Consider the following 57,671-nt stretch of genomic DNA (forward strand, 5'->3'; position numbering starts at 1 on the left):
CGGTGTACCGTTTCTCGACGTGGCGCGGCGATCACGGTCGACAGACCGGACCAGCCCGGAACGTGGAAGGACGAACCGGAATGGCTGATGGGACTTTTGACGAACTCCTGCCGACGATCACGGCGCAAGCGCTGCGCGGCGAGCCGGTGGGCCGCGATGAATTGCTGGCCGTGCTGGCCAGCAGTGACGACGAGCTGCTCGACGTGATCGCGGCCGCCGGGAGGGTGCGCCGGAAATTCTTCGGCCGCCGCGTCAAATTCAACTACCTGGTGAACATGAAGTCCGGCCTGTGCCCGGAAGATTGCAGTTATTGCTCGCAACGATTGGGATCGAACGCCGACATCCTCAAATACTCCTGGATCGATGCCGACGAAGCCGCCCGTCATGCTCAAGGTGCGATCGACGCTGGTGCCAAACGCGTCTGTCTGGTGGCCGCCGGCCGGGGACCGAGCGACCGCGACATCGACCGCGTGGCCAGGACCGTCGCTGCGATCAAGGACTCCACCCCACCGGTGGAAGTATGCGTCTGCCTGGGACTGCTCACAGACGGGCAAGCCCATCGGCTGCGTGACGCCGGCGTGGACGCCTATAACCACAACTTGAATACCAGCGTCGACAACTACGCGAAGATCTGCTCGACCCACACATTCGGTGAGCGCACCGCGACCGTCGACGCCGCCAAAACCGCTGGGCTGTCGCCGTGCTCGGGCGCCATCGTCGGCATGGGCGAATCCTATGACGACATCGTCGATGTCACCTTGGCCCTGCGCGAACTTCGACCCGATTCCGTTCCGGTGAACTTCCTCATCCCCTTTGAGGGCACCCCACTGGGCGGGCATTGGGAACTGACTCCGCAACGCTGCCTACGCATCCTGGCGATGTTTCGGTTCGCGTTCCCCGACGTCGAAGTCCGCATCGCCGGCGGACGCGAAATACACCTGCGCACACTGCAACCGTTGGCGTTGCACATAGCGAATTCGATGTTCCTGGGTGACTACCTCACCAGCCAAGGACAGCCGGGCGAAGCCGATCGGGCGATGATCACCGATGCCGGCTTCGTGATCGAAGGTCTCGAGGAACCGACTCTGCCGATCGACCGCCACGACCTCGTCATAACCCGCCACCGCGGCGCCGGTACCACCGCCTCCGCCAACACCTGACCGTTAGCGAATTCGGAGAACGAGGCGAACTCAACCATGTCGCATAAACCGGTGATCATCGTCGGGGGAGGCCCAGTCGGGCTGGGCGCTGCCCTCGAGCTCGCCCGCTTCCACGTTCCCAGCGTTGTTGTCGAGCGGCACGATTCGACGTCGTGGCATCCCAAGGCCCGCAACTTGAATACGCGGACGATGGAGATCGCCCGGGGATGGGGCAGTGCGGTGTATCAACGGCTACGAGGCATCGATACCCCACCGGGCTGGAAGAGCCCAATGAGGTATCTGGACACGATTGTCGGCCAGGAGATGGGTCAGATCGAGACGCGAGGTTTCGAAGGTCCCGGACCAACCATCAGCCCGGCGCTGCCGATCATGTCGTCGCAGGACCTGATCGAAGCCATCCTGCGTGACGCGGCGGAGGCGACGGGAATCGTCGATCTTCGGTTCGGTCACCAGGTCACCAACGTGATGTCCGGGGGCAGTGACGACGCTACCGAAGCGGCCGTGACGGTCCGCGTCAACGCGACGGGTGACACCTATACCCTGACGGGGGAAGCGCTGGTTGCCGCCGATGGTGCCCATAGCACGGTGCGTCGCCAACTTGGCATCGCCCTCAACGGCGAGCAGGGCCTGCATCATTTCGTCAACTGCTACTTCCGCTGCGATATCGAACGCCACGTCGGAGAACGTCAGGGTGTGGTGTTCTTTGTCGCCAACCCCGACGCCGCCGGTCTGTTGCAACCGCTGGATGCGCACGGCCGCTGGCTGTGCCAGATCGGTGTGTCGCCTGAGCAGTGGGTTGGCGAGCTCTGGGAGGCCGAGCGAGTGCAGCGGTGGGTCCGCGGCGCGGTCGGCGTGCCCGACCTCGATGTCGAGGTGAAAGGCGTTGGGCTGTGGCAGATGAGCGCCACGGTCGCTGATCGTCTGGTCCAGGGCCGCGTGCTGTTGTGTGGCGATGCTGCCCACCAGTTTCCGCCCACCGGAGGACTGGGAGTCAATACCGGCTTGCAAGGCATGCACAACGCTATGTGGAAGTTGGCCTTATGCATCCGCGGCCTGGCCGGGTGGCCGTTGCTCAAGACCTATGAGGATGAACGTCGCTCACCCGCAATGACAACGATCCAACAGTGTTTGCAGAATCACCGCAATCTCGCTCGGCTTGCCGCGGCTTATTACTATCCGGCTAGCAGTGACCTCAGTGCCGAGGAGGCCGAGCGGGAGAGCCGACGCTTCGGCAATCACCTCGGCGTCGAGTTCGGCACGGTGTATCGCTCGGCCGCCGTCATCGTCGACGGCACAACACCTCCCGACGTCGAAGACAGCTACAGCGACTACGCGCCCAGTGCGACACCGGGCTGCCGGGCGCCACATATATGGCTAGGCGATGAGCGTGACCCGGTCTCGACGCTCGACCTCTTCGGCGCCGGCTTCACTGTGGTTACCGGACCGGGCGGGGAAATCTGGCGCAAGGCAGCGGCCGATGCTGCGCGACAGCTCGGTGTGCCCCGCGTCAGCTATGCCATCGGTGATCCCGGCCTAGCCGACCACAACAACACGTTCTTCGATCACTACGAAATCGGCCACGACGGGGCGGTCCTCGTGCGCCCCGACGGATACGTCGCGTGTCGCAGCGCAACCGGATCCCCTGACCACGCCTCGCTTACTCAAGCCGTCGAACAGATCCTGGCTCGCCGCTCAGCGGGGTTGAGCGCTGGGGGCGACCCGGGGTTAGGGGAGCCGTCGTGACCGTCCGTGACGGTGTCGAGGCCGAGCGCTCAACACGCCCTCGACGCCGCGACCCACAACGTCCGCACCCGGCGCCGCTAACGAACTAGCGCACCGCAACCCATGGCGGCCGCCACCGCACGCCAGCGCGACGCCACCACCGACCTGACAGCTCCCCTTGAAGGCCGTACCAGCCCGGCTAATTCCCGGCTTTTGTGGTGGCTCCGGCCGGGTCGCCACGCTGCGCCACCTGCTCACCGCTGACGTTTTCTCGTCCGGTTTCAATAGCCCGTCCAGCCGATGGTGCTGCGCCGTGTTCCCACCCGATGGTTTGCTCGCCGGCGGACCCCGGCTCGGTGGTCTTCCGGAGATGGAACAAGCACTGCTGCGGCTACGGGTGGAGCGCGATCCCGTGCCGCTTGCGGTGCTGTCCTGGATCGTCATTCGAACCTGGCCGCAGGAGGCCATGCACCCACGATGTGACGTGTCATTTCTTACCCAGAGCGGTCCACTGCCCTTTTATGGCAACCGATGCAGAAGGTCCGCGTCTGCACGCGCCGGAGACGCATCATCGCGTCCCGTCGGGCCCGACCATGCTGCGCGCCTTCGCTGGCTGATGTCCTCGAACTCGTTGCGCCCGTGCCTGGCCCGCGCGGGCGGTTAACAGTGCGATGGCCGGCGCCGCGGCTACGTGCCCGGGAGCGTCCTTCTTGCCGCATCCCTTGTGCACCCACACCGACACCCATCCGAGGCCCCCGGCCTCTTTTCTTACTACGCTTGCCCTACAACAGTTTTCTCGATCATTCTCGCCACTATCTCCTTCATCGATAACCAACCCACCGACATCGCCAACGCCGCAGAGCAATTCATACAAACTAACTGACTTTGACCGTGGCACATTGGCACAAGGGGTGCAAGCATGGGGTGTGGCGAACATTCGGTGCGCCACACCCGGCCCCGGGCTGCGGGGTTTGGTCGCCGTGGACAGGTGGTCGGTCGTTGCTCACGCTTTCCAAGCCGATGAAGCGGCATTCGGTGCGCTACTACAACGACACTGCGCGCGCGGCGATTTCGGCATCTACCGAGCGGCAGCGAGCCGGCGGGGGGTTGGCCGAGTACTACTCCGAAGGGGAAACCCGCGAGCCGGTATGGGTGTGCGTGGGCGGTACCGGTGATGCCGAAAAGGCAGCCGCTCTGGTCGGTTTGAGTGCTGCCGACCGCGCTAGCGGGCCCGCCGATATGGACGCCGTGGCGCGCTGGCTCGATGAGGGAATCTCCCCCAATGGGGCTCGGGGGCGGGCGTTTACGGCGCGCTCCACCCACGGGTTCGATTTGACGTTTTGCGCCCCGAAAAGTGTGTCGCTATTGCGCGCTTTGAGCGGTGATGACGTGTTGTCCAAAGCGGTTGTCGAAGCCCACAACAGCGCGGTGGGTGAAGCGCTGGAGTACCTGTATGACCACGCCGGCTACACCCGCGTGCACAACCCAGACACGGGCAAAAAAGACTTGCTGCGGCTGCCCGGTTTGGTGATGGCGGCCTACCAACATGAGACCTCCCGGGCCGGTGATCCGCACCTGCACACTCACGTCTTGCTGCCCAACGCCCAGGCCCGTAACGACGGTGCGTTGGTGTCGATCGACTCGAAATCGTTGCACCATGAAGCCAAAGCCGCCGGCATCATTTATCAGGCCACGTTGCGCCACTACCTGTTGCAGTCCGTGGGCTTGGAGTGGGGGCCGATCGACCCTCATACCGGGATGGCCGAAGTCGCCGGCGTAGCCGGCGACACGATCAGGGCGTGGTCGCAGCGCTCCACCCAGCTGCGGGCCTGGGCTGAGGAAAATTTGGTCGTCGACGAGGAGGCCGGCGCGACGGCGGCACAGTTGGCGGCCGGACAAAAAGCGACCCGCCCGGCCAAGCCCGAGCACCTGTCGTGGGGGGAGCTAAAAAACCTGTGGGCCAAGGATCAGCGCGGCTTTGTCGTCGAGGAAACCGCCCAACTGGCGGTGCGGCGGGCGCGCACTTCGACGCGGTTCGACGTGCACGCGTTGGGGCGCCGGGCTGCGGTCGGTATCGACAAATCTGCGTTCACCCGCGCCGATTTGGTGGAGGCGATCGGCGCCCGGCTCCCGCCCTCGATCGAAGGTGCCAAGTCGCAGGTCGACGGCAACGCGATTCCCCCGCGGTATTTGATCGAGGGCATCGCTGAGCGGATCGGCATCCGCGTCAGCGCACCCCGGCAGGCGCATGAACGTGAAGGCCATGAACGGTTCACCACCGCCGCGGTTATCGCCGAAGAGACCGCCATCGTGGGCCTGATGGGGGCTCGCGATGATCGCGCTGTGCTCGACAGGGCGGCCCTGGACACCGCCGGTTTATCGGTGGATCAAGCCCGGGCGATCACCGCGATTGGGACCTCCCCGTGGTTGATCCAACCGCTGTCCGCGCCGGCCGGTGCGGGCAAAACCACCTCTCTCAAAACGCTGCGCGTCGCCGCGCACCGGGGCGGAAAACCCCGCGTGCTGGTGTTGGCGCCGACCGGCAAAGCCGTCGATGTGGCCGTGCGTGAAGGTGCTGGCGACACCGGCTACACGGTCGCCAAGGCGGTCAAAGACCTCCGCAACCATGAGCTGAAACTCGATTCTCGAACACTGGTCGTCATCGACGAAGCGGGAATGGTTGGAACCCCCGATCTACGCCAACTACTCACCGCCACCACCGCGGCCGGAGCTAAAACCGTGCTCGTCGGCGATGCCTATCAGCTGGCCCCGGTGAAGGCCCGCGGGGGCATGTTCGCCCAACTGGTGGCCGATCTCCCTTGGGCGCAAACGCTTTCCGAAGTGTGGCGTATGCGCGACCCCGCCGAACGCACCGCCTCGCTCGCGGTGCGCAACGGTGGCCCCAAACCACTGCGCCGCGCGGTCGAGTGGTATCGCACCCACGAGCGCCTGCACACCGGCGACGCACTGACCATGGCCCACGACGCGTTAACGGCCTATCAAGCTGATTTGAGCGCCGGTAAAGACGCCCTGTTGATGACCGATCGGTGGGAAGTCTGCGACGCCTTGAACGCCCGCATCCATCACCAAACGGTGGCCCCAGAGGCGCCTAGCGTGACCGCGGCTCGCGGGCATCGCATCGGCGTCGGCGATGTGATCATCTCCCGCTACAACGACGCCGCTGTGACCGTCGTCGATGCCGCCGACCACACCAAATCGGCAGCGCCGGTGCGTAACGGGCACCGCTGGCGCGTCTACAAACTCGACGTCGACAACACCCGCGTTTACGCCCGGCGCCTCACCGATGGGGCCCGCGCCCTGTTCACTGGCGACTACCTGACTGAGCACGTCCACTACGGCTACGCGGTCACCGTGCACGCTTCCCAAGGAGCCACCGCCGGTAACGCGCTGACCGCCGGCACCGCTCACTCCATCCTCAGTGACCGCACCACGCGCAACGCGGCCTACGTCGCGCTGACCCGCGGCCGCGACCACAACCACGTCTACATGTACGAAAAAACCGCCGGCGAAGCCGACCACGAACACGCCCAACTCGCCGAGAACCGAGGCGTGCATGTCGCCCAGCGCGGCACCAGCCGCGATGCCGCCGCCGCGCTGCGCACCATCCTCGGCCGCGACGAGCGCTCCCACACCATGATGCAGGCCGCGGCTGCCACCGACCGCAGCCAGCAGCCTGCCGCAGTGCGCGCCCTGCGCGACCAACATGAACACACCCGGGCCCGACTGCGCGCCGCCCATCGTGCCTACACCGACGCCCACAGCAGCTATGACCTGGCCGCCGACTTGCCCGCGCTGCGCAACGAAATCGACTTCGCCGACGTCGCTGGACGCGGCTTCGCCCCCGCCACGGGCTACCCCATCCCCGCCAGTACCCTTGACCACCTCGACGACATGCACCGCCGCGTGGTCACCGCCCTCGGTCGTAACCTGCAGGCCGTGCAATCGCTGCACGTCTACCCCGGCGCCGACAAGGGCGCAGCACTAGCAGCGGTTGCCGCTGCCGCCCACCGCGACCATCGGGCCGTGATCGCCCTGCCCGCCACACCGCAAGCCCACGCCTACGCCAACTCCCACCGCTACGCCGACATGACCCCTGCCGACCCCCACAGGGCCATCGCCAACATGCGCGCACGGACCACCGAGGGCGGCCGGCTGCCCCTGGGCAACTTGGTGATCATCGACGACGCCGACCACCTGCACGCCGAACAGCTGCAGTGGCTTGCCGACAACGCGGCCGCCACCAACACCAAACTGCTCCTGATCACCACTCCTGATCACCGCCAGCCCACCCACAGCCTGACCGCTGTGCTCGACCATCTGCTGCCCTGGGCTCAACAGCTGGGAACCCCCGACGTCAGCCACCAGCGGCCGCGCACCGCTATCGAGCGCGCCGATCAGCACCTGGCCACCACCACCGGCGTCGAGCTGTCCAAGCACCAGGCCGCCCGCGAACTGCTGCACCGGCGCGATCGACTACTCGAACACTTCCACGACATGTGTCGCGCTGAAGAGCGACTCGACACCATCGGCGCCCGCGACCGGACGCGTGCGCGCAACAAAAACCGCGGCCGCGACTACGGCCTCGAGCTCTAAGCCAATTTTAAATTTGTGGTTACGAGGTTACGATTCAGCCGAGGCTGATGAGGGGTTGTCGAAGTGGCGGTTGGCGGCTCCGCTCTGCGAGGTAGGGCGGTAAGGGGGCGGAGAAGCGACCCGCTGGGGAAGGCATACTTCGGGGCCCTCCTAACGGGAGTTGTTCTCCGCGATCCGCCGTGACGCCCAAAGCGGCATGGCCGACCGCGAATTCCCAACGTGAACACCAGGTGGGCTGGCGCGCTATCCGCGCCCGGCGGATTGCGGAAGTCGCTGCGTTCTCAGCCCGGTGAGCAGGCGCTGTATTTCGGTGAAGATCTCGCGCCGCAGTTTCTTGCGTTTCGACTGCGGCGCTTCGGCGAGGGCGATCCCGGCGTGGGTGATCATTCCGGAAAGCAATTGGGCCATCGCGTCGACGGCGATATCTGGTGGGAAGAATCCTGCCTGCATCGCGCTAGTTACCAGCAGTCGGACGTTTCTGTAGGTGTATTGGTCTTCGCATTCGCGCCAACGCGTCCAGCCCAGTGCGATGGGGCCTTCCACATAGATGAGTCGGCCGACGATCGGGTCAGCGCACGCGTTCAAGGTGACCTCAAGCGCCGCCATGCTGCCGGCCCACAGATCGTCGGGGTAGCGCGCGACAGCGTCGAAGACTTGTGCCTGCGCCGCCTCGTCGCACCGGTTCAGCACCGCTTCAAATAACGCTCGCTTGTCCGGAAAATGATGATAGACAGCACCTTTGGTAACCCGAGCGGTTGCAGCAATGTCCGCAATCGATGTGGCCGCAAAGCCGCGCTCGGCGAATGCGGCGGCGGCGGCATCCAACAGCGCTTGCCGCGTCTGCTCGGCATACTCCTCACGGCGACTCTTGACACCATCCACCCACGAGAGCATAGTCGGCAAGTAGGCACCATACACACAGTATGTGAAAGTCCCGGAGTATTCACACCCAAGTCGGGGGCCACCTATGGACATCGCGACGCTCGAAGCCCACCGCTACCACGCCACCGTTCCATCAGGCCCGGTCAGTTTCCTCGACGTCGGCCAAGGCCGGACCGCGGTCTTCGTCCATGGCGTCATCACCAACAGCCTGCTGTGGCGCCATGTCATTGGCGCGGTCGCCTCAGAGCACCGCCGCTGCATTGCGTTGGACCTGCCCGGACATGGGTACACACCCCCGGCCAGCCGGGGCGCCGATGTGTCGCTGGCGGGGCTGGCTCAGCGCGTCATCGATCTGTGTGATCACCTGGATCTCGAGCAGGTCGACCTGGTGGCCAACGATACCGGCGGTGCCATCGCCCAAATCGCCGCCGTACATCTCGGCGATAGATTGACGACGCTGACCTTGACCAACTGCGATACCGAACCCAATATACCGCCGCGACTGTTCAAACCCGTTGTAGCAGCGGCACGCTGGCCCAGAATTTTCGAGGTGCTCGGGCCGTGGGCGGTCACCCACCCGGCCGTCATGCGGTGGGTGTCAGCCGCCGGCTACCAGAATGCTCATCACCTCCCACCCGATGTCCTCGATGCCTTCTGGCGGCCCGTCCTGGGTACGCGCGCCGCAGCCGCAGCCTTCGCGCATCTGTTGGCATCTCTGAGTGCCGATGACCTGACCGCGGTTCGGCCCCAGCTGCAGCAGCTACGCGCACCTACCCTGATCGCCTGGGGCACCGGCGACATGTTCTTTCCCATCAAATGGGCACGCCAACTCGCCGGCCTCATCCCCAGCACCACACATATCGCCACCATCTCCGGCGGACGCCTGTTCTTCCCCGACGAACGAGCCGACGAGTTCATCCCGCTGCTCGAAGAACACTGGCAGCAATCCCACGACAGCAGCCCGTTGTGACGCGTGGGTTTGCCCCGTCAGCGCTATTGAGGTGAGCCCCTCGTAGTGGTCCAGTTGTTGCGACTCTGATGCCCGGTGTTTGGGCAGGAAGAATCGACGACGACATGACAGCAAACAAGCGCCGGCGGCACACGCCGGACCAAATCATCCGCAAGCTCGCCGAGGGCAATAAGCTCCTCGGCGCCGGCCAGGAACTCAGCGAGGTGTGCCGGCACCTGCAGATCGCCGAGTCGACGTGGCATCGTTGGGTCGCCCAGTACGGCGGCATGAAAGCCAGCGACGCCAAACGCCTCAAAGAGCTCGAGGCCGAGAACGTCCGGCTCAAGAAGATGGTCGCCAACCAGGCCCTCGATATCGACATGCTCAAGGAGATCTCGGCGGGAAACTTCTAACCCCGAACCGCAAGCGCAGCGCCGTCACGTTGCTGCGCGACCGGTTCGGGGTCTCTGAACGTCGAGCCTGCACGGTGGTGGGCATCCACCGCTCCACGATGCGTCTGAAGCCGGCGCCGATCACTGATGAGGAAGCCGAGCTGCGGGCCTGGCTGCGCAAGTTCTCCACCGACCGGCCACGCTGGGGATGGCGACGGGCAGCCAAGATGGCCCGTCGAGCCGGCTGGAAGGCCAACAACAAACGCATCCGCCGACTATGGCGCGAGGAAGGCCTGCGGGTTGTGCAGCGCCGCAAGAAAAAGCGGCTGACCGGTATCGGCGTCGCCGTTGGCGCGATGTCACCGATCCGCCCGAACGTGATCTGGGCGATGGACTTCCAGTTCGACACCACCGCCGACGGGCGCACCTTGAAAATGCTCAACGTGATCGACGAGTTCACCCGCGAAGCCCTCGCGATCCAGATCGACCGCGCCATCGACGCCGACGGCGTCGTCGACGTCTTGGATCGCCTGACCCTGCAGCGGGGAGCGCCATGTTACATGCGCTTCGACAACGGGCCCGAGTTCGTGGCGCACGCCGTCAACGATTGGTGCCGGTTCAACGGCACCGGTTCGCTGTTCATCGATCCCGGCTCGCCGTGGCAGAACGCCTGGATCGAATCGTTCAACGGCCGGCTACGCGACGAACTGCTCAACTCGTGGCGTTTCGACTCCCTGCGCGAAGCCCGCGTGATCATCGAAGACTGGCGCTGCGACTACAACGCCAACAGACCCCATTCCGCCCATGGCGAACTCACCCCAGCCGAGTTCGCTCTACAGTGGACCACGACCCACCAACCCCAAGCCGCATAGCGACTGGACCACCAAACGGGTCCCCCTCACTATCAACCCGGACACTGACTCCCGCATTCGTGGTTAATCCGGCGCCGTCGCGCGAACAACCGACTCCGATTTTCGCGATCAAAACCACTCAGCCGAAAGCGATTGCGGCGCAGATGGTGGCGACCCAGGCGACGCCGAGTAGTTGTAGTACGCGGTCTTTGAGAACGATGTCCTCAGGTTCGCCGGCGATGCCGCCGTCGACATCGACGGCGTAGCGCAGCATCGCGATGGTGATCGGGATCATCGAGATGGCAAACCACGACCCGGCGTGTCCGTCTCGTTCGAATGCCCACAGCCCGTAGAACACGATGGTCGCGGTGGCTGAGGTGGTCCACACAAACCGGAGGTAGGTGCCAGTGTAGTTCTCCAGGGCTTTGCGGATCTTGGCGCCGGTGCGTTCGGCGACTTGGAGTTCTGCGTAGCGTTTGCCTGCCGCGGCAAACAGTGAAGCGAATGCCATCACGAGCAGGAACCACTGTGAGAGCGGGATGCCGGTGGCCGCACCGCCAGCGATCGCCCGAATGAGGAAACCGGAGGAGACCAGACAAATGTCTAGCACAGCTTGGTGCTTGAGGCCGAAGTTGTAGCCGAGCTGGATGGCGAGATAGATCGCGATTACTACAGCGAGCGGCGGCGCGGTCACCAGTGAAATGGCCAACGACGCGGCCCCGAGCCCGATCGCCAACGTGTAAGCCAGGGCGGGCGCGACCACTCCTGCAGCAATCGGGCGGAAACGTTTCGTAGGGTGCTGGCGGTCAGCATGCACGTCTCGGGCATCGTTAATCAGGTAGGTCGAGGATGCGGCCAAACAGAACACCACAAACGCAATAGCCACCTTGTACGCGACATCTTGATAGTCGTAGCGGACATTGCCACCCAGAGTGGCCAGCGGTGCGGCAACGACGAGGACATTTTTGATCCACTGTCGTGGCCGCAGCGCTTTGATCAGACCAACCGTTAGATTCGCCGGCGGCCCGGCTCCTGGCGACACTTCGCGCTCCACGACCACCGAGTATCGCTGGTTGCGCGCGCAACAACGCAACGGCACGCGCCCACCGTGTCTTGAATCTAGAGATTCCGAACGTCTCGTTTTCCGTCTCACGCCCGGCCGAGCGAGGGCGGTCGGTTGCTAGGTCGTGGTCTCGTAGGTATCTGAATCCAGCCCAAGCACATCGCATACCGTCTCGATGACCACGTCGGGCCGGTCGATCGGAAAATAGTAACCGGCCTGGTCAACGAATGTGAGTTCTCCCTGTGGAAACCGTTGGGCCAGTTCGCGGTGAGCGGCATCAAGATGCTCAACCCGGGCGCGCGATCTGCCGCGGCGATTTTGCGGCACCAGCACCCGCACCGGAACATTCGGCAATGACGCTGCCGCACGCACCGCCGTGGCCGTCTCACGTGCATAGCCGCCGAAAAGCTGCGGCAGCTGCGTGTGATCACCTGAGTTGGCCCCAGTAGAGCCGTTTTTCTTCATGAATTTTGGCTCCACCTGGGCGGTGATCCGCTGCGCGGTGGGGTCAGCGTGTCGTCGCGAATATTGGCCCCACCCGGGATGCGATTTCCACGTCAATCGTCATCGACGTGGAGGTTGGGAATGGCACGGTCGAGGGTGGAGCTGTTCGAACAGATCAGGCGTGACAACCGGGTTGAGGAGTTGTCGATTCGGGAGTTGGCCCAGCGGCATCGGGTGCACCGGCGCACGGTGCGCCAGGCGTTGGCCTCGGCGATCCCGCCGCCGCGCAAGGCCTACGCGAGCCGGCCACGGCCGGCGATAGATCCGTATGTCGAGGTGATCGACTCCTGGCTGCTGGGCGACCGCGAGGTGCCGCCCAAGCAGCGACATACCGCACGTCGGATCTGGCAACGGCTGGTCGCCGAGCACGGCGCGCAGATGGCCGAGGTGACCGTGTCGCGCTACGTCACCCACCGCAAAAGCGAGCTGGGTCTGGACAAGGTCGAGGTGATGGTGCCCCAGACCCACGCCCCGGGGGCCGAAGCCGAGGTCGACTTCGGCGAGTTCTACGCCACCATCGCCGGGTTGTTGACCAAGGTGTGGATGTTCGTGATGCGCCTGTCGCACTCGGGCAAGGCATTCCACGTTGCTTTCGTCACCCAGGCTCAGGAGGCGTTCCTGGAAGGACACGTGCTGGCCTTCGAGCATTTCGGTGCGCTGCCCGCCAGGATCCGCTACGACAACCTCAAGCCCGCGGTGGTGCGTGTGCTGCGTGGCCGCGACCGGGCCGAGTCCGAACGGTTCATTGCCCTGCGCAGCCACTACGGTTTCGACGGGTTCTTTTGCACCCCGGGCAAGGACGGTGCCCACGAGAAGGGCGGCGTGGAAGGCGAGATCGGCAGGTTCCGCCGTCGGCATCTGGTGCCGGTGCCCAAGGTCGCGTCGTTGGCTGAGCTCAACGACTTGATCGCCGTTGCCGATTGGGCTGATGACGCCCGGGTGATCACCGGCCGCCCGGTCACCATCGGCGCGGCGTTCGCCGCTGAATGCCCGCACCTGGCATCCCTGCCCGATGAGCGGTTCGACACCGCCCGGCTGCTGGCAGCCCGGGTGGACACCCGGGCGCGGGTCTGTGTGCGGCAGTGCTACTACTCGGTGCCGGTGCGCTATGCCGGGCGGCGGCTACCGGTGCGACTGTCGGCGAGCCGGGTCGAGGTTCTCGACGGCGCCCAAGTGGTGGCCGCCCACGAGCGAGTGGTCGGCAAATACGCCCAGGTCCTCGTCTTGGATCACTACCTGGAAGTGCTCAAGATCAAACCGGGTGCACTGCCGGGGGCCACAGCGCTGGCTCAAGCCAAGGCCTGCGGGGTGTTTACCGTTACCCACCAACGGTATTGGGACGCCGCCCGCCGCGAACGCGGCGACCAGGCGGGCACCCGGGCGTTGATCGAAGTCCTGCTCGCCCATCGCAGCCTGCCCGCCACAGCGGTGATCGCCGCGATGGATAAAGCGATCAACGCCGCCACGCTGGACCCGCAGGCCGTGCTGATCGATGCCCGCCGCCACGCCGGCGGTGCGCTCGCGCCGGTCATCCCAATCGGTGCACTGGCCCGCTACGACCGGCCCGCCCCGACACTGACCGGCTACGACGACCTTCTGGCCACCAGCGCAACGACCCAAAGCGCACCATGAGCACCCGGACCCAGGACGCCGCCCAAGCCGCTATCGGTGCCGCGGCCCGTGAATTGCACCTACCCACCGTCCGTGACGAAGCCGCCCGACTCGCCGAGATCGCCGTGCGGGAACGCCAAACCCACCTCGGGTTTTTGGCTGAAGTCCTGTCCGCCGAAGTCGACGACCGCAACGATCGGCGCCGCGCCCGACGCATCAGTGAAGCGAAGTTCCCCCGCCTCAAACGGCTCGCCGATTTCAACACCGAGGCAGTGCCATCGGTGACCGCCGCGCAGCTGGCCACTTTGGCCAGTGGCGCCTGGATCGACGCCGGGCAACCCCTAGTGCTGCTCGGCGACTCCGGCACCGGCAAAACACATCTGCTCATCGGACTGGGCCTGGCCGCCTGTGAACAAGGCCGCCGGGTTCGCTACGTGAGCACCGCAGCGCTGGTCAACGAGCTCGTCGAGGCCGCCGACGCCCGGCAACTCTCCCGCGTCGTCGGTCGTTACGCCCGCCTGGATCTGCTGCTGCTCGACGAACTCGGCTACGTCCAGATCGACACCCGCGGAGCCGAACTGCTCTTCCAGATCATCACCGAACGAGACGAACGCGCCAGCATCGGCATCGGCACCAACCTCCCGTTCAGCAAAGCGCACATGTTCGCGCGAACCTGTGCGTAGGCGCTGCCGAAGCGTGACACGTTCGCACTTGTCAGGATTCAGCAAGCTGGTCTAGGACGGTGCTGTTTTAGTCGCTGACTTTCGGCGTGGCTGAGCGGGTTTCGCATGGATGGGCGGCGAGGATCAGATGCGTGGCTTTGGGACGGGAAAATCGGCAGGGCCGGTTCGATGACGTGATGCTGCTTGTCGGCGATCAGCTGCCGGCGGGCAGCATCTATCGGCTGCTGGCCGACCACGGCGGTGCACTGTTCGACGACGATTATTTCGCTGATGTGTTCAAGCGTTCGGCGTTGGGTCGGCCAACGGTGCCGGCGCGGGTGATGGCCGCGGTGATGCTGCTGCAGGCCTACGAGGGGCTTTCGGATCGGGAGGCCTGCGACCGGCTGGCCTTTGACCTGCGCTGGAAAGCGGCCGCCGGGTTGACCGTGGATGCGGAGGCGTTTCATCCCACGGTGCTGGTCGGGATGCGCAACCGGCTACGCGCATCGGATCGGCCACGGCGGTTGTTCGAGGACGTCAACACCACGGCGCGGGCGGCGGGGTTGTTGCGGGGACGGCGCCGGGTGCTCGATTCCACTCCGCTGTTGGATGCGGTGGCCACCCAGGACACGGTGATCCAGCTGCGGGCCGCGATCCGCAAACTACTGGCGGTGGCCGATCGGGCCGATCCGGAGGTGGCCGGTGCGGTGCGCACCGTGCTGACCCGCGACGATGACTACGCCAGCCTGGGAAAACCACCGTGTGACTGGGACGATCCCACGGCGCGTGAAGCCTTGGTCGATGCGCTGGTGCGCGACGCCAAGGCAGCACTGGAGGCCTGCGATGGCCGCCAGCTTGACGGGGCACTCGGTGAGGCGGTCGAGTTGCTGGCGCTGGTGGCCGGCCAGGACGTCGAGGCCGGCGACGACGGGGTGTTTCGCATCGCGAGGCGGGTGGCCCGGGATCGGCTGATCTCCACCGTTGATACCGAGGCCCGCCATGGGCATAAGTCGCGGGCGCGGACCTTCGATGGCTACAAGTCCCATTTGGGTATCGATCCCGATGACGAGCTGATCACCGCGGTGGCCGTCACCGCGGCCAACGCCGCCGACCGTGAGGTCATCGACGAGCTGCTGGGCAACCCGGTCACCGACACCACGAGTGCTGCACCCGATTCCGCCGCCACCGATGCCGCCACCGATGCCGATGCCGATGCCGATGCCGATGCCGATGCCGATGCCGATGAAACGATCACCGATCACGGTGAGCATGTGCGAAACGAGTCGGAGCCCAATGTCTTTGAGGTGTATGGCGATTCGGCTTACGCTGATGGGGCCACCCTCGATGAGCAGACCCAACGTGGCCATGACATGCGCGCCAAAGTGCCCCCGGTGCGCAACGCCAACGGCTATTCCAAAGACCAGTTCGGTATCGACCTGACTGCGGGCACCGTCACCTGCCCGGCCGAGCACACTGTGGCCATCAGCACCGGGCGGCGTCAGCAGGTCGCTCGCTTCGGGGCATTGTGTGGGTCGTGTCCGCTGCGGGCGCAATGCACCAAAGCCCGCCGTGGACGGGTGATCACCATCCATGCCCATGAGGCCGCCCTACAGCTGGCCAAGGCCCGCCAACGCGACCCGGCCTGGCAGACCGATTACCGAACGTATCGGCCGGTTGTGGAACGCAAGATCAGTCACTTCACCCGGCGCCCCTGGGGTGGTCGCAAGGCTCGCTGCCGCGGACAACAACGCATCCTGACCGACATCCTCGCCCGAGCCGGCGCGATCAACCTCGCCCGATTGGCCAGCCTGGGCCTGCATTCAGCGGCCGGGGGCTGGGCCATCGCCTGATCGGGACCACCAGGCCACCAGGCCACCAGGCCACCTACGATCCCATTAATATCAGCCAGCGCAAGCCCCTCCCAGCCGTCGAGACCCCGATACCGCGAAATCCCCGCCCTGCTGGAGGTCACTACATCAGCGCCGTCCTAGCAATCGGCCATCGTCGAGCTGATCGGCGAGGTAGATCATCGCCCCTTCGGGTTTCATGCCGAATGCTGCGGCGACGAGTTTCGGGTCCATTGTGTTGACGAGATCGGCCAGTCGCGTACTGCGCAGCATCTTGGGCGGCAGGCCGCACGGGTCGAGCAGGTGGCTCATGTAGGCCTCGGAAGCCGGCCGTCGATCGGCCTTGGTGCCCCTGGTGACGAGTACGTGCGGGTTGTCGGTGCGCAGCGTGTCGCGGTGCTCGAGGCAGCGCTGCAGCGCGGCCCAGCTGACCGGGTCGAGCGGCACTGGGTGAGGACGTCTGCCGAGGGTGATCGAGCGATTGACGGTATCGATGTGCTCGACCCGTAGCTGACGCACCTCGCTGCTGGAGGCGCCGTGCAGTATTGCCAGCAGCCCGAACAGCGCCTCGTGTGGGTGCACTGCCGAATCACCGCTCCAGCGCTCAAACAGCACGCGCTGTTCGGGGATGGTGAGAGTACGGCCACGAAATGCCCTGTGCCGCTTGATGGTGACGCCGCGGGTTGGATCGATGAGCACCAGATGATGGTTGCGTGCGAATCGGAAGAATTGGCGCAGCACCGCCAGGCGGCGGGCCCGGTTTTTCGGCAGCTCGGCGAGGAACGCCTCGATATCGGCGATGTCTGCGAGGGCCCAATCCTGTTTGCCGCGTTGGGTATCGAGGAAGCGGGCTAGATCACGTACGATCGTCAGCGCCGACTCGATGGTGCGGTCGGTACGGGGCCGAGTGCCCGCACGGCGGGCGCGTTCACGCGCGTGCAGCATGGACTCAGCGAAGGACGCGACAGCGCCACGCATCCCGGCCGGTGCGCTGTCGATCCGCCTCTGCCGTCGCCCGGCGGCGAGCCGGTCGGCCTGGTCGGTGGCCATCGCCAAACCACGTTCGGTGAAGAACGCCTCCAACGCCCGAGCCAGCGATCCCATCGACCGACCCGGCGTGCGGGCCCGCTCGAGCACGCTTTGCGGGTGATTTGGGAAATCGTCTGCGAGCAACCGTGCCAACGTGGTGAGCAGCTTGCATGCCTGCGCCGGGCAGTAATGCGTCGCCAGGTCCGCGACGAAATCATCGAGCCAGCCCGGCGGCTCGGCGAGCCGGGCGGCCAGCGTCTCGCCACGCACGAACGGCCGGTCCGGGCGACGCTGCCAGCATCGCCCACACATGCCGCGCCCGACGTGGCGGCGCAACTCGCCGCAGGACACGCAGACCCGGGGCGGATCCTTCGGCGGACCGGGTCGTGAGCACGAGCCACACCACCCAGTCGACTCGCGCAGATAGCCTGGTTTTCCGCAGCGCGGGCAGGTCGATCTCGCGGCCGCGAGCTTGGCCCGCTTCTGACACGGCCGGCACACCACCTCGTTGCGGAACCGCATCGATCTGCCGCATTCCCGGCAACAGCGCGAACACAGCACGCACCGACCCACCGCCGACACCAGCACCCGGTCGCGCCCACAGCGTGGGCATTGCGCCTTGGCCGCCTGCGTCCGTAACCGGCGGGTGCACAGGCAGCAATGCTCGCGGCCGAGGTATCCGACCGGGGCTCCGCAGTCGACGCAGTCTCGTTGCTTTTTCCCCATCGGCCGCAACCCGTTCCGAAGCTTCGCCGAATCTACATCGGCGGCATCGACCGGCCCCGCACGTTGGCTGTCTTCGGTTCCGACGGAACCGACCGCGCCGGAGTGGCGGGCCGTTCGAGCGGGGTGGTATCGGTCTCGAACAGGTCGTCGGGGGTGCACTGCAATGCGGTGCATAACGCGATCAGCGTCGAGAGCTTGATCTGGCTGGGTTCCTTGGTGAACAGCGCCGACACCGACGCCGCCGACATCTCCACCCCGGCCTTCTCTGCCAGCAGTCGCCGCAGCTCGGTTCCGGTCCACACCTCACGCTGCGCAGCCGCCATCCGCAACCGCCACCGGATCTTCATGCCGTCCCGTCCTCTCCGCTGAGCTCGGCCAAGGTCGAGGTGACCGCACGCCGATAAGCGTCCTCGATGAATGTCGCCGACGGACGCTCTGGCGACGTCGGATATCGCAACTGTCGGAATGCCAGGTTGGTCGGGTCCGAGTCTGTCGGTGTCATGTCTGGTTCCGATCGGGGTGTTCGTTGGTCCGGCGCCGGGTCGCGTTGTGTCGGCGAAGGACACCAACCAGGGTGAGAGCGGCAAATGCCGCAAGAGCATGCTGGGCGCTCAAGTAGTAGCGGCGACGGTCGATCTTGCGACCGCGGGCCGGGCGCCGTTCTTGGGCGAGGTTTCGGTAGCGTGTCGGCGAGAACGACCCGAAATATTCGCTGACGAAGTTGCTGGTTCGCCGTGTCGGTAATCCCATGTCGGCCAACAGGTCGTCGATGTGGTGCACCAGGTGCGGTCCGATTTGATAGCCCTGCGGTCGAGCTGGCATGACCTCCTCCAGCCAGGCCTGCACGCGTCGTATCTCAGTCTGCATTTCATCGAGACTGGGAAGTGCGAGTTCGCCGCGGAAGCATCGTGAAAGCCAGTGGGCTGAGATTTCTGAGCTGAGCTGACACGCGGTCGATGAGGCGTAGCCCACGAACCCGAGGCGCTGCTCGGTGGGCGGAAGGATATGCCGGTAGAGCTGGAATCGCCCGTCGGAGACAACGGGTGTCCGCAGTTCGGGCGCTAGAAACGACAACGGCTGGCGCCAGCCGGTGGCGAAAACGACGATGTCGGCAGCGATCTGATCGCCGCTGGCCAGCAGGACCTGCGGTCCGCCGAGAAAGGCCGCGACCGAGTCACGCCGCAGGACCAGCCGACCGCGGCGGGCCATATCGTAGAACTCCTTGCCGAACCCCAGGTTTTCGATTCCAGTAGGCATCGGCTCGTCAGGCACCATGGCCGCAGGCATCCTGAGCAGGAATCGAAACAGCAGACTCACCACCCGCCAGACCAAGTTGGTCAGCTGCTTGCCCGGCCCGTGCAACAACCTCTCCATCAGGCTGGGGTGGTGGTAGCGGAAGAACGCCTCGGTCGAACGTCCCAGAGTCAGCCGGTCGGCGGGAATACCTCCCGGGAAGTAGCGGGGCATCATCCAGTGGGCCTTTCGGAACACCAGCGTGCATTCCTGCGCGTGCGACCCGGCCCACGCCGCGCAATCCAGCGCGGATTTGCCCGCGCCCACGATCACCACCCGTCGCCCCGCGAACAGGGCAGGATTGGTCGCTTGGCTTGAATGGACCACCGTCCCGGTGAACCGGTCGGCACCGTCGATCGCAGGCATGTCCGGTTCAGAGAAGGTTCCCGCGCATACCACCGCAAAGTCACACACCACGGTGCTCAAACCCGTTGGGCCACAGCTTTCTACCGTGAATTCGTTACCGTGGCGAGACACCCGCACCACCTCAGTCGATAACCGAAGAAGCGGGGCCAACTCGAACCGGGCCACATACGAGGCCAGATACGCGCGCACCTGCTCAGCGCTCGGGAAGATGTCGGCTGATCGGTCATAGGGATGGTCGGAGAATGCGTAGGTGTCGCGTGAGTTGTTGGTACGCAGTCCGGGATAGGTCCGCGATTGGGTCCAAACACCGCCGATCGCCTGCTCCTTCTCGAACACGATCACCTCGAAGCCGTCCTCGCGCAGCACTTTCGCGGTGACCAGGCCCGCAATTCCCGCGCCGATCACGCCGATCCGCCCGGCCCGCATGTCTGTCACGTGACCCGCATCCTTATCTCAGTGGGTGATCGGCGGCTGATTTCGGCTGCGTAAGTGGTCCAGTCGCCGCTGCTGGCGCGCTGCCAGGTCGCGGCGACGCTGATGTGGATTCCCAGGGTGCGCGCCAGCACGGCGGCTGGCAGGTCGGTGGCGAGTTGAAACAGGGCGGCGGAACGTGCGCGGCTGGCTTGGATGCCGAGTTGACGGAGTCGTTCGGCCATGCGGAAGGCGCTGAGGTGGCGGCCGGGCTGCCCGCCGGGGAATAGCCATCGCGAGCTGCGAGGGCGGCCGACGGCGGCGTGAGGTGATCGGGTGGAGACCAGGGCGCGGATCAGTCGGTCTAGCGGTGCTGGGATCAGGATCGGCTCGTGTCCGAGCCGCAACCGGACGCTTTCGTCGGTGAGTTCGATGTCATCAATGGTCAGTTCGCTTATGGCGGCGGCGGTTTGGGCATAGAGCAGCACCAGCAGGGCAGCGACACGGCCGGCGGTGTCGATCGTGTCGTCGTGTAGCAGCCAGCGTGCTTGTTCCCAGCGGGTCTCGGTGTCGATGACGCCGCTGGGGCCGTCCCATCGTTGGGCGGCGTGCTCGACTCGGGTGAGCCTGTTTCGGCGTGCCCAGCGCACGAAGTTGCCGCTGTCGCGACGCTGGCCGGCGGCGGCGCTGGTTAGCCACCGGTCGAGATCTCCCTGTCGGGCAGTGGCAAGCTTAAGGTTATGCGCGGCAAGCCAATCCAGTAGGGCAGCTGCAGATCTGATGGAGCGCTTGGCGGCGCGGGCTTGCCCGTAGGTGGTGTCGGTGTCGCCGACGCGGGCACGCAGGCGGCGGATGACGTGCCAGACGGCGTAGCGGTGCAGCAGGCCGCGCTCCTCGGGATCGACGCGTTCGGTGATGAGGGCGGCGGTCCAGCGCTGCAACCGCAGCATCTGTTCGTCGCGGTGTGGCAGGGTGCCGATCGCGACCAGGACGCTGCGCAGGTGCTCGACCGGCTTGCCCGCGGGCAGTTCGTCGAGCGTCTCGTGCGACAGCACGCGCTGACCGGCCTCTAGCTCGCGCAAGATGGCGGGACCGCCGCCGTTATCGAGCCATACCGCGGCCGTGTTGGGACGTTCGACCGCGACCAGGGCCTCGTAGAGGTCGCACAGGTCGGGGCGGATGTCACCGCGGGCGTCGCCGAGCAGCTCGCGCAGCCGCTGCTGCACGTTGCAGCGGGCGCACCGGCTCGTATACCGGCGGCCGCGTTGACCACATCCGGGACAGGTGCGCCAGAAACCGGACTCGTCACGAACGCATTCGGCGCAAAGCGGTTCGGCCAGCGTGCCGCCGCGGATAGGGCGGAACTCGCCGCACGAAATACATTGGGCCCACCGCTTGTGGCAGGCTTCGCACCACGGGCGGCCGGTGGCAATTGAAATCGTGCTCGGCGCGGTCCGTCCGCAGATCGCGCATTCGGCGATCGTCGGCGGGCGGCAACTGGCGCAGCGTGGTCCGTCCTCGCAGCGGATACTAACCGGTCGGCGGCGGCCGCAGTCCACGCAGACTTCCTGGTTGATCGGATCGGTGACCAGGCAGCTCGGACACACGGGTTGGCCCTGTTCGTCACGGGTGGCGGCTTCGCGAAGCGCGCCGCAGCGAGCGCATGGTTGGGCACGGGACTTGGCGGTGCAGCTGCGGCATAACCACTTTCCGCCGATAGGCCGGTGCAGGTGGATGATTCGACCACAACCGGGGCAGGCCGGGTGGACAATGCCTTTCGCTCCGGCGTCCCCGAGCTGGTCGATCAACCGCAGCACCGCAGGATCAGACGCCTCGGCACCGGCGCCGGTCAGCAGGGCGGGTCGCTGCTGCAATGCCCACGCCAATCGGTATCGGCGTCCGGCACGCGGCACCACCGCCTCGATTGCCGCGTTGATCTCCTCACCCGACAAGCTCGGGTCTGCTCGCCTCACGACGTCGACGATGAGCGGCGTCGGATCCCGCCCGTCATCGGGCAGGCATCGTGAACACCTGGGTCGGCCGTCGCGGTCGCGAAGGTAAACCGGCCTGCTCGAGCCGCATATTGTGCAGGGTTCTCGTCGAGGACCGCACTTCGCGCAATACCAGTCATCCCCGCGTCGCTGCAGGGTGTGTAGATGCTTGCCGCAACCTGCGCAAACCGGAGACGAAATATGCATGGCGCCAGCCGCATTCAGCGCGATCAGCAGCTCACCAATCCCACGTGGCGCTGGCGAGCGCCCGTCGGTCAACACTGCGGGCCGGTCCAGCAATGCCTGGGCGAGGCGGCGCCGTTTCGCTCGTCCACCGGCCATCGCCTCGACCAGTCCGATGACCGTGCGTCGATCCAGCCCGGGCTTTTCGCCAAGCACCAGATCGACGATGACCCCGATCGGGTCGGCGAGCACCTCAGATGCGAATGTCTTTGGCATTGCTTAGCTTTCAATGCCGCTGATGCGAGCGCGTTTTGGCCGCAGTCCGCCCAGACCGGCGTCGGCGCCGCCAGCGGCACGTTTCTTGCGCGTCGGCGCGGCTGCGGCGACCGGTTCGATCAGCTCGTCCATCCGGCAGTCCAGGACGTCCAGCAGCGCCATCAGAATATTCAGGCTCAGCCGCTCGGGTCGCTCGACGACGAGCCGATAGACCTGGCTGGACGACAGATGGATGCCGCGTTGCGCCAACGGCTCTATCAGGTCGGTGGTGCTGAACATCTCGCGTGCAGCCATCACCTGACGCAGGTGCCATCGGTAGTCGAGTTTGCGGGCCATCAGGACTCCTTGCCGCTCGTGGGGTCGGGCGCCGTGTCGAACGCCGGCGCCAGGGCTTTGCGCAGCGCGGTGTTCATGAAGTCACCGGACACGTGGGTGTAGATCGCGGTGGACGTATCGCAGCGATGCCCAACGGCCTCCTGGATGAATCGTCGGTCAACGCCCTCCTCAGTAAGGTGCGTCACCCACGAATGCCTAAGGCTATGTGGACTAAGGGTTTTCGGTAGCCCGAGCGCGTCACGGTATGTGACGAAGCGGGCGTTGATCTCTGCCGGGGCGATGCGACCGCCACGTTCGGTCACCCACAGTGCCGGATGGTCCTCGCACCCGAAACGGGGCCTGATGTTGTCGACGTAGTCGGCGACCGCTTCCACCGCCCACCCCATGACCGACGGCACGTTGCGTCGCCGCGGCGGTTGCCCGCGCACCGACTTGCCATAGCGCACATGCAGCATCCCGAACCGGCCGAACTCCGGCACCGCCGGGTTACGGCCCCAGTCAACTACATCCAGCTTCGCCGTCTCGGTCCGCCTCAGGCCCCACCCATACACCACTTTGAATAACGTCGCATCCCGGTAGGCGGCCAACGCGCCCTTGCGTTTCGCGCACACCGCACGCTCAACCTGGTCGTCGGCGTAGTCGAGAAACCGCTGCAACTCCTCGCGGGTGAATGGCCGGGCCTCTGGGTTGCCCTCGTAGCCATTGAGGTGCTCTATCGTGTTCCACTCATGGCAGATCGGCACCGGATGCACACCCGAACCAAACTCCTGCTCGCACACCGCAACCCAGCTATAACGGCCGTCGCACAAATACTCGCTGAACAATCGCAGCTCGGTCTGATAGCCGCGAATCGTCGAAGGTGCCAGATGCGACTCCGCCATCAACGACTGCGTCCACTCGTCGACATGACCCGGCAGCCAATGCCACGGGTACTCGTTAGTGAACGTCGCAAACCGGCGCACCAACCGCTCCCGCGGCGCGATGGTCTCCTCCCGCAAACCACGCGCAACCTGCTGGGCACGCCATCCGCGCAACATCGCCTCCAGCACAGCGTCTTCCGGACGCAACTGCACAACTCCGGAGACCAGCTCCAGATGCGCCGACCCAGCCAGATCTGCCCGCACCACGCCGCCTCCAACCTGAATCCCCGCAACCGTCCGGCGAAAGGATCATGCATCCAACGGGCGCGATATGCAAGCAATGCAGGTGGGACGCCCTGTCCTGTAGGCGACATGACACCATAGCCAGATCTGCTTCAGCAGGCGACCAGCGGAGACGCGCCCGTCTGATGCAATTTCTGATAGTTCACATAGCGCATGGTCGAACTCACCGTCCAATGACCCAAAAGCTGTTGGATCGCCACCAGATCAACGCCACGCTCGTAGTTGTGTGTCGCGCAAGCGCGACGCAGCGCGTGTGGGCTGAACCGCTCCGCGACCGGTCGGCCCTCCAGCTCCATCAGATACCGCAGCCGGTTGCGGATCGTGCCACGATTCAGCGGACCACCGGACTCGTCGGCAAACAACACCGGCGACTCCGGAAACTTCGGCCGCACATCGGCCAAAAACCACCGCAACAACGCGTCCAACCCGTCCAGCATCGGCACCCACCGCGGCCTAGGACCGGACATGTGGGCGGCCTTGCCGAATCGCACGTGCAACTTGCCGAACGGTCCACGCCCGAAATGCACGTCCACTATCTCCAGCAGTGCAGACTCTTCCGATCGCAGCCCAGCGTGATACAGGGTCCGAAACAACGCGTAGTCCCGCGCGGCCGGACCGTACTTGCGGGCGGTGGCGATCCTCGACTTCAAGAACTCGAAGAACTCGCTCACCCGGTCGGGGGTCGGCGGCGCCCCGACCGCCGGCGACTCGTCACCTACGTGCCGTGAAGCGTTGAACTCATCAACCGGGCACACCAAGCGCACACCGAACCCGGCCTCGATCTCGGCAGCCTTACGGGCCTGCAGGAACCGGTGAAACCCCTTGAAGATCTGCACGTACTCGCGCCGCGTCGACGCCGAACGGCCCGCCACCGCCAGCTCGCCAACCACGCGATCGATGTCCTCGCTGGTGACCTCCCACGCCGGACGCCCCAGTGCGGCCAACGTCCGCTCCAACAACCCGATGTCATTGTCGATCGTCACCGGGCTAAACCCGCGCGCCCGCCACGACGCCACGAACGCATCGACGCATTCCCGTTGAAAGACAACAGGATCCCTAACAACGGGCTCGACCGGGACGGCGCCACCGGGAATCAGCCGGAGACCCTCCACCACCCGCACACCTTCTTCCCACCTAACTCGTTAAGGCAGCACCTAACATATCGCGATAATGCCTTGAAGATCGATGCGACACGCAGAGCAGTCGAAAGTCCAGCTAGCAGGGGAAATCGGTCATAACGAACATGTGCCAGCTCCAGTTGAGTGGGGAACCGTCGTGGCCGACCCTCGCCTGGTCGCCGCGATCGTGGACCGAATCACCTTCAACGCCCACATCCTCGAAACCGGCACCCAGTCCTACCGGCTACGCACCAGCACGACCCGGCCAACCAAGAAAACCACCTGAGCGGCGAAAGGAAAACGACCATGCCAACCATCACCCTCAACAGCGCCGACGCCTCCGAACTCGCCGATCTGCTGGACTGTCTACGCGACTGGATCGACCTTGAACAAGACCAACTCGACTCGCTGCTGGCCAAGCACGGCTACGACCTCACCGGCCTGCGCGTCACCCTCGACCGGCTGATCTCGCTGCTGGCCCGCAACAACGACGAACCGGCGTACTGATGCCAGACACAATCACCGACCATCTCAGCGCCGGTCAACTGGCCGACCGGGCCGCGAACGCGATCCACGAGCTCAACCGCCGCACCCACCCGACCAGCAAGGACCTCGTCTATCCCGCCGATGCCGCCGAAATCATCGCCACCCTGGCAGCCATGACCGGCATGCTCGGCCAGCTGCTCACCCAGCTCACCCGCTGGCTTGCACACCAGCACCGAGACGGCCGGCTGACCCTGGACTCACTTTCACCGCAGCCCGACCTCGCCTCGGCGATGCGGGCACTGACCAGCAGCCTTCAACACGCCATCGAGCAAGCCCAGCACACCGCCACCGAACTCGACACCGCCCACCAACACGCAGCACACCTCGCTGCCGCTCAACCAGCTACCAAACGATCAAAGCCCCAACACCAAGGCCCGGGGCCAAAATTCATGCAGATTGGTGGGGCCAAAACGCTTGACGAAACTCAGGCAGCACCGGCACATACGACCATCGCGCCCGCGGGGGATGCAGCAAGAAGTGCTCGACATAGTCGAGCACATCCGTACTGGTACCCGCTGACGCGGCCCTGCGCCGAAGAAATTTTCGGCCGGTGCGAGTTCGAAACACCCCGAGCCTTATGACAACGTTCGACACCAGAACAGAAACCAGCCCAGAGGCCAGCAAGCGATACCGGCCAAGCCGCGACTCGGTGGGCATCTCCGTGGGGTTGAGCAACACCAAACCCGCAACCTTGTCAGGATGTCGCACAGCGAACATCTCCGGGTGGCGTCCGGATTCCGGTGTAAATCGGTGGGCGGAGATTCCGGCTTCGGTGGGTGATGTTACGCGGTGGCGCTGACGGTTTGGGTGGTGCTGTCGGCGGCGTTGGGGATGGGGTGGGGTCGCAGTTGCTGGGGTGGTTGCAGCAGGCTGCGGCGTAGGTCTTGGAGTCCGCGCAGCCCGGCCGGTGTCATGGTCAGTCCGCGCCAGCCGCGAGATGCCCGGTCGAGCACGGCCCAGGCGATGCTGATGCAGCTGGTCTCGCCGGGGAAACGTCCGATAACCTTTGCTCGGCGCCGTGTTTCGCCGAAGGTGCGCTCGATGAAATTCGAGTGCCGGATACGGTGATGATGCTCAGCCGGGAACCGCAGATAGGCGGTCAAGCCCTCACGATCGGTCAACAATATCTTCATCGCCGCCGGGTAGGTGGCGCCGTAGCGGGCAGCGAACGCGTCCAGCCGGGCATCGATGAGTTCGACCAGCCGCGGTCCGGGCTCGATGTCGGCCTCGGCGGTGGTATCGAAGAGGGCCCAGTAGCCGTCGCGGATCTCTGGCTGCATCCCGGTGGGGATCTTGGCCAAAACATTGCGCAGTCGATGAATCAGGCAGCGTTGCCGCAACGCCGCCGGGAAGATCTGCTCGATCGCGGCGATCAGACCGCGGGCGCCATCGGAGACGACCAGCAGCGGACACGAAAGCCCCCGCTCGGTCAGGTCGGTCAAGAAACCGGCCCAGGCATCAGTGGATTCCCCCGAGCCCGGCGCCAAGCCGACGAAGACGGGCTTGCCGTCGGTGCTCACCCCCCAGGCGGCCAGGACCGGCTCGGCCGGCGAGCCGGGATGCATCCGGAAAAACGACGCATCCAAAAACAGGTAGTCCAACACGATCTCGTCGAGGCGGCGCTTGGCCCAGGTGTCGTACTCGGTCTTGATCGCCTGGCAGACCTGCGAAACCGTCGATTTGGAGATCGCGGCCTGATCACCCAGCGCATCAGCCAGGGTGGCCTCGACATCGCGTACCGATAGCCCCCGCACGAACGAGGCGATCACCAGTGATTCCAGCGCGTTGGTCTTGGTGACGTGCTTGCCGAACAGCCGCGAGGCGAATGCGGTGGTCGTGCCGCGCAGCTTGGGTCGCTCCAAGGTGACCGGGCCGGCGGTGGTCTTGACCGACACCGGCCGATAGCCATTGCGCGACCCAGGCTGGGCATCCGGCGTCGCGCCGGCGCGTTGATAGCGGTCCCGGCCCAGGAATTCGGTCACCTCGGCCTCCAGCGCGGCCTGCATCAGCAACTGCGCACCGAGGCGGGCCACCTCCTCGAGGATCTCAGGCAACTCACGATCCGAGGCGAACAGCTCGTCGATCTTGGCACGGACACGATCGGTCGGGGATACTCGTGCAGGCACGGGCGTAGGTCCTTTCTTCGATGACTTGGTAGGTCTCGAAGCAGAACCTACGCCGGGCGTGTCATTCCATCTGTGTAAGTCCGGGGTGGTCCATCATCGGACCGCCGTTGGGCGGACAGAAGGAGTGTTTTGTGACCAAGACCATGCAGATGCCGGCTGAGGAGACGACCGCGGCGCGGCGGCTGGCCGAGATGTTCACCGAAGAGACGCTGGACTCGTTGATTAAGGATGCGGTGAAGACCGGGACCCCGATCGACGGCGCGGACGGTTTGCTGAACCAGCTGACTAAGGCCGTGCTGGAGCGGGCGCTGAATGCGGAGCTAACCCACCATCTGGGTTATGAGGCCGGCGATCCGGCCGGACGCGGATCGGGAAATTCGCGCAACGGCACCACGCCGAAAACGGTGACCACCGTCAACGGCCCGGTGCAGATCGATGCGCCGCGTGATCGCAACGGCTCGTTTGAGCCGGCGATTGTGCCGAAGAAGACCCGCCGGCTCAACAACATCAATTCGGTGGTGTTGTCGCTGTATTCACGGGGAATGACCACCCGCGATATCGAAGCCCACCTGCAGGAGGTCTATGGGGCGTCGGTGTCGCGGGAGTTGATCTCCAATATCACCGAGGTGGTGGTCGATGAGATCAAGGCCTGGCAGGCCCGCCCGCTCGATGAGGTCTACCCGATCCTCTACATCGATGGGCTGCGGCTGCGGATCGGCGACAACGGGGTCATCACCACCAAGGTCGCCTATTTGGCCATTGGCGTGGATCTGGAGGGCCGCAAACACGCCTTGGGCTGCTGGATCCAGGACTCCGAGGGGGCGAAGTTCTGGCAGAAGGTCGTCATCGACCTGCGCAACCGCGGGGTGCGCGACATCCTCATCGCCTGCTGCGACGGGCTGACCGGTCTGCCTGATGCGATCCGCTCGATCTATCCCGATACCGTGGTGCAGACCTGCGTCGTGCACGTCATTAGGAATGCGATGCGCTTCGTGTCTTATAAGGACCGCAAGAAGGTCGCCACCGCGATGCGGGCGATCTACAGTGCGCCGACCGTCGATGGAGCCGAACTCGCACTCAAGGAGTTCGACCAGCAATTCGGCGCCCAATATCCGGGTGCAATTGACGTGTGGCACAACGCCTGGGGGGAATTCGTTCCGTTCCTGGACTATCCGGTGGAGTTGCGCAAGATCGTCTACACCACCAATGCGATCGAGTCGATCAACTTCCAGTTGCGCAAGATCACCAAGAACCGTGGTCATTTCACGGACAAGGACGCCGCGATGAAGTTGCTGTACCTCGGGCTGCGCAACATCTCCAGCGAGAGAGGAGGCTATTCGGGTACTGGAACGCACAACTGGACTGTGGCGCTCAACACACTCGCCAGACTATTCCCTGGGCGAATCCCATTGTGCTAGAATACAACTCGTAGTCAAATCACCTCTGACTTACACAGAAATCGTGACAGGCTCCCTACGCCCGGCCTCTTTTACACCGGCTTTAGGACGCGACCCATCTCCGCGACCAAACCCCCAAGCGTCCAACCGACAACGACCACCGGTGTGACACACCCCGTAATTTGGATCATCGCGGCCAGATCATCCGCCATCGCGGCAACGTCACGATGTGCTGGGCCATCAGAGCACCCACTGCCGGCGCGGTCATATGTCAGCACGGTCGCAAACGAAGCCAGGCGTTCTTCTAAGTCGCCGTAGGCGCCCGTGGTGCCTTCACCGGCACCACCCGCACCTCCGGCCTCAAGCACGACCGTTGGGCCACTGCCCCGCACGCGGACACACACCGCCCGGTCACCGATATCAATCAACTGCCGATACGGCCCATCCACACGTTGATTTTAGCCAGGACCGATGCACGGGCGGGAAGTCTCGCTTTTAGAGATTCGAGGTCGATCAGATCCCGTCTCGCGGGATGCCTCGGGATTCTCCACCGCCGTGCTGATAATGATTTGATGCGTGCACGCTCTCGGCGTTGGTCAGTGTGGTGAGCCGGGTCGTCCGAGACGGCCGGAGCTGGCTGGTCGGCACGGCTGCGGATGTCGCGTGGATATACGCGGCCACTTCGAGCGGCGTCAGAATCACTTCGGCGATCCCACCCATGTTTGATGACTACGGCACCGTCGTACTGCCCGACACTCAAGGGGAACACCAGCGGCACGATCGGGCTGTGGTCGCGTTGCTCCGTAGGCAGTCACCGGAGCAACCGTGGTGGATTGGTTACCTTGACACCGGCTGCGCCGACGTCGTGTTTCCCGACGCGCCGAGGGTGACCTTGTATGCGAACTGGCCTTATGTGTTGGTACAGGCCGGACCAGAGCAGGCCGCCGACTGGCGGTCTGGTGACGACTGGTCGTCGAGGTCGACTCGCCTACCGGACCTGATGTTCCCGGTAGATCGGTCCTGGCTTGTCTCCACGCTGTGGGACGACGATTGGACCTGCGTCGGTGGACCGGTTGCGCTCTTGGAGGGTTTCTTGAACGACCCCGATCTGCGGGCCCGCGCGCGGCGTGTGGGCCTCGATGAGGACGCCACCCCACCCGGCCGCAAGGCGATCTGACCTACGTGTCGGATCTAGACAATCGGGACGTCGCAGTTCCTGCTTTGCGCGCTCGGGTCTGGCGGTATTGACATAAAAAGTCAGAAATGGCGGTCGACGTCCATCCGTTGGTGCAGGATGCGCACGACGTCGATGACGTTTCCGGCGGTCACCCGGTAGAACAGCGTGTGTGAACCGGCAGCGAGCTTGCGATAGCCGGGGCGGATCTCGTCGCAGGCTCGGCCGATCCGCGGGTTTGCCGCGATGCGGTTGATGGCGTGTTGAAGTTCGCGCAAGTAGTCCTCGGCCTGGTCAACACCCCAACGGTCGTAGGTGTAGTCCCAGATTTGTTCCAGATCTGCTTGCGCGGCAGGGGAGAGAAGGTATCGGCCGCTCACTGCCCATGCGGTACCTGAGCCCGCTTGCGATCGATGAAGGCGTCGAAGTCGAACGGTGTCGAGCTGCCGCTGCGTTCGCCGGCCTCGAGAGCATCGCGCAGCGCCCCCAGCTGGGTTTCGCGGTCTTCAAGCAGCCGCAATGCGGAGCGGACGACCTCACTGGCCGACCGATAGCGCCCCGCGGCGATCTCGCCGTCGATGAAGGCGCTGTAATGCTCATCGAGACTGAAGGACGTATTCTTACCCACGAACTGACTGTACCAACTATTGGTACAGTCCTAACCACATGGCCGGACCCTGGGCCGTGATGCTCTTCATCAACCACTCCTGCGAACCCAACGTCGGCTTCGCCGGCAACATCGTGCTCGTCGCCATGCGCGAAGTGACCGCCGGTGAGCAACTGACCACGGACTATGCGCTGTTCGACGACTACGACTGACAAATGATCTGCCACTGCAACATAGCCTCCTGCCGGCGCGTGATCGGCGGACACGACTAGCGGCGAAGCGACCTACAGCGCAGGTACCACCGGTACTTCTCGTGGTACCTCCAACGCAAAATCACCGAAATGCACGCCAGCGGCACAGAGCGTAGTTCTGTCGACGAGTTCCACCCGAACACCCCTGGATCAAGGCTACGAGCGGCGCCAGATACGAGACCCGGACCGGTTCCCTGAGCCCCCGGTGTCACAACTCGCTCTCAGGCGGGGAACGCCACTTGATGCTGCCAAGCAACTTAAGGAAACTCTAAGCACATCCGGCTGATGGCGCGGCTCCGCTCATCGGCAAACATGAACGAAAGGGCAGCATCATGGCCGACGACCTGTCGGAAGCAACACGGATCGACCGGCGCGCCGACGAGGATGCCATCCGCGAGCTTCTTGATCGCCAGATCATGGGCTGGGACACAGGGGATCCCCATGCATACGCCAGCGTCTTCACCCCCGACGCGGACTACGTCACTTTCCTGGGCAGCCACTACAAAGGCCGCGAAGCGATCGCAACGTCTTACGCCCCGCTGTTCAAGAAGCTCTTACGCGGATCACGCCTGAATACAGAAATCACCCAACTGCGGTTTCTGACGCCCGACGTGGCGCTGATCCAGGCAAATGCCGCTGTGACGAAGGGGGCGCGGCGGCGGAATCGCCGCTACACCCGGGTCAACACCAGCATCGCTGTGCGGACAGACGACGGTTGGCTGTTGACCGCCTCGCAGAACACCACACATCGCCGGTTCGCCGAAAAACTGATGGACAAACTGGTTTCACGACAATCCCACAAATGAGACAGGATGCGATCACTCCGGTTCCTCTAGAACCAGACACGCCGTTGAGGCCCGCTTGTAGATGCACGATGATGGCTCCAACAGACGTCGCCGGGCAGGCTGTCCCCCTGCTGCGCATGTGGTGCTACCGCAGAGGTGGCGGCGTAATAATCGTCGGGCGCGGACGGCCGATCGCTCCTGAACAGGGCGGGCGACGATCTCGGTGTTGAGGAAGTGCGGTGCACGGATGAGCGAGCGAGCGGAGTTGCGGGTCAGGCTCGCGACGGAGGACGACCTCGTCGGTGTCTGCGAGATCGTGAACTACTTCATCGAGAAAACGGCCTTCAATTTCCGGGCCGAGCCACAGACTGTGGACGAGTGGCGCTACGACTGGAAACGGCTGCACTCGCGGTTTCCCTGGCTGGTGGCTAATACCGACGACCGGGTTGTCGGAGTAGCGTATGCAGCACCGTGGAAAGATCGGACCGCCTATGAGTGGGCCGTCGAGACCACCGTCTATGTCGACGACTCAGAGCGCCGCCGCGGCGCGGGCGACGCCCTGTACACCGAGCTGCTCGGCCGTCTGCGCCGCCAAGGGTTTCGCAGCGTCGTCGCGGTGATCGCCCTGCCCAACGACCCGAGCGTGCGACTGCACGAGCGCCACGGATTCATTCAGGTCGGCCAGCTGCCCGATGTGGGCTTCAAGCAGGGTGGCTGGCACGACGTCGGCTTCTGGCAGTGCACGCTGCGCAGCGGTCGCGACGAGATACCGCCGCCGCGGCCCGTCGAGGAGAAAACAAGCGAAACAGCAGATGCCCAGGAGCGTACGGGGCAATGGCTAAGGGGCGAGCTCGTTGCTGATGTGGCTGCTGAGGCAATGGCAGCGGCTGGCGCGTATCTGAAACGGGTGGACTCCGGCCCGGTGTGGCGGCCGATCGACCCGCGCGACCGGGACTGGCTTGTCAACCAACCGTTACCGGAGGAAGCTCGCTCCCTGCCGGATCTCATCGCCGACATCAACGCCCATGTCCTGCCCTATCCGATGGGCAACGGCCACCGACGCTTCTTCGGATGGATCAACTCCCCGCCATCCGCAGCAGGGATAGCCGTTGCACCGTTGGCGGCTGCGTTGAACCCAAGCTGCGCGGGCGGGGAGCACGCCGGCGCACTGTTGGAGCGAACCGTCCTGCGCTGGCTTGCAGAGCTGGTCGGCTACCCCACCAGCACGTGTGGTGGAATCCTGACCAGCGGCGCATCGATGGCGTCCATCATCGCCCTTGCCACTGCCCGCAACCGCGTCGCCCGACGACGCGGCGCAAACATGCGGGAGGATGGGCTATGGGATCAGCCGCCGATGGTCATCTACGCCTCATACGAGGCGCACAGCTGCATCACCAAAGCGGTCGAGCTGATCGGCATCGGTCGGCGATCACTGCGCCGCATCCCGGTCGATGACGCATTCGCGATGGACACCGCGGCTCTCGTGTCGGCGATCACGGAAGACATCCGCGCAGGACTGGTGCCCTGTGCTGTGGTAGCCACAGCAGGTACGGTCAACACCGGCGCCATCGATGACCTGGCAACCATCGCCCAGCTCGCCAACGAGTACAGCATGTGGATGCACGTCGACGGAGCCTACGGCGCGCTGGCCGCCGCCAACCTCGCTCTGCGGGCCCAGTTCACGGGAATGGAACGCGCAGACTCCATCGCCATCGATGCCCACAAGTGGCTTGGCGTACCGATCGACAGCGGCTCACTTCTCGTTCAGGACGCCGATGCATTGCGCGAAACCTTCAGCCTTGTCCCGGACTACCTGCGGGACGAGACTGCAGACGACGTCGGGTGGTGGTCGGAATACGGCATCGAACAGACCCGCCCCTTCCGCGCGCTGCGCACCTGGGCCACCATCGCGCACCTGGGCAGGCGCGGAATCATCGACGTGGTGCGCCGCACAAGCGAGACGGCCGCAAGCTTCGCCGCCCTGCTTCGGCAAGCACCGGAATTCGAACTGCTCGCGCCAACCACCCTCTCGGTGGTCGCCTTCAGATTCAGCGGCACGGCAGAAAACGACATCGACCGGATCAACCACGATATACCCGCATTGCTGCAGCGCCGCGGAAACGTGTTCCTCACCGGCACTACACTGCGCGGACGTCCGGCGCTGCGCGTCTGCCTATTGAATCCGCTTGTGACCGAAGATGATCTGAGATTGCTCATCGAGGAGATCCGGACGGTCGGAGCTCATCGCAGCGAGCAGCAGTGACCCACTGTATACGCTCGGAGTGACTGTCCGGTCCAGGGAGGTTGGCGCCGTCGCTGAGCAGCAGTGCTACTCGCATAGATAGTGTTCTGGTGTGCGTGAAGCGTTCGGAGAAAAGTTCGACGTTCCCGCGGGCTACCTGAACACTGCCGCCATCGGGCTGCCATTTGCCCGCGTAGCCGACACACTGGTCGGCACGATCGCGCAGTGGCGGGCCGGAGCCCTGCAGCTGGCCGATTTCGATGCCGACGTGGTCGCTGCGCGCAATGCGTGGGCGCGGCTGGTTGGAGTCGCCCCATCCGACGTGGCCACGGGGGCCAGCGTGTCGCAGCTGATCGGGCTCGTCGCCGCCAGCGTGCCGGACGGCACCAAGGTACTGGCGGTACACAATGAGTTCACCAGCGTGACCTTTCCGTTTGCCGCACAACGACATCGCGGTATCACGGTGGTGGAAGCGAAACCCGCCGAGTTGTTGTCCCAGCTGCCCGGACACGATCTGGTGGCGGTTAGTGCGGTGCAGTCCGCAGACGGTGCCGGGCTCGACCTGGATGAGTTGCGCACCGCGGCCGAGGCGGCGGGAGCTCGGGTGCTTATCGACGTCAGCCAGGCCGCCGGCTGGCAACCGCTGCAGTTGCACTGGGCAGAATTTGTAGTCGGTGCGGCTTATAAGTGGCTCTTGGCGCCGCGCGGCGCCGCGTGGATGGCGGTGCGCCGCGATGCGCTCGCCGATGTAGTTCCGCAGGTCGCGAACTGGTTCGGGGCAGAGGATATCTGGTCTGGGCTCTATGGCCTGCCGCTTCGCCTGGCCCGCGACGCCCGTCGACTCGACCTGTCGCCAGTTGCGTCCAGGGGCGTGGTGTATGAGCCGGTAAGTCCGGTGGGCGTGTCGTAGCCCGGTAGAGGGCGGTCATCGCGTGATCCTTCGAAACGACCAGCAAAAGTCAATCGAAGGAGACAACGCGATGACCTCGTCCCACTTTATCGACCCCGAGCAGCTATTGGCTGATCAACTCGCGAAGGCAAGCCCGGATGTGCTGCGCGGTCTGTTGTCGGCGTTCATTGCCGCCTTGATGAGTGCCGAAGCCGATGCCTTGTGCGGGGCCGGCTACCGCGAACGCAGCGACGAGCGGTCCAATCACCGCAACGGCTACCGGCCCCGTGATTTCGACACCCGTGCGGGCACCATCGAGGTGGCCATCCCCAAGTTGCGTCAGGGCAGCTATTTCCCGGATTGGCTGCTCGAGCGGCGCAAGCGCGCCGAGCGTGCCCTGACTAGTGTGGTGGCGACCTGCTATCTGCTGGGGGTGTCCACCCGGCGCATGGAGCGCCTCGTCGAAACCTTAGGCGTGACAAGGCTTTCCAAGTCGCAGGTGTCGATCATGGCCAAAGAGCTCGATGAGGCCGTTGAGGCGTTTCGCACCCGCCCGCTCGATGCCGGCCCGTATACGTTCCTGGCCGCTGATGCCCTGGTGCTCAAGGTGCGCGAGGCGGGCCGCGTCGTCGGCGTGCACACCTTGATCGCCACCGGCGTCAACGCCGAGGGTTACCGGGAGATCCTGGGCATCGAGGTGACCTCCGCCGAGGATGGGGCGGGCTGGCTGGCGTTCTTCCGTGACCTGGTCGCCCGCGGTCTGTCCGGGGTCGCGCTGGTCACCAGCGATGCCCATCCCGGCCTGGTGGCCGCGATCGGCGCCACACTGCCCGGAGCGGCCTGGCAGCGGTGTCGAACGCACTACTCGGCCAATCTGATGTCGGTTACCCCGAAAGCGTCGTGGCCGTGGGTGCGCACCATGCTGCACTCCATCTACGACCAGCCCGACGCTGAATCGGTTGTCGCCCAATACGATCGAGTGCTCGACGCATTGTACGACAAGCTCCCCAACGTCGCCGAGCACCTCGACGGCGCCCGCCCGGATCTGTTGGCGTTCACCGCCTTTCCCAAACAGATCTGGCGCCAGATCTGGTCCAACAATCCCCAGGAACGGCTCAACCGAGAGATCCGGCGTCGGACCGACGTGGTGGGCATCTTCCCCGACCGGGCATCGATCATCCGCCTCGTCGGGGCCGTACTGGCCGAACAACACGACGAATGGATCGAAGGACGGCGCTACCTCGGCCTGGACGTCCTCACCCGTGCCCGCGCAGCCACGACCAGCACCGACCAACCAAGCCCACAGCAAACCGACGACACCCCCGCCCTAACCACCTAGACTGCCCCACGAAGGGTCACGCGATCGGAACGAACTCCTACACCACGCCAGTGGGCATGACCCTGTCGCCTGCGTGGTTCTCGCAACGCGGTGCCGCGGTCTCGCTGCCGTGGCTGGCCGGGCTTGATCTGACCGCCGTGCGCGAGCACTGCGTGGGGCTCGCCGATACGACGCTGGCCGGCTTAGGCCTTTGTTCACGCGATTCGGCGATCATCTCACTCGATGTGCCCGCCCAAGCTGCATGGCGGCTGGTCCAGGCCGGAGTCGTGGTCAGCGCGCGGGCTGGCCGTACCCGATTCTCATTTCACCTCTACAACACCATGGACGACGTTGAGCTGGTGCTGAGTGCACTACGGTAAACCGGCAACGAGAAGCAGTGTGCGGTCGGTCGCGTGAGACAAGATTTGACCGACCCCGAATCTCTAGTGACTGCACTGTTGTCTGCGGGGGCCAACCGCCAACTCACTAAACCGGCAAACCAACCAAGTGCGACCGTCCGGGAGTAGTTCTGAGTTGTCACGCCATTGTCACAACTCGCGTGACACATCTGCGTCACGACGAGATACCGTGAGACGGTTTGCGCAGGTGAGAAGTATTTGTCTAGACACCGCGAGATACCCTGGTACATGCTGAAAGCAGGCCGTTTCTGACTACGGATCAGAAGGTTAGGGGTTCGAATCCCTTCGGGCGCGCCATATCTGCAGGTAGCGGGCCTTCGACCAACCGTGGGGGCGGTCGAAGCTTCCTCAATCGGTGGGGGCCGACCACGCCACTGCAGACGGTCGCCTCCACTTGCAATCAACTACCGTCGCGGGTCAGCGGCGGGAGGCCATTCCTGCGAAGGATTTCGCCGAACTCGTCCATGCTGACTTGCCGCCGCTCGTTGAGCGTTGGCGCAAGTGGGTCAGGGGGTCCCCCTTCGACATTTGCGCACTCGACGATAGGACATATCTCTGTGCTGAGCAGCTCGACCCAGCCCTCGTCACGATCCGGGTGATGCCTCGGGTGGCAGACAACCGGCAGCGCAGGCACCAGGTCATGCAAAACGTGGGCTTCGCCAGGCTTGAAGGCTGTCCAGCTGCTGACGTCCACCCACCGGTCCTGCGTAAGTGCTGTTTCTCGCGCATGGATCAATTCCCATGCCAGTGGAGGGAAGTAGACGGAAGCAATAGCGCTGATGCCCAACGGCGCCCCCAAGGCGCTGCGGCGCAAATGCGGCCCGCGTACGTGTAGGCCGGACATCGGTCCCGCGACACGGGCAGACACACCTCGCGCCAGCGCCAAGTAGAGGCGAATCTCTGGCGGCGTCTGTAGCGGACTTCCACTCATGAGCTGAGACGGGAAATCGGGCCAATGCTGGTGGATGATCGGCCCGGTGGCGCACATACCCAACAGGATCGAGCGGATCAGGGTGCCGGAAAAGTTGATGCGTAGTGCTGTGACCTTGGCTGTTATCGCCGCGTGACCGGCGTGGCGTATGTGGCGGGTGTGACTAACGGGTTTGGATGCAGGTTGCGAATCCATCCATCCGAACCCGAGGTCACACCCGCGTGCCATCTTCTCCTACGCCGCCTGCCGATGCGAATCCGACGCGCCACGAACGACTGCTGAGTGTCCTCAACACGGTGCCCGACCCACGTGACCGACGCGGGGTGCGTTACTCGTTGGTCGGGGTGCTCGCACTGGCGGTCACAGCTACCTTGGCCGGGTGCCGCTCGTTCGCGGCGATCGGTCAGTGGGCCGCAGAGACCGCAATTGACAATCTGGCCTCGTTCGGACTCACCAGCGGTAGCGTTCCGGACGAATCGACGTTGAGAAAGTTGTTCGCCCGCATCGATGCCGACGCCCTCGACCGGGCGTTGGGCACATGGATGTGGACGCGAACCTTCACCGTCGAGCAACGCCGGGTGATCGCGTTGGACGGCAAGACCCTGCGAGGTGCGCGCACCCGCCCCGACGGTAAGGCGCCGCAGCTGGTCGCCGCGTTCGACCATGGTGCCGGTGCGGTGCTCGGGCAGGTGGCCATCGACGCAAAGAGCAACGAAATACCTGCTGTGCGAACACTGTTGGGACAGTTCGATCTGGAAGGGGCGGTGGTGACCCTTGATGCGATGCACACCCAGACCGACACTGCCACCGCGATCACCGGGGCGGGTGGGGGAGCCTGTCACGATTTCTGTGTAAGTCAGAGGTGATTTGACTACGAGTTGTATTCTAGCACAATGGGATTCGCCCAGGGAATAGTCTGGCGAGTGTGTTGAGCGCCACAGTCCAGTTGTGCGTTCCAGTACCCGAATAGCCTCCTCTCTCGCTGGAGATGTTGCGCAGCCCGAGGTACAGCAACTTCATCGCGGCGTCCTTGTCCGTGAAATGACCACGGTTCTTGGTGATCTTGCGCAACTGGAAGTTGATCGACTCGATCGCATTGGTGGTGTAGACGATCTTGCGCAACTCCACCGGATAGTCCAGGAACGGAACGAATTCCCCCCAGGCGTTGTGCCACACGTCAATTGCACCCGGATATTGGGCGCCGAATTGCTGGTCGAACTCCTTGAGTGCGAGTTCGGCTCCATCGACGGTCGGCGCACTGTAGATCGCCCGCATCGCGGTGGCGACCTTCTTGCGGTCCTTATAAGACACGAAGCGCATCGCATTCCTAATGACGTGCACGACGCAGGTCTGCACCACGGTATCGGGATAGATCGAGCGGATCGCATCAGGCAGACCGGTCAGCCCGTCGCAGCAGGCGATGAGGATGTCGCGCACCCCGCGGTTGCGCAGGTCGATGACGACCTTCTGCCAGAACTTCGCCCCCTCGGAGTCCTGGATCCAGCAGCCCAAGGCGTGTTTGCGGCCCTCCAGATCCACGCCAATGGCCAAATAGGCGACCTTGGTGGTGATGACCCCGTTGTCGCCGATCCGCAGCCGCAGCCCATCGATGTAGAGGATCGGGTAGACCTCATCGAGCGGGCGGGCCTGCCAGGCCTTGATCTCATCGACCACCACCTCGGTGATATTGGAGATCAACTCCCGCGACACCGACGCCCCATAGACCTCCTGCAGGTGGGCTTCGATATCGCGGGTGGTCATTCCCCGTGAATACAGCGACAACACCACCGAATTGATGTTGTTGAGCCGGCGGGTCTTCTTCGGCACAATCGCCGGCTCAAACGAGCCGTTGCGATCACGCGGCGCATCGATCTGCACCGGGCCGTTGACGGTGGTCACCGTTTTCGGCGTGGTGCCGTTGCGCGAATTTCCCGATCCGCGTCCGGCCGGATCGCCGGCCTCATAGCCCAGATGGTGGGTTAGCTCCGCATTCAGCGCCCGCTCCAGCACGGCCTTAGTCAGCTGGTTCAGCAAACCGTCCGCGCCGTCGATCGGGGTCCCGGTCTTCACCGCATCCTTAATCAACGAGTCCAGCGTCTCTTCGGTGAACATCTCGGCCAGCCGCCGCGCCGCGGTCGTCTCCTCAGCCGGCATCTGCATGGTCTTGGTCACAAAACACTCCTTCTGTCCGCCCAACGGCGGTCCGATGATGGACCACCCCGGACTTACACAGATGGAATGACACGCCCGGGTGGGGACTACGTGTTCACGGTCAAGGCGAACATGCCCACCCTGCACCAGACGCTCAAGAAGCTGCCGTGGAAGGACATGCCCGCGCACACCGCCACGACTGTTGAGCGTGGCCGGCGGGTCACCCGAACGATCAAGGTCGCCGACGCTCCCGACTGGATCGACTTTCCCGACGCAGCCCAAGTCGCCCAACTGCGCCGCACCGTCACCGACAAAGCAACCAAAACCGTCGAGGTCGTCTACCTGATCACCTCAGCAAACCACACGGCGGCGCCGCCGCAGCGACTCGCCGCCTGGGTACAGGGCCACTGGAGCATAGAAAATCGCCTTCACTGGGTCCGAGACGTCACTTTCGCCGAGGACGGATCACAGGTACGTACCGGTCAAGCGCCACGCGTGATGGCCACCTGCCGCAACCTCGCCATCGGAATACTCCGCATCACCGGATGGGACAACATCGCCGCCGGCCTCCGCCACCACGCCAGACACCCAGATCACGCCCTCAAATTGATCCTGACCTCATGAGACGTGACTTTTCCGGGACCCTGTCGAGCGGATGACCGCGCCGGGGTCGAACGTAATGGATGGAGTCGAGATCAGCGGCAAGACCTCTATTTGCCAGGGCTTCACCCAAAATGGGCGTAATGCCTCGGCGAAGTGGCCGTAGGCCCCGTCGTATTTGCCAGCATCGCTGTTGCAGTCCTTGCACAGGCCGTACAGGTAAATTCCGCCAAGGTCTTGGCGACCCGAACCGACCACGTGTTTGTTCGCAATCAGGCGGTACCGCTTGACTAACATCTCGTTGCCTGCGCAACGCGGCGGGACGTGTGCCTGCGACATCCGCTTCGTGACCCCACAGATTCCGCAGGGACGTTTGTCGCCGCGCTGGTGGATCAGGCCCAGAACCTGAACGGGCTTATCGCTCCGTTTCGACTTCGACGACATCCACGGCCTCAACCACGGTCATACGGAAGACGATACGTCGATGCTCGTAGCTCGCTACGACTTTTGGCTGTCGGCCGGGCCAGTCGGCTACCTCAACATCCGGCGCGGAATGCCCGCCCAAGTCGACCGTCGCGACCATCCATGGCCCCTGACCGTCACGGCCAGGTACTCGCTGTCCTGCCTGACCGCGCCCACGCGATACGCAGTCGCCATTCTCCCCGGGCCGTTCTAAATGGGCTTCAGCTCGTCGTGCCCAAAGCAGTAAGTGCCCGAAAGAGGCCCAAATTTCACGTGCACGTCGCCGTTGTCGAGAATTCCCTTAACCATGCCAACCTTCCCGTCAAAATCATCGCCGGATAAAACCACGCGCACCCGACGACCCACTTGTAGGTCGCTTGCGCTTGAACTCCCTATCGGTATCGGGGCTTTTCCCAGGCTTTCAGGCACGTCGTTCGAGGCCGGTCGCGGTCTTGGCTGAGTAGGTACGGGCGATTTGGTAATAGGTTCGGAACTGGCTACCGGGGCGGGAGCGAAGCGGTACCCACAGTGCTTGCATACCCTGGCGTCGGCGAGCACCGTCTCGGCGCAATCGGGGCACTTCTTCGTTTTTGCCTCCACATTCTGTGAAGTCCACGAGTCCACCAACTCGTCATCGGCAGCTTCTAGAGCTTGCGTCGCGATTCGCAAAAGCATTAGCGAGCCAACGGATGCCGCGGCGACGCCCGCCCCCGCAACATAGATGGCGATGCCGAAGTCCGCGAGCGTCCCCGGCTGAGTAGTGATGGGGTTTCCATCGGGACCGATTGGATAAAGAGTCCGCAAGTCCTTATTAGTGACATAGCCGACGACCAACATCGCAGCCACGACGCACAGCACGATAGGTAACCATCGAACCGACCACCTGCCCCGGCTAAGCCGATAGCCGCTAACCTGGATTTTTCATCGAATGTGGAGCTCAGGGGTGTCGTTAACGTGAAAGGTGCACTGCCGCAAGGATAATCGGAGTATTCGAGGCTCGGTTATCCAGGATGGGAGTGCACCTGTCAGATGCAGGCTACTACGGATTGGTCGAAGAATGTCCGAGTTGAGGTCCGTGGCGACGACGTGGTCGGGCACGCCGGTAACGTGATACCCCGGTTGCTGGCCGACAATCTGGGTTTGACCAGCGGTTTGTCGTCGGTGCTGTCGCGCCCAGAAGTCACCCACGACCGAGGCGCGGTGTTGCGCGATGTGGCGGTATCGATCGCCGGCGGCGCGCAGAACCTGGCCGGCACCGCGGTGCTGCGCGATCAGCACCGGTTGTTTCAGGCGGTGGCGTCGGTTCCGACGATGTGGCGGTCCCTGGGCGAGATCGACGAGCAGAGCATCACCGAGGTCACGGCCGTGCGCAACAAGGTCCGCTCTCGGGTGTGGGAGGCGATCGAGGCCCGCCACGGTGCGATCCCGGCTTCGCAGACCTGCTATGGGGACCTCGGGGACACGATCGTGATCCGCATCGACGCGTCGCTGATTCAGTCGCACAGCGATAAGCAGCACGCCGCAGGCAATTTCAAAGGCGGGTTTGGCTTCCACCCGCTGTTGGCGTGGTGTGACAACACCGGCGAACTGCTGGCGGTGATCGCCCGTGCAGGCAACGCCGGCTCGAACACCGCGGCCGATCATATCGCGATCATCGACGCCGCGATCGCGGCGATCCCGGCCAAGTGGCGCCGCAAGTTGCTGGTCACCATCGACGGCGCGGGTTCAAGCCACGCCGTCGTCGAACACCTGGAGAAACTCAATGCCCGGCCGGGGATGTCAGTGGGCTACTCGGTCGGATTCGACCTCGATGAGCGGGTCCGGGTCGCGATCGGCCAGATGCCCGATGCGGGATGGCAAGCCGCACTGGATGCCACCGGAGCGGCCCGTGACGACGCCCAGGTCGCCGAGTTGACCGGGCTGCTGCGCCACAGCACCGGAGGGGATCGGCTGGTCGGCTGGCCGGCCGGCATGCGCATCCTGGTGCGGCGCGAAGAAATCGAACACGGCACCCAGTTGTCATTGTTCGAGCAGCTGGCCGGCTACCGCTACCAGGTCCTCGCCACCTCGACTGCCGGTGGACAACCCCAGCGACTGGAAGCCCGCCACCGCGTCCACGCCCGGGTGGAGGGCTTCATCCGCACCGGCAAAGACACCGGCCTGGCCCGCTGGCCCTCACACTCGTTCGCCATCAACACCGCTTGGGTCACCGCCGTCGCGATCGCCATCGACCTGCTGTGCTGGATGCGACTGCTACTCCTGGACGGCCCACTGGCCAAAGCCGAACCCGCCACCCTGCGCTACCGGCTGCTGCACGCCGCGGCCCGGCTGATCAAACGATCCCGCTACCTGATCCTGCGGATCCCCCAAACCTGGCCCTGGGCACAAGAATTCGCCGACGCCCTCAACAGGGTCCGCGCCATACCCTGACCCACAGGCCCCTATGCCCTCTCGACCCCAAGAAAGGAGTAACCACCCCCGGGATAAAGGACCCGGCGTCACCGCACGACACGCGGCGCCGCCGCCTACCCCCAGCCTCAAAACCTCGACAAAGCTGCCGCCCCGCAGACCGCCACAGCAGAACCCGGGCCACCGTGAAATTCTGAGGCTAACGGCGATGCCCAAGGCGAGCGCGACGAGCGTCCAGCCGTCGTGCTGGATAAGAGTGTTGTCGGCAACCCTGCTAAATGTGACTATGGGTTCGACCAGCGGCAAGAACGTCGAGATATCAATCGCGACGGCACCGACGATAACTAGGCCCAGACCGAGAGGATTGTCAGACGCTGCTCTGTTCATTGCGCCCCCGCTATTCGGTAGTTCGGAGTGGTTTCGCTCCTACCGGGAGTGTGGACTGAGCGCGTGGCAGACGTGTCTACAACCTGAGGCATGTACAGGAGATTCGCAGGCGGCTTTTCTCGTGTTACGGGTTCCGAGCGCCCCTGGCCTCAGGCAACGTCGGCCTGCCCGCCGCGGATGGCGGCCGAGTGGACATGCGCAACCCCCAGGCGCCCCATGGACACCATTGGCAGCAAACGCTGGCGCCCTTCACCAGTCTCCACTTTACTGATACAAACCCGATAGATGCGCCCGGATTCAACCGGTTTAGCACGGACGCTGTGCCTACAGAAACTATTGTGCTGCAATACATTAACGGACGCACGCGGACGGTCTACTGGCGGTTGGATACGCCAGAAGGTTAGGGGTTCGAATCCCTTCGGGCGCGCTCAGGTCAGACCTTTTTGGCCGCCGTGTCGGGGCGATACCCATACGTTTGACGACACGATTCCTGTCGATCGTCGATGAGGCTGACCACCTGATTCCCGAGCAACTGCCTGTAGCTCGGGCCGTACGCTTTGGCCGTGTAACGCTACGCGGTACGCTTTGATTTGTGATCCAGGCGTTCGCCGACAAGGACACAGAGAAGCTGTTCAACGGACGCCGAGTAAAGAAGTACAGCCCGGAACTCAGCGATCGAGCGCTCCAAAAGCTTCTGATGCTCAACGCGGCCAACCAGATCAGTGATCTCAGAATGCCGCCCGGTAACCGTCTCGAAGCCTTGGGTAGTGACCGCAAAGGCCAGTACAGCGTCCCCATCAACGGCCAATACCGCATCTGCTTCGTGTGGACCGCCGCCGGCCCGCGCGACGTTCAAATCGTCGACTACCACTAGGGAAAGGACATCACTATGAGGGATATTGCGCCGGTTCACCCCGGCCGGATTCTCGCCGACCAGTACCTCGCTGACCTCGGTCTTTCACAGCGCAAGCTCGCTGATCTGATCGATGTACCGCCGCGGCGCATCAATCAGATCGTGCACGGTCAGCGTGCCATCACGCCCGACACGTCGTTGCGGCTCGGGAAGCTGTTCGGCCAGTCGGACACTTACTGGCTGAACCTCCAGAAGCACTACGACATCGAAGTCGCACGTGAAACAGCCGACTTGAGCCGCGTTCAAGTTCTGGCGTCGTAGCCACAACCAACGTGGGGGACGCGCAACCCTGTTTGCGGTCGGCGGGTCCACGTCAGTTAGTTACCTTCGAACACCGCCAGCACCCCGTCGCCGAGGCGGGCGGCGGACGACATTTCTGACGACAGTCAGGCATCCCTGCACTGCTGGCTACACGGTTCGAATCCCTTCGGGCGCGCCATAGATGCAGGTGGCAGGCACCACGAACCCCGCGTCGTTCACATCGAGGTGTGGCTCTCACCGCCGGGTCGCGAGGTAGATGGTCGCGGACGACTTGCCTCTGGTGAGGGGGTTGTCGAACCAGATATGCCTGGCCTCGACGTCGGTGAAGACGGCCTCGAGGATGGAGCTGAAGCTGTCGTCCGGTGCATCGTCGGACCACATGGCGAACGTGCCGCCGGGGGCCAGAAAAGCCGACATGGCGTGCAGGCCGTCGTAGGTGTAGAAGTCTGCGTGCGGATGGTGTAGCACGTGGCGGGGCGAGTGATCGATGTCGAGCAGGATCGCGTCATAGGTTCGGCCGGGCTGGGCAGGATCGAAGCCCACCGAGTCCGTCGTCGCCGCGAAGAAGTCCGCGCACACCAGCGCCACACGGTTGTCAGCGGCTAGGCCGGCTGTGTCAGGTAGCAGGTCGCGTTCATGCCAGCTGATGACGGCATTGGAGTATTCGACCACAGTGAGTGTCCGAATCCGGTTGCATTCCAGTGCTTCTCGCGCGGTGTAGCCAAGGCCGAGTCCACCGATTACCACGTCGAGGCCCGCTCCTGGCGTCCGTGCCAATCCCAGCCTTGCGAGTTCCCTTTCGGCGACGGTGAACAGGCTCGACATCAAGTACTCGTCATCGAGCTTGACCTCATAGACATCGGCGCGCACCGTCAGATCGAATCGGCGCCGCAGGCCTGGATTTTTCATCGAATGTGGAGCTCAGGGGTGTCGTTAACGTGAAAGGTGCACTGCCGCAAGGATAATCGGAGTATTCGAGGCTCGGTTATCCAGGATGGGAGTGCACCTGTCAGATGCAGGCTACTACGGATTGGTCGAAGAATGTCCGAGTTGAGGTCCGTGGCGACGACGTGGTCGGGCACGCCGGTAACGTGATACCCCGGTTGCTGGCCGACAATCTGGGTTTGACCAGCGGTTTGTCGTCGGTGCTGTCGCGCCCAGAAGTCACCCACGACCGAGGCGCGGTGTTGCGCGATGTGGCGGTATCGATCGCCGGCGGCGCGCAGAACCTGGCCGGCACCGCGGTGCTGCGCGATCAGCACCGGTTGTTTCAGGCGGTGGCGTCGGTTCCGACGATGTGGCGGTCCCTGGGCGAGATCGACGAGCAGAGCATCACCGAGGTCACGGCCGTGCGCAACAAGGTCCGCTCTCGGGTGTGGGAGGCGATCGAGGCCCGCCACGGTGCGATCCCGGCTTCGCAGACCTGCTATGGGGACCTCGGGGACACGATCGTGATCCGCATCGACGCGTCGCTGATTCAGTCGCACAGCGATAAGCAGCACGCCGCAGGCAATTTCAAAGGCGGGTTTGGCTTCCACCCGCTGTTGGCGTGGTGTGACAACACCGGCGAACTGCTGGCGGTGATCGCCCGTGCAGGCAACGCCGGCTCGAACACCGCGGCCGATCATATCGCGATCATCGACGCCGCGATCGCGGCGATCCCGGCCAAGTGGCGCCGCAAGTTGCTGGTCACCATCGACGGCGCGGGTTCAAGCCACGCCGTCGTCGAACACCTGGAGAAACTCAATGCCCGGCCGGGGATGTCAGTGGGCTACTCGGTCGGATTCGACCTCGATGAGCGGGTCCGGGTCGCGATCGGCCAGATGCCCGATGCGGGATGGCAAGCCGCACTGGATGCCACCGGAGCGGCCCGTGACGACGCCCAGGTCGCCGAGTTGACCGGGCTGCTGCGCCACAGCACCGGAGGGGATCGGCTGGTCGGCTGGCCGGCCGGCATGCGCATCCTGGTGCGGCGCGAAGAAATCGAACACGGCACCCAGTTGTCATTGTTCGAGCAGCTGGCCGGCTACCGCTACCAGGTCCTCGCCACCTCGACTGCCGGTGGACAACCCCAGCGACTGGAAGCCCGCCACCGCGTCCACGCCCGGGTGGAGGGCTTCATCCGCACCGGCAAAGACACCGGCCTGGCCCGCTGGCCCTCACACTCGTTCGCCATCAACACCGCTTGGGTCACCGCCGTCGCGATCGCCATCGACCTGCTGTGCTGGATGCGACTGCTACTCCTGGACGGCCCACTGGCCAAAGCCGAACCCGCCACCCTGCGCTACCGGCTGCTGCACGCCGCGGCCCGGCTGATCAAACGATCCCGCTACCTGATCCTGCGGATCCCCCAAACCTGGCCCTGGGCACAAGAATTCGCCGACGCCCTCAACAGGGTCCGCGCCATACCCTGACCCACAGGCCCCTATGCCCTCTCGACCCCAAGAAAGGAGTAACCACCCCCGGGATAAAGGACCCGGCGTCACCGCACGACACGCGGCGCCGCCGCCTACCCCCAGCCTCAAAACCTCGACAAAGCTGCCGCCCCGCAGACCGCCACAGCAGAACCCGGGCCACCGTGAAATTCTGAGGCAGGCTGATCACGCCCATCGGAGTCTGTTGCCAGCCCAATTCCTCAAAGCGTGCGCTCATCGAGGATGACGATAGTCCGGGCGTGGAAAGCGATTGCGCGGCGGAATTTGAAGTTGAGCGTGACGTTGCCCGACAAGGTTTCAGAAAGGAGCTGCGCCGTTTCTGACTACGGATCAGAAGCTTAGGGTTCGAATCCCTTAGGGCGCGCTTCGCGCAGGCGTTTACCGAATTGCTCGTCAGGGGATGCTTCCGGACGTGTACGCCATCGCCTCACTGCTCGCGGTGCTGGCCGTCTCTGCTCGTCACCAGGGTCGCCACCGTGGTGCTGGCCGCCTCCGGGATGTCCGGGGAGTCCGCGCGATTCCAGGCCCGCTCGGCGTTCACCGGTTCGGGCTTCACCACCACCGAGTCCGAGGTCGTGGTGTCGCATCCGCTGCGCCGCCGGGTGGTGATGCTGCTGATGCTGGTCGGCAACATCGGTTTCGTCGCGGCCGCGAGTTCGCTGATCCTCGGTTTCCGGGACGGCGCCACGGGGACCTCGTGGATGCGGGTCATCGAGCTGGCCGCTGGATTGATCGTGCTGGTGTTCCTGTCCCGCAGTCCCCGGGTGAGCCGCTGGCTGACCGGGCTGATCGGCCGGGCGCTGCACCGCTGGACCGACCTGGCGGGCCGCGACTCGACGGTGCTGGCCGAGCTCGGCGGCGGATACGTGGTCAGCGAGCTGGCGATCGCCGCGGACGACTGGGTGACCGGGCGCCCCCTCGAGGAACTCGGGTTACCGGACGAGGGCCTGCTGGTGCTGCGGATCAACCGGAAGGAAAGCGACGACGTGGCGTGCCCGGTCCCGGGCACCAGGCTGGCGTGCGGCGACGTGGTGGTGCTCTACGGCCACACCGACGCGATCACCGATCTCGACCACCGCGGCGCCGCCGACGGCGACGACTCCCACGCCCGTGCGGTGGGCCGACACGCGGCCCGCGGCGGCGCTCGCGGGTGACGCCGGGTTACCGGTGGCCCGGCAGGGCTTGCAGGTCGCCCTCGATGCCCTGCAGATCGCCTTGGATGCCTTGCAGTTTGCCCTCGATGGCCTGCAGGTCGGACAGCGCCTTGTCCAGGCCCGGTTGCGTCTCGCCTGCGCTCGCGGGATGGAACTGCGGGCAGTACGAGACGATGGCACCGGCGGTGACGGCGGTGCTCTGGTCGGCATCCCAGATCGACGATCGCTGCACGAAGCGGACGGCGTCGGCGAAGTCGGGCCGGTTCTTCAGGAATTCGCAGACGGCATGCCCCTGGCTGGCGACGTAGTCGCGGCCGGGAACGGGCACGCCTTGCTGCTGCAACGCGTCGGTGAGCGCCCTGTCGGCGATGTCGGACGCCGAGGTGGGAGCCTTCGTCGGCATGACCGGGGCGGGTGGCGCCGCCCGTGGCGGGGTCTCGGTCGGCTGCGCCGCCGGCGGTGCTTCGCGGCCCGCGAGGATCACGACCACCGCGGCGACGACCGCGAGCAGGGACAGCGGCAACACCGCCAGGGGACCGAAGCGGCGCAGCGTACTCTTGCGGCGCGGCCGGACGGGGCCGGGGGTTGCGATGACACCTCCCGGCGCCGCCGGGAGGTGGCCCAGGCGTTCGTCGAGCAGTTCGTCGACCCGCTCGCTGAACCGTTGACCGCCCTGTTCGCGGATCGACCGGCGCCCCAGGGCGAGGAGCCGCAACTCGGAGTCGATCGTCTCGCGATCGCGCATGTCAATCAGTCTGCGGGGGCGGCGAGGTTGTCACAAGTCCTCGTACTCAGACCGGCGCCCAGGTGGCCCAGGACTCGCCGAAATCCAGGGTCGCCGCGGACGGGCGGGCGGTGCCGATGATTTCGCGGAAGTGGTCTTGCCAGCCCCACCAGAGGCAGATGATGAAGACGTATTGGTACCAGCTGAGCTGGTAGCCGTCGGGTATGGCCTCGCCCTTGCTCTCCGGTGCCAACACGGCGATCGCCAGCAGGCCGATCACCACCGACGCCGGCAGCCCGATCTTGCCCTCCCGCCAGATGTGCACTCCCCGCGGCCGCGGTCCGTCCGGGGTCAGTTCGAACCCGTTGGGCAACTCGTCAACGTGGCCGTGGCTCCATCGGTGAGCGCCGTACAAGACGTCGGCGATGTCGGGACGGCCGTCCGGCAGGTCCGACCGCACCGCGATGGGAAAGCGGCTCTGGTCGAAGTCGATGCCGGGTGCCGCCATCGCGCCGAAGATGTCGAGCGAGTCACGGACCGTGCGTTTGAACCTGGCTGCCAGCCCCTGCTGCGGATATCGCCTCGCCGCGGTCTCGGCGAGAGCGTTGCAGGCGTGGCTCATCGCCGAATCCCACTCACGCCTTTCCCAATGGTCCAGCGAGCGCCTGACCGAGTCCCCGACGTCCACACGTTGAAGGTTAGCTGGACGACGCCCGATATGGACCGTTTGTCGATCAGGACCCGCTGTCGATGAGGGCCAACGCCCGCTCGAACAGGTGGACCGTCGCCGCGTGCAGCTGGTCGCCGACCTGCTTCTCGGCTTTGCCCGCGCACGCGCGGGCCAGGGTTCCCTCGATCACGATGCCCAGCTTGAAGCAGGCCAGCACGGTGTACCAGGTGATGTGCGACAGGTCGCGGGTGCTGTTGGCGGCGTACCGGGCGAGCAGCTCGCCGGTGCCGGCCAATCCGTCGTGACCGCCCAGCGCGTGACTGAACACGCTGGACCCGTCGGGCTGGCGCCACGTGGCCAGCAGCCAGCCCAGGTCCAGCAGCGGGTCGCCGATCGTGCACATCTCCCAGTCGACGATGGCGACGACGTCGGGTCCGGTGCGGGAGAACATCACGTTGGCGGCGTGGTAGTCGCCGTGCATGATGCCGGGCGTCCAGGTCGCCGGCCGGTGGCCATCCAGCCATGCCGCCACCCGGTCGACCCCCGGGATCTGCGGCCCCGGGTAGTTCTCGTACTGCTGGTAGGACTCCAGCTCCGAAAGCCAGCGCGGCACCTGCCGCTCCAGGAAGCCGTCGGGCTTGCCGAAGTCGGCGAGGCCGACGGCGACGTGGTCGACGGCGCCCAGCCTGGCCAGCGCCTCAGCCATCGACAGTCCCATCCCGTGCCGCACGCCGGCGTCACCGGCATGCAGCGGCGGCAGCCCCTCGCCGGCGTTGAACCCGTCGACCGGGTCCATCAGGTAGAAGACCGCGTCGCCGAGGACGCCGGGGTCGTCGCACGTGGCGATCAGGCGCGGGTGCGGGACGTCGGACCCGGCCAGTGCCGCAAGGACTTTCGTCTCCCGCAAGATCACGGTGTTGCTGCGCGGGCGCAGGTGCCGCGGTCCGCGCCGCAGGACGTAGGGCCGGCCGGCGCGAGTGAACCGCAGCATGACGTTCTGGGTTCCACCGGTGACGGCCGAGACGTCCTCGAGGGGGCCCTCGCCCAGCCCGCGCCCCGTCATCCACTGCGCCACGGCATCGAGGTCCACAGGACTGTCCTGCGGCGTGGGTGGCATGGCGCTCCTCTCCCAACCTGTGGGCCCCCTGGGAAAGAGCGTAGGCCACCGGCGCCGGACGCCCCGGTCCCGCGGCGGCTGGAACAATAGTGCGTAGAACTAACTTACTTACGGGCTGGGAAGGGAACTGGCGATGGCGCGTACCGACAACGATTCCTGGGACATCACCCAAAGCGTGGGAGCCACCGCGCTCGGTGTCGCCGCGGCCCGCGCCGCGGAGACCGAAAGCGACAACCCGCTCATCAACGACCCGTTCGCGCGCGTGTTCGTCGACGCCGCGGGCGAGGGCATGTGGAGCATCTACGCCGACCCCAAGCTGTTGGCCAAGGCCGTCGAACTCGAGCCCGAAGTGCGCACGCGGATCCAGCTGATGATCGACTTCATGGCCACGCGGACAGCGTTTTTCGACCAGTTCTTCCTCGCCGCCGCCGACGCCGGCGTCCGGCAGGTGGTGATCCTGGCGGCCGGCCTCGACGCGCGCACCTGGCGGCTGCCGTGGCCCGACGGGACGGTGGTCTACGAACTGGACCAGCCCAAGGTGCTCGAGTTCAAGTCCGACACCCTGCGCGACCACGGCGCCCGCCCGGCGGCGGAGCTGGTGAACGTCCCGGTGGACCTGCGCCAGGACTGGCCGAAGGCGTTGCGCGAGGCGGGATTCGACCCGTCGCGGCCGAGCGTGTGGTCGGCCGAGGGCCTGGTCCGCTACCTGTCGTCACAGGCCCAGGATCTGCTGTTCGAGCGGATCCACGAGCTCAGCGCCCCGGGCAGTTGGCTGGCCTCCAACGTGCCCGGCGAGGGGTTCACCGACCCGGAACTGGTGCGGCGCCAGCGTGCGGACATGCAGCGCATGCGCGCCGCGGCCGCCAGACTGGTCAACGCCGAGATCACCGACTTCGACGACCTGTGGTATCCCGAGGAGCGCACCGCCGTCGACCGCTGGCTGAGCGAGCACGGCTGGGACACCTCGGCCCAGACCTTCCCTGAACTGATGGCCCGGTACGGGCGCAGCATCCCGCGGGGCGCCGAGGACTCGATGCCGCCAACGCTTTTCGTGTCCGCGCAGCGCCGGGCGGGCTGAGGGGCCCGTCTGGCTAACTCGCCGGGCCTCCCGGCGAGGTTTAGACATACGTCGAACGGGTATGGGTGGGCGTACGGATATCGATCTCTCGAGCACAGCGGAGGTCCCCATGCGCGGTCGCGGCATCATCGGCGCGGTTGTCCTGGTGTGGCTGGTCATCGGAGTGATCGCGACATGGCAGCGCGGCTACTTCACGGGCGGGTCGACCAGCTGTGTCACGGCGGGCAACGTCGCTCTGACGGTTCTGGCGGGACCGTTGAACTACGCGGGCGTCGACCCGAAGGTCAGGGACTGCCACATACCGCAACCCAGTTCGATGCCGGCGACCCCGGTGTCCTAACCCTCAACCGAAGGAAGTCGAAATGATCGTCTTAGGTGTGGTGCTGCTGATTCTCGGGTTCGTGTTCGGGATTCCCCTGTTGTGGACGCTCGGCATCGTCGCGCTGGTGATCGGTGCCGTGCTGTGGATCATGGGCTCGGTGGGCCGCCCCGTCGGGGGCCGGCGTTACTGGTACTAGACATTCACCGATCGAAGTCGCGTGACCGCTTGGCGGTCACGCGACTTTGTTTCACAGCCCGCGCATAGCAACGCCTTAGCGGCGGCTCAGGAGGCCGCGCATACTGGAACTCGTGACGCAGCCCCGGGTCTCAGTAGAGCGGGTGGTCATGTGCCGCGCCGACGGCAACCCGATCAACGTGCTGGTCGTCGACGACGAGGCCGTCCTCGCCGAGATGGTGGCGATGGCACTGCGATACGAGGGTTGGAGCATCGCCACCGCCGGCGACGGGACGTCGGCCATGGCGGCAGCGCGCGCCCAGCGGCCGGACGTGGTCGTCCTCGACGTGATGCTGCCCGACATGAGCGGGCTGGACGTGCTGCGCAAACTGCGCGAGGAGAATCCGCAGCTGCCGGTGCTGCTGCTCACCGCCAAGGACGCGGTGGAAGACCGCATCGCGGGGTTGACCGCGGGCGGCGACGACTATGTCACCAAACCGTTCAGCATCGAAGAGGTGGTGCTGCGGCTGCGGGCGCTGCTGCGGCGGACCGGGGTGACCACACTGGACAGTGGCGCCCAACTGGTGGTCGGCGACCTGGTGCTGGACGAGGACAGCCACGAGGTGACCCGCGCCGGCGAGCCGATCGCCTTGACCTCCACCGAATTCGAGCTGCTGCGTTTCATGATGCGCAACTCCCGGCGCGTGCTGAGCAAGGCGCAGATTCTCGACCGGGTATGGAGCTACGACTTCGGCGGCCGCTCCAACATCGTGGAGCTCTACATCTCCTACCTGCGCAAGAAGATCGACAACGGTCGTGAGCCCATGATCCACACGCTGCGCGGGGCGGGCTATGTCCTCAAGCCGGCCCGCTAGCAGCGGGTCGCGGCCGTCGGCTGGCCCCCGGCGCGTCTGGTCGCTGCGGCTTCGGCTGCTGGTCGGGCAGGTCGTGGTGCTCGCGGTGGTGTGCATCGGGATCACCGCCGCGACCGAGCTGTCGCTGCTGCGCCACCTCGTGACCCAGCTCGACGGGCAGCTCGCCGGGACCTCCTACCGCTCGGCGCTGATGTATCCCGAACGGAACCGTTCGGGCGGCAAGTGGATGCACCATTACTGGCGGCCCGGGCCCGGCCCCATGTTCCTCGACGCCCCGGGCCAGCCCGCGGGCATGGTCGCCGCGGTGGTCAGCGACGGCAGGACGGTGGAGGCTGGCTACCTGACCCCCAGCGGCACCCGGGCCGACGTGACCCCTGCCGCCCAAACGCAACTCGCGAACATCGCCGGCAGCCGCACACCGGTGACGCTCGAACTCGACGGCCTCGGCCGCTACCGCGTCGTCGGCGCCCCGAGCCGCAGCGGCAACGACATCATCGTCACCGGGCTGTCGATGTCCAACGTCGACGCCACCATGATCCGCATGCTGGTCATCCTGGGGATCGTCACCGTGGTCGCGCTCGTCGCCGCGACGACCGCCGGTGTCGTCATCATCCGGCGCGCGCTGGCACCACTGCGCCGCGTCGCCCAGACCGCGCGCGAGGTCGTCGAAACCCCGCTGGACCGCGGTGAGGTCGAGCTGCCGGTGCGGGTCCCCGAACCCGACGCCAACCCGCACACCGAGGTGGGGCAGCTGGGTTCGGCGCTCAACCGGATGCTCGACCACATCGCCGCCGCGCTGTCGGCGCGCCAGGCCAGCGAGACCCGCGTCCGCCAGTTCGTCGCCGACGCCAGCCACGAGCTGCGCACCCCGCTGGCCGCGATCCGCGGTTACACCGAACTCACGCAGCGCATGGGGGACGACCGCGAGGCGGTGGCCCACGCGATGAGCCGGGTGGCGTCGGAAACCGAGCGGATCACCCGCCTCGTCGAGGACCTGCTGCTACTGGCCCGCCTGGACTCCGGCCGTCCGCTGGAGCGCGAGCCGGTGGACCTGTCGCGGCTGGCGGTCGACGCGGTCAGCGACGCACACGTCGCCGGGCCGGGCCACCGGTGGGAGCTGGACCTGCCCGAGGAACCGGTGATCGTCACCGGCGACGCGGCGCGGCTGCACCAGGTGGTCACGAACCTGCTCGCCAACGCCCGCATCCACACCGGCGCGGGCACGATCGTGACGACGCGGCTGAGCACCGAACCCGGGCAGGCCGTGATGCAGGTGATCGACAACGGCCCGGGGGTTCCCGCGGCGCTGCAATCGGAGGTGTTCGAGCGGTTCGCGCGCGGTGATTCCTCCCGCTCCCGCAAGGGTGGCAGCACCGGACTGGGCCTGGCGATCGTCTCCGCGGTTGTCCGCGCGCACCACGGGACCATCACGGTGGACAGCAGGTCCGGTCACACCGAATTCACGGTGCGATTACCGCTTAGCGATTAGCTGGAGCAGGTGACGTCGATTTCGAAAGGCTTGTTCACCGGCTGCATGGGGTTTGCCATGTCCACGCCCGTGGCCGTGCCGGTGATCTTGTAGCTGTTGCCGTTCTTGGTCGCCGAGGCGTTGCCCTGGCCGGTGCCCGGCGTATAGCCGAGTGTCACCCCGTTGACATTGCCCAGCCCGACGGATTTCACCTGGGGAGGGTTGGCGTCGGTGAGCACCGCGGCGATGCCGGTCGTCGAGCCGCCGATCGCGATGTTGACGGTGCCGCCGCTGGTGCTGCACACCGTTGTGCCGCTGACGTTTTGGTCCTTGCCGTCGATGATGACCTTGGTGCCGGCCGAGCCGGTGGCTCGCCGGCGCGCTCGTGCCCGAGCTGGACCCGGAACTGCTGGTGGTCGACTTGTTGCTCGAACAACCGGAAATTCCCGCCGCCAGAATCGCCGCTCCGGTCACCGCGACCGTCAGTCCTCGCTTCACCCGTGCTCCTTTGCCCGATGTTGACGGTCCTTGGGCTTTCGGGACCGTGCGGGCAGTATGCGGGTTTGCCGGGACAAAGACCAGGGCCGGCGGAAACTCTTTCCGTGTTCATTAGCTGCCGGACGTGGCAGGCTATTGCCGTGAATCACAAAACCCCCACCGCGGCCATCGAGTCGGCGCATCGCGAACACGATCTGCCGTTCGAGGACACGACGGATTTCCGTGACGCCGACCGCGGTTTCATCGCCGCCCTGTCCCCGTGCGTCGTCAAGGCGGACGACGGCCGGGTCGTATGGGACAACGACGCCTACGCCTTCCTCGGCGGTCCCGCGCCGACCACGGTGCACCCCAGCCTGTGGCGGCAATCGACCCTGGCCGCCAAACAGGGCCTCTACGAGGTGGTTCCGGGAATCTATCAGGTGCGCGGCCTCGACCTCTCGAACATCACCTTCGTCGAGGGCGACACCGGGATCATCGTCATCGATCCGCTGGTGTCCACCGAGGTGGCCGCCGCGGCGCTGGGCCTGTACCGCGCCCACCGCGGCGGCGACCGCCCCGTCGCCGCGGTCATCTACACCCACAGCCACGTCGACCACTTCGGCGGCGTCCTGGGCGTCACCTCGCAGGCCGAGGTGGACGCGGGGGCCGTCGCCGTGCTGGCCCCGGAGGGGTTCATCGAACACGCGGTGCAGGAGAACGTGTTCGCCGGACCGGCGATGACCCGGCGGGCCACCTACATGTACGGGACCCTGCTGCCCCGCGGCCCCCACGGCCAGGTGGGCTGCGGGCTCGGGCAGGCCCCGTCCACCGGCGAGGTGGCCGTCATCGTCCCGACGGTCGTCATCCGGCGGACCGGCGAGAAGCACGTCATCGACGGCGTGGAGATCGAGTTCCAGATGGCGCCCGGCACCGAGGCGCCGGCCGAGATGCATTTCTATTTCCCGCGTTTCCGCGCGCTGTGCATGGCCGAGAACGCCACCCACAACCTGCACAACCTGCTGACCCTGCGCGGCGCGCTGGTGCGCGACCCGCACGCGTGGTCGGGCTACCTCACCGAGGCGATCGACACGTTCGCCGACCGCGCCGACGTGGTGTTCGCCTCCCATCACTGGCCGACCTGGGGGCGCGAGAGCATCGTCGAGTTCCTGTCGCTGCAGCGAGACCTGTATGCCTACCTGCACGACCAGACGCTGCGGTTGCTGAACCGCGGCCACACCGGGGTGGAGATCGCCGAGATGTTCCAGCTGCCGCCGGCGCTGGAGCGGGCCTGGCACACCCACGGCTACTACGGTTCGGTCAGCCACAACGTCAAGGCGGTCTACCAGCGCTACATGGGCTGGTTCGACGGCAATCCGGCCCGGCTGTGGCCACATCCGCCGGAGGCGATCGGGCCCCGCTACGTGGCCGCGATGGGCGGCATCGACCGGGTGGTCGAGGTGGCCGCCGCGGCGTTCGAATCCGGCGACTTCCGCTGGGCGGCAACGCTGCTCGATCACGCGCTGTTCACCGACAGCGGCCATGGCCCTGCCCGTGAGCTGTACGCCGACACCCTCGAGCAGCTCGCCTACGGCGCGGAGAACGCGACCTGGCGCAACTTCTTCCTCAGCGGCGCAACCGAATTGCGGGACGGCAACCTCGGCACCGCGACCACCGCCACCTCGCTGTCGCTGCTGGGTCAGCTGACCCCGGAGCAGATCTTCGACGGCCTGGCCATCCGCGTCGACGGGCCGCGCGCCTGGGGACTCGACCTCGACCTCGACGTCGAATTCGCCGAGCCTGCGGAGAACTACCGGCTCACGCTGCGCAACGGGGTGCTGATCTATCGGAAGGGGGCCGCCGACCCGACGACCGCGTCGGTGACTGTGAGCGTGGGCAGCAAGCTCCGGCTGCTGACCGTCGCGATGGGCGACTTCGACTCGCCCGGGTTGCGGATCTCCGGCGACCAGTCGGCGCTCCAGGCGTTTCTCGGCGTGCTCGACGAGCCCGACCCTGCCTTCGACATCGTCACGCCGTGACGTCGATGACGACCTTGCCGATCGCCTTGCGGTCGGCCACGTGCCGCAGGGCCGCCGCCGCCTCGGCCAACGGGAAGCGGGCGCCGATGTAGGGCCGGACCGTGCCGGCGGCGAACAGCTGCGC

The 57,671-nt window shown here is 65.3% G+C and carries 55 protein-coding genes, 1 tRNA gene and 1 pseudogene (2 of these 57 running past the window's edge); 33 read left to right on the forward strand and 24 right to left on the reverse strand.

Annotation, left to right across the window (positions count from 1 at the left end; all coding sequences use genetic code 11):
• The 3 genes from bioB to mobF all read left to right on the forward strand — a co-directional run.
• A protein-coding gene (gene bioB, locus AB8998_RS01090; RefSeq protein WP_369736408.1) for a biotin synthase BioB crosses the window boundary here: on the forward strand, positions 1-1,160 show its 3' portion. It extends 85 nt beyond the left edge of the window; only the last 1,160 of its 1,245 coding nucleotides appear in the window; its start codon lies beyond the left edge, outside the window; its stop codon occupies positions 1,158-1,160.
• A gap of 51 nt (positions 1,161-1,211) precedes the next feature.
• Entirely contained in the window at positions 1,212-2,903 is a 1,692-nt protein-coding gene (locus tag AB8998_RS01095; protein WP_369736409.1) for an FAD-dependent monooxygenase, read from the forward strand.
• Between the two features lie 903 nt (positions 2,904-3,806).
• Positions 3,807-7,496, forward strand: coding sequence for a MobF family relaxase (gene mobF / locus AB8998_RS01100; protein WP_475582078.1), 3,690 nt, complete (start codon positions 3,807-3,809; stop codon positions 7,494-7,496).
• Between the two features lie 243 nt (positions 7,497-7,739).
• On the opposite strand, the gene AB8998_RS01105 is transcribed toward mobF, so the two are convergent.
• Positions 7,740-8,378 carry a TetR/AcrR family transcriptional regulator gene (locus AB8998_RS01105; protein ID WP_369736411.1) on the reverse strand — a complete coding sequence of 213 codons (639 nt, stop codon included), beginning with the start codon at positions 8,376-8,378 and terminating at the stop codon, positions 7,740-7,742.
• An 85-nt stretch (positions 8,379-8,463) separates the two neighbouring features.
• Between AB8998_RS01105 and AB8998_RS01110 the strand changes: the two genes are divergently transcribed.
• Together AB8998_RS01110 and AB8998_RS01115 are read left to right on the forward strand one after the other, a co-directional pair.
• Positions 8,464-9,348: an alpha/beta fold hydrolase gene (locus tag AB8998_RS01110; protein WP_369736412.1), complete on the forward strand. Its 885-nt coding sequence runs from the start codon at positions 8,464-8,466 to the stop codon at positions 9,346-9,348.
• 104 nt (positions 9,349-9,452) lie between these two features.
• Positions 9,453-10,591, forward strand: a protein-coding gene (locus AB8998_RS01115) for an IS3 family transposase (protein WP_369736413.1) whose coding sequence is annotated in 2 segments (ribosomal slippage) — positions 9,453-9,723 and positions 9,723-10,591 — 1,140 coding nt in all. Because the reading frame shifts where the segments join, the coding sequence is not laid out codon by codon here.
• A gap of 118 nt (positions 10,592-10,709) precedes the next feature.
• Here AB8998_RS01115 and AB8998_RS01120 read toward each other — a convergent pair.
• Both AB8998_RS01120 and AB8998_RS01125 read right to left on the reverse strand, forming a co-directional pair.
• Complete coding sequence (locus tag AB8998_RS01120) at positions 10,710-11,612, reverse strand: decaprenyl-phosphate phosphoribosyltransferase (protein ID WP_369741374.1); 903 nt, start codon at positions 11,610-11,612, stop codon at positions 10,710-10,712.
• Between the two features lie 138 nt (positions 11,613-11,750).
• Positions 11,751-12,113, reverse strand: a complete 363-nt coding sequence (locus tag AB8998_RS01125) for a hypothetical protein (protein ID WP_369736414.1) — start codon at positions 12,111-12,113, stop codon at positions 11,751-11,753.
• 105 nt (positions 12,114-12,218) lie between these two features.
• Between AB8998_RS01125 and istA the strand changes: the two genes are divergently transcribed.
• The 3 genes from istA to AB8998_RS01140 all read left to right on the forward strand — a co-directional run bounded on the left by istA (position 12,219) and on the right by AB8998_RS01140 (position 16,260).
• Complete coding sequence (gene istA / locus AB8998_RS01130; protein ID WP_369736415.1) at positions 12,219-13,769, forward strand: IS21 family transposase; 1,551 nt, start codon at positions 12,219-12,221, stop codon at positions 13,767-13,769.
• Complete coding sequence (locus AB8998_RS01135; protein ID WP_369736416.1) at positions 13,766-14,431, forward strand: ATP-binding protein; 666 nt, start codon at positions 13,766-13,768, stop codon at positions 14,429-14,431. Before istA ends, AB8998_RS01135 begins: the two co-directional genes overlap by 4 nt.
• Positions 14,432-14,562: 131 nt before the next feature.
• Positions 14,563-16,260, forward strand: coding sequence for a transposase (locus tag AB8998_RS01140; protein WP_369736417.1), 1,698 nt, complete (start codon positions 14,563-14,565; stop codon positions 16,258-16,260).
• A 126-nt stretch (positions 16,261-16,386) separates the two neighbouring features.
• Here the strand turns inward: AB8998_RS01140 and AB8998_RS01145 are convergent, their stop codons facing one another.
• From AB8998_RS01145 to AB8998_RS01175, 7 genes are all read right to left on the reverse strand, one after another.
• Complete coding sequence (locus AB8998_RS01145; RefSeq protein ID WP_369736418.1) at positions 16,387-17,556, reverse strand: tyrosine-type recombinase/integrase; 1,170 nt, start codon at positions 17,554-17,556, stop codon at positions 16,387-16,389.
• A 488-nt stretch (positions 17,557-18,044) separates the two neighbouring features.
• Positions 18,045-18,359 carry a helix-turn-helix domain-containing protein gene (locus tag AB8998_RS01150; RefSeq protein ID WP_144955196.1) on the reverse strand — a complete coding sequence of 105 codons (315 nt, stop codon included), beginning with the start codon at positions 18,357-18,359 and terminating at the stop codon, positions 18,045-18,047.
• A 151-nt stretch (positions 18,360-18,510) separates the two neighbouring features.
• On the reverse strand, positions 18,511-20,097 hold the full coding sequence (locus AB8998_RS01155) for a flavin-containing monooxygenase (protein WP_369741375.1): 1,587 nt from the start codon (positions 20,095-20,097) through the stop codon (positions 18,511-18,513).
• 5 nt (positions 20,098-20,102) lie between these two features.
• Complete coding sequence (locus tag AB8998_RS01160; protein WP_369736419.1) at positions 20,103-22,532, reverse strand: hypothetical protein; 2,430 nt, start codon at positions 22,530-22,532, stop codon at positions 20,103-20,105.
• Between the two features lie 3 nt (positions 22,533-22,535).
• Positions 22,536-22,868 carry a helix-turn-helix domain-containing protein gene (locus AB8998_RS01165; protein WP_369736420.1) on the reverse strand — a complete coding sequence of 111 codons (333 nt, stop codon included), beginning with the start codon at positions 22,866-22,868 and terminating at the stop codon, positions 22,536-22,538.
• On the reverse strand, positions 22,868-23,905 hold the full coding sequence (locus AB8998_RS01170; protein ID WP_369741376.1) for a tyrosine-type recombinase/integrase: 1,038 nt from the start codon (positions 23,903-23,905) through the stop codon (positions 22,868-22,870). Before AB8998_RS01170 ends, AB8998_RS01165 begins: the two co-directional genes overlap by 1 nt.
• Before the next feature lie 218 nt (positions 23,906-24,123).
• On the reverse strand, positions 24,124-25,152 hold the full coding sequence (locus AB8998_RS01175; RefSeq protein WP_369736422.1) for a tyrosine-type recombinase/integrase: 1,029 nt from the start codon (positions 25,150-25,152) through the stop codon (positions 24,124-24,126).
• Between the two features lie 64 nt (positions 25,153-25,216).
• Here AB8998_RS01175 and AB8998_RS01180 point away from each other — a divergent pair, with 64 nt between their 5' ends.
• The 3 genes from AB8998_RS01180 to AB8998_RS01190 are packed head-to-tail and all read left to right on the forward strand — an operon-like array spanning position 25,217 to position 26,276.
• Positions 25,217-25,435, forward strand: coding sequence for an ATP-binding protein (locus AB8998_RS01180; protein ID WP_369736423.1), 219 nt, complete (start codon positions 25,217-25,219; stop codon positions 25,433-25,435).
• A gap of 20 nt (positions 25,436-25,455) precedes the next feature.
• Positions 25,456-25,656, forward strand: coding sequence for a hypothetical protein (locus AB8998_RS01185; protein ID WP_369736424.1), 201 nt, complete (start codon positions 25,456-25,458; stop codon positions 25,654-25,656).
• Entirely contained in the window at positions 25,656-26,276 is a 621-nt protein-coding gene (locus tag AB8998_RS01190) for a hypothetical protein (protein WP_369736425.1), read from the forward strand. The genes AB8998_RS01185 and AB8998_RS01190 overlap by 1 nt, the downstream gene beginning before the upstream one ends.
• 201 nt (positions 26,277-26,477) lie before the next feature.
• Here AB8998_RS01190 and AB8998_RS01195 read toward each other — a convergent pair whose 3' ends face one another.
• The gene (locus AB8998_RS01195) at positions 26,478-27,821 is read right to left on the reverse strand and encodes an IS256 family transposase (protein WP_369736426.1); all 1,344 of its coding nucleotides are present in this window, start codon (positions 27,819-27,821) and stop codon (positions 26,478-26,480) included.
• 182 nt (positions 27,822-28,003) lie between these two features.
• On the opposite strand from AB8998_RS01195, the gene AB8998_RS01200 reads away from it, so the two are divergent.
• Complete coding sequence (locus tag AB8998_RS01200) at positions 28,004-29,239, forward strand: IS256 family transposase (RefSeq protein ID WP_369741377.1); 1,236 nt, start codon at positions 28,004-28,006, stop codon at positions 29,237-29,239.
• Positions 29,240-29,310: 71 nt separating this feature from the next.
• On the opposite strand, the gene AB8998_RS01205 is transcribed toward AB8998_RS01200, so the two are convergent.
• Positions 29,311-29,667: an alpha/beta fold hydrolase gene (locus tag AB8998_RS01205; protein ID WP_369736428.1), complete on the reverse strand. Its 357-nt coding sequence runs from the start codon at positions 29,665-29,667 to the stop codon at positions 29,311-29,313.
• A gap of 143 nt (positions 29,668-29,810) precedes the next feature.
• Here AB8998_RS01205 and AB8998_RS01210 point away from each other — a divergent pair, with 143 nt between their 5' ends.
• Entirely contained in the window at positions 29,811-30,395 is a 585-nt protein-coding gene (locus AB8998_RS01210) for a hypothetical protein (protein ID WP_369736429.1), read from the forward strand.
• An 80-nt stretch (positions 30,396-30,475) separates the two neighbouring features.
• On the opposite strand, the gene AB8998_RS01215 is transcribed toward AB8998_RS01210, so the two are convergent.
• Entirely contained in the window at positions 30,476-30,772 is a 297-nt protein-coding gene (locus AB8998_RS01215) for a type II toxin-antitoxin system RelE/ParE family toxin (protein ID WP_369736430.1), read from the reverse strand.
• Complete coding sequence (locus AB8998_RS01220; protein ID WP_369736431.1) at positions 30,769-31,020, reverse strand: type II toxin-antitoxin system ParD family antitoxin; 252 nt, start codon at positions 31,018-31,020, stop codon at positions 30,769-30,771. Before AB8998_RS01220 ends, AB8998_RS01215 begins: the two co-directional genes overlap by 4 nt.
• Positions 31,021-31,058: 38 nt before the next feature.
• Between AB8998_RS01220 and AB8998_RS01225 the strand changes: the two genes are divergently transcribed.
• From AB8998_RS01225 to AB8998_RS01255, 7 genes are all read left to right on the forward strand, one after another.
• Entirely contained in the window at positions 31,059-31,211 is a 153-nt protein-coding gene (locus AB8998_RS01225; RefSeq protein ID WP_369736432.1) for an SET domain-containing protein-lysine N-methyltransferase, read from the forward strand.
• 371 nt (positions 31,212-31,582) lie between these two features.
• A complete protein-coding gene (locus tag AB8998_RS01230) occupies positions 31,583-32,056 on the forward strand; it encodes an SgcJ/EcaC family oxidoreductase (protein ID WP_369736433.1) in 474 nt (157 codons plus the stop codon).
• Positions 32,057-32,282: 226 nt separating this feature from the next.
• Positions 32,283-34,298 (forward strand): GNAT family N-acetyltransferase, encoded by a 2,016-nt coding sequence (locus AB8998_RS01235; protein ID WP_369736434.1) that lies wholly within the window; start codon positions 32,283-32,285, stop codon positions 34,296-34,298.
• Between the two features lie 91 nt (positions 34,299-34,389).
• Positions 34,390-35,187 (forward strand): aminotransferase class V-fold PLP-dependent enzyme, encoded by a 798-nt coding sequence (locus AB8998_RS01240; protein ID WP_369736435.1) that lies wholly within the window; start codon positions 34,390-34,392, stop codon positions 35,185-35,187.
• Between the two features lie 70 nt (positions 35,188-35,257).
• Entirely contained in the window at positions 35,258-36,505 is a 1,248-nt protein-coding gene (locus AB8998_RS01245) for an IS256 family transposase (protein ID WP_369736437.1), read from the forward strand.
• Between the two features lie 50 nt (positions 36,506-36,555).
• Positions 36,556-36,864 carry an aminotransferase class V-fold PLP-dependent enzyme gene (locus AB8998_RS01250; protein WP_369736438.1) on the forward strand — a complete coding sequence of 103 codons (309 nt, stop codon included), beginning with the start codon at positions 36,556-36,558 and terminating at the stop codon, positions 36,862-36,864.
• Between the two features lie 250 nt (positions 36,865-37,114).
• Positions 37,115-37,200, forward strand: a tRNA-Arg gene (locus AB8998_RS01255).
• Between the two features lie 103 nt (positions 37,201-37,303).
• Here AB8998_RS01255 and AB8998_RS01260 read toward each other — a convergent pair.
• Positions 37,304-38,029: a hypothetical protein gene (locus AB8998_RS01260; RefSeq protein ID WP_369736439.1), complete on the reverse strand. Its 726-nt coding sequence runs from the start codon at positions 38,027-38,029 to the stop codon at positions 37,304-37,306.
• Here AB8998_RS01260 and AB8998_RS01265 point away from each other — a divergent pair.
• Entirely contained in the window at positions 38,011-38,700 is a 690-nt protein-coding gene (locus tag AB8998_RS01265; RefSeq protein ID WP_369736440.1) for an ISAs1 family transposase, read from the forward strand. The two genes, AB8998_RS01260 and AB8998_RS01265, sit on opposite strands and share 19 nt — an antisense overlap.
• 19 nt (positions 38,701-38,719) lie before the next feature.
• On the opposite strand, the gene AB8998_RS01270 is transcribed toward AB8998_RS01265, so the two are convergent.
• Positions 38,720-39,955 (reverse strand): IS256 family transposase, encoded by a 1,236-nt coding sequence (locus AB8998_RS01270; protein ID WP_369741377.1) that lies wholly within the window; start codon positions 39,953-39,955, stop codon positions 38,720-38,722.
• A 117-nt stretch (positions 39,956-40,072) separates the two neighbouring features.
• On the opposite strand from AB8998_RS01270, the gene AB8998_RS01275 reads away from it, so the two are divergent.
• Positions 40,073-40,609, forward strand: a complete 537-nt coding sequence (locus AB8998_RS01275) for an ISAs1 family transposase (protein ID WP_369736441.1) — start codon at positions 40,073-40,075, stop codon at positions 40,607-40,609.
• Here AB8998_RS01275 and AB8998_RS01280 read toward each other — a convergent pair.
• Positions 40,604-41,029 carry a hypothetical protein gene (locus tag AB8998_RS01280; RefSeq protein ID WP_369736443.1) on the reverse strand — a complete coding sequence of 142 codons (426 nt, stop codon included), beginning with the start codon at positions 41,027-41,029 and terminating at the stop codon, positions 40,604-40,606. The genes AB8998_RS01275 and AB8998_RS01280 overlap by 6 nt on opposite strands.
• A gap of 228 nt (positions 41,030-41,257) precedes the next feature.
• Positions 41,258-41,884 carry a zinc ribbon domain-containing protein gene (locus tag AB8998_RS01285; RefSeq protein WP_369741378.1) on the reverse strand — a complete coding sequence of 209 codons (627 nt, stop codon included), beginning with the start codon at positions 41,882-41,884 and terminating at the stop codon, positions 41,258-41,260.
• 192 nt (positions 41,885-42,076) lie between these two features.
• Between AB8998_RS01285 and AB8998_RS01290 the strand changes: the two genes are divergently transcribed.
• The 3 genes from AB8998_RS01290 (at position 42,077) to AB8998_RS01300 (ending at position 45,017) form a co-directional block, all read left to right on the forward strand.
• The gene (locus AB8998_RS01290) at positions 42,077-43,477 is read left to right on the forward strand and encodes an IS1380 family transposase (protein WP_369736302.1); all 1,401 of its coding nucleotides are present in this window, start codon (positions 42,077-42,079) and stop codon (positions 43,475-43,477) included.
• 958 nt (positions 43,478-44,435) lie between these two features.
• A complete protein-coding gene (locus tag AB8998_RS01295; RefSeq protein ID WP_369736444.1) occupies positions 44,436-44,717 on the forward strand; it encodes a type II toxin-antitoxin system RelE/ParE family toxin in 282 nt (93 codons plus the stop codon).
• Positions 44,718-44,732: 15 nt separating this feature from the next.
• Positions 44,733-45,017, forward strand: a complete 285-nt coding sequence (locus AB8998_RS01300; RefSeq protein ID WP_369736446.1) for a HigA family addiction module antitoxin — start codon at positions 44,733-44,735, stop codon at positions 45,015-45,017.
• 234 nt (positions 45,018-45,251) lie between these two features.
• On the opposite strand, the gene AB8998_RS01305 is transcribed toward AB8998_RS01300, so the two are convergent.
• Positions 45,252-45,887 carry a polyamine aminopropyltransferase gene (locus AB8998_RS01305; RefSeq protein WP_369736448.1) on the reverse strand — a complete coding sequence of 212 codons (636 nt, stop codon included), beginning with the start codon at positions 45,885-45,887 and terminating at the stop codon, positions 45,252-45,254.
• A gap of 143 nt (positions 45,888-46,030) precedes the next feature.
• On the opposite strand from AB8998_RS01305, the gene AB8998_RS01310 reads away from it, so the two are divergent.
• Both AB8998_RS01310 and AB8998_RS01315 read left to right on the forward strand, forming a co-directional pair.
• Positions 46,031-47,431: an IS1380 family transposase gene (locus tag AB8998_RS01310; protein ID WP_369736302.1), complete on the forward strand. Its 1,401-nt coding sequence runs from the start codon at positions 46,031-46,033 to the stop codon at positions 47,429-47,431.
• A 497-nt stretch (positions 47,432-47,928) separates the two neighbouring features.
• Positions 47,929-48,606, forward strand: coding sequence for a TrkA C-terminal domain-containing protein (locus AB8998_RS01315; protein WP_369736449.1), 678 nt, complete (start codon positions 47,929-47,931; stop codon positions 48,604-48,606).
• 7 nt (positions 48,607-48,613) lie between these two features.
• Here the strand turns inward: AB8998_RS01315 and AB8998_RS01320 are convergent, their stop codons facing one another.
• From AB8998_RS01320 to AB8998_RS01330, 3 genes are read right to left on the reverse strand one after another with little or no spacing between them, the layout of a single operon-like run.
• The gene (locus tag AB8998_RS01320) at positions 48,614-49,351 is read right to left on the reverse strand and encodes a DUF732 domain-containing protein (protein ID WP_369736450.1); all 738 of its coding nucleotides are present in this window, start codon (positions 49,349-49,351) and stop codon (positions 48,614-48,616) included.
• Positions 49,352-49,397: 46 nt separating this feature from the next.
• Entirely contained in the window at positions 49,398-50,018 is a 621-nt protein-coding gene (locus AB8998_RS01325) for a hypothetical protein (protein ID WP_369736451.1), read from the reverse strand.
• A gap of 46 nt (positions 50,019-50,064) precedes the next feature.
• Positions 50,065-51,117, reverse strand: a complete 1,053-nt coding sequence (locus tag AB8998_RS01330) for a phosphotransferase family protein (RefSeq protein WP_369736452.1) — start codon at positions 51,115-51,117, stop codon at positions 50,065-50,067.
• Positions 51,118-51,250: 133 nt separating this feature from the next.
• On the opposite strand from AB8998_RS01330, the gene AB8998_RS01335 reads away from it, so the two are divergent.
• The 5 genes from AB8998_RS01335 (at position 51,251) to AB8998_RS01355 (ending at position 55,055) form a co-directional block, all read left to right on the forward strand.
• Positions 51,251-52,195: a class I SAM-dependent methyltransferase gene (locus tag AB8998_RS01335; RefSeq protein WP_369736453.1), complete on the forward strand. Its 945-nt coding sequence runs from the start codon at positions 51,251-51,253 to the stop codon at positions 52,193-52,195.
• A gap of 109 nt (positions 52,196-52,304) precedes the next feature.
• Positions 52,305-52,535 carry a hypothetical protein gene (locus tag AB8998_RS01340; RefSeq protein ID WP_369736454.1) on the forward strand — a complete coding sequence of 77 codons (231 nt, stop codon included), beginning with the start codon at positions 52,305-52,307 and terminating at the stop codon, positions 52,533-52,535.
• A gap of 22 nt (positions 52,536-52,557) precedes the next feature.
• Positions 52,558-52,713 carry a hypothetical protein gene (locus AB8998_RS01345; protein ID WP_369736455.1) on the forward strand — a complete coding sequence of 52 codons (156 nt, stop codon included), beginning with the start codon at positions 52,558-52,560 and terminating at the stop codon, positions 52,711-52,713.
• A 148-nt stretch (positions 52,714-52,861) separates the two neighbouring features.
• Positions 52,862-53,566, forward strand: a complete 705-nt coding sequence (locus AB8998_RS01350) for a response regulator transcription factor (protein WP_369741379.1) — start codon at positions 52,862-52,864, stop codon at positions 53,564-53,566.
• Positions 53,544-55,055 carry a sensor histidine kinase gene (locus AB8998_RS01355; protein WP_369736456.1) on the forward strand — a complete coding sequence of 504 codons (1,512 nt, stop codon included), beginning with the start codon at positions 53,544-53,546 and terminating at the stop codon, positions 55,053-55,055. The genes AB8998_RS01350 and AB8998_RS01355 overlap by 23 nt, the downstream gene beginning before the upstream one ends.
• Here AB8998_RS01355 and AB8998_RS01360 read toward each other — a convergent pair.
• Positions 55,052-55,532, reverse strand: a pseudogene (locus AB8998_RS01360) (lipoprotein LpqH). The gene AB8998_RS01355 and the pseudogene AB8998_RS01360 sit on opposite strands and share 4 nt — an antisense overlap.
• Before the next feature lie 140 nt (positions 55,533-55,672).
• Between AB8998_RS01360 and AB8998_RS01365 the strand changes: the two are divergent.
• A complete protein-coding gene (locus AB8998_RS01365; protein WP_369736457.1) occupies positions 55,673-57,547 on the forward strand; it encodes an alkyl/aryl-sulfatase in 1,875 nt (624 codons plus the stop codon).
• Here AB8998_RS01365 and AB8998_RS01370 read toward each other — a convergent pair.
• Positions 57,537-57,671, reverse strand: the 3' end of a protein-coding gene (locus tag AB8998_RS01370) for an NADPH:quinone oxidoreductase family protein (RefSeq protein ID WP_369736458.1). Its footprint extends 840 nt past the window's final position; only the last 135 of its 975 coding nucleotides appear in the window; its start codon lies beyond the right edge, outside the window; its stop codon occupies positions 57,537-57,539. The two genes, AB8998_RS01365 and AB8998_RS01370, sit on opposite strands and share 11 nt — an antisense overlap.

This window comes from Mycobacterium sp. HUMS_12744610, from assembly GCF_041206865.1.
GTDB classification, from domain to species: domain Bacteria; phylum Actinomycetota; class Actinomycetes; order Mycobacteriales; family Mycobacteriaceae; genus Mycobacterium; species Mycobacterium servetii.

Coding starts and splice junctions, on each gene's coding strand:
- AB8998_RS01110 (WP_369736412.1), top strand. CDS start 8,464: ATGGACATCGCGACGCTCGAAGCCCACCGCTACCACGCCACCGTTCCA.
- istA (WP_369736415.1), top strand. CDS start 12,219: ATGGCACGGTCGAGGGTGGAGCTGTTCGAACAGATCAGGCGTGACAAC.
- AB8998_RS01135 (WP_369736416.1), top strand. CDS start 13,766: ATGAGCACCCGGACCCAGGACGCCGCCCAAGCCGCTATCGGTGCCGCG.
- AB8998_RS01150 (WP_144955196.1), bottom strand. CDS start 18,359: ATGAAGATCCGGTGGCGGTTGCGGATGGCGGCTGCGCAGCGTGAGGTG.
- AB8998_RS01155 (WP_369741375.1), bottom strand. CDS start 20,097: ATGCGGGCCGGGCGGATCGGCGTGATCGGCGCGGGAATTGCGGGCCTG.
- AB8998_RS01160 (WP_369736419.1), bottom strand. CDS start 22,532: ATGCCAAAGACATTCGCATCTGAGGTGCTCGCCGACCCGATCGGGGTC.
- AB8998_RS01165 (WP_369736420.1), bottom strand. CDS start 22,868: ATGGCCCGCAAACTCGACTACCGATGGCACCTGCGTCAGGTGATGGCT.
- AB8998_RS01170 (WP_369741376.1), bottom strand. CDS start 23,905: ATGTTGCGCGGATGGCGTGCCCAGCAGGTTGCGCGTGGTTTGCGGGAG.
- AB8998_RS01180 (WP_369736423.1), top strand. CDS start 25,217: ATGCGACACGCAGAGCAGTCGAAAGTCCAGCTAGCAGGGGAAATCGGT.
- AB8998_RS01185 (WP_369736424.1), top strand. CDS start 25,456: ATGCCAACCATCACCCTCAACAGCGCCGACGCCTCCGAACTCGCCGAT.
- AB8998_RS01190 (WP_369736425.1), top strand. CDS start 25,656: ATGCCAGACACAATCACCGACCATCTCAGCGCCGGTCAACTGGCCGAC.
- AB8998_RS01225 (WP_369736432.1), top strand. CDS start 31,059: ATGGCCGGACCCTGGGCCGTGATGCTCTTCATCAACCACTCCTGCGAA.
- AB8998_RS01230 (WP_369736433.1), top strand. CDS start 31,583: ATGGCCGACGACCTGTCGGAAGCAACACGGATCGACCGGCGCGCCGAC.
- AB8998_RS01235 (WP_369736434.1), top strand. CDS start 32,283: ATGAGCGAGCGAGCGGAGTTGCGGGTCAGGCTCGCGACGGAGGACGAC.
- AB8998_RS01245 (WP_369736437.1), top strand. CDS start 35,258: ATGACCTCGTCCCACTTTATCGACCCCGAGCAGCTATTGGCTGATCAA.
- AB8998_RS01265 (WP_369736440.1), top strand. CDS start 38,011: ATGCAGGTTGCGAATCCATCCATCCGAACCCGAGGTCACACCCGCGTG.
- AB8998_RS01260 (WP_369736439.1), bottom strand. CDS start 38,029: ATGGATTCGCAACCTGCATCCAAACCCGTTAGTCACACCCGCCACATA.
- AB8998_RS01275 (WP_369736441.1), top strand. CDS start 40,073: ATGACACGCCCGGGTGGGGACTACGTGTTCACGGTCAAGGCGAACATG.
- AB8998_RS01280 (WP_369736443.1), bottom strand. CDS start 41,029: ATGTCGTCGAAGTCGAAACGGAGCGATAAGCCCGTTCAGGTTCTGGGC.
- AB8998_RS01285 (WP_369741378.1), bottom strand. CDS start 41,884: ATGTTGGTCGTCGGCTATGTCACTAATAAGGACTTGCGGACTCTTTAT.
- AB8998_RS01290 (WP_369736302.1), top strand. CDS start 42,077: ATGCAGGCTACTACGGATTGGTCGAAGAATGTCCGAGTTGAGGTCCGT.
- AB8998_RS01300 (WP_369736446.1), top strand. CDS start 44,733: ATGAGGGATATTGCGCCGGTTCACCCCGGCCGGATTCTCGCCGACCAG.
- AB8998_RS01310 (WP_369736302.1), top strand. CDS start 46,031: ATGCAGGCTACTACGGATTGGTCGAAGAATGTCCGAGTTGAGGTCCGT.
- AB8998_RS01320 (WP_369736450.1), bottom strand. CDS start 49,351: ATGCGCGATCGCGAGACGATCGACTCCGAGTTGCGGCTCCTCGCCCTG.
- AB8998_RS01330 (WP_369736452.1), bottom strand. CDS start 51,117: ATGCCACCCACGCCGCAGGACAGTCCTGTGGACCTCGATGCCGTGGCG.
- AB8998_RS01335 (WP_369736453.1), top strand. CDS start 51,251: ATGGCGCGTACCGACAACGATTCCTGGGACATCACCCAAAGCGTGGGA.
- AB8998_RS01340 (WP_369736454.1), top strand. CDS start 52,305: ATGCGCGGTCGCGGCATCATCGGCGCGGTTGTCCTGGTGTGGCTGGTC.
- AB8998_RS01345 (WP_369736455.1), top strand. CDS start 52,558: ATGATCGTCTTAGGTGTGGTGCTGCTGATTCTCGGGTTCGTGTTCGGG.
- AB8998_RS01350 (WP_369741379.1), top strand. CDS start 52,862: ATGTGCCGCGCCGACGGCAACCCGATCAACGTGCTGGTCGTCGACGAC.
- AB8998_RS01355 (WP_369736456.1), top strand. CDS start 53,544: ATGTCCTCAAGCCGGCCCGCTAGCAGCGGGTCGCGGCCGTCGGCTGGC.